A 54996-nucleotide genomic window follows, 5' to 3' on the forward strand; every position below is an offset into this window, starting at 1 on the left:
CTCCCGGCGGGTGTCGACATCCAGATCCAGCTCGTCTGATGGCAGCGCTGTTGGGCAGGAAGCTCGGGATGACGCAGGTCTTCGGCGAGGACGGCCAGGTCGAGCGGGTCACGGTCGTGGAGGCCGGTCCGTGCCGGGTCACCGGCATCCGGACCCACGACCGCGACGGGTACGAGGCCGTGCAGATCGGCTTCGGCGATGTCAATCCCAAGCGGTTGACGAAGCCCGTGCTCGGCCAGATGAAAGGTGCTGGTGTATCGGTGCGCTACATCCGCGAGATGTCCGCCGACAACATCGATGATCATAAAGTTGGCGATACCCTCGATGTCGATCTGTTCAACGCCGACGATCTGGTCGATGTGACGGGCTGGTCGAAGGGCCGTGGCTTTGCGGGCGTTGTGAAGCGCTACAACTTCCGTGGCGGCCCGCGCACGCACGGTCAGTCCGACCGCGAGCGCGCTCCCGGCTCGCTTGGCGCTGGCACCAGCCCGGGCAAGGTCTGGAAAGGCAAGCGCATGCCCGGTCGGATGGGCAACGACCGCAAGACAGTCCAGCGGCTGCGCGTGGTGCGCGTCGACGGCGATCGGCACCTATTGTTGATCAAAGGTTCGGTTCCGGGGGCGAAGAATGGCCTCGTCTATGTTCGCCGGACAGTGAAGCCCAAGAAGTAGGTGAGAAACATGCAAGCAACACTGTATAACCAGACCGGCGCACAGATCGGAACCATCGAGCTCGATGATTATATTTTCGGTATCGAACCGAATGTGCCGGTTATGCACCAGATGATGGTGTTCCAGCGGGCGAATGCTCGCCAGGGCACGCACAGCACGCGCACGCGCGGTGAGGTGCGCGGCTCAACCCGAAAGCTCTATCGGCAGAAGGGCACCGGACGGGCGCGTCAGGGCGCGATTCGCGCGCCGCATCACTCCGGTGGTGGCGTGGTGTTCGGCCCGAAGCCCCGCGATTACACCAAGCGCATGCCGCGCAAGATGCGGCGGCTGGCGGTGCGCTCAGCGCTCTCGGCCAAGCAGGCGGCGGGCGAGATCCGCATTATCGACGCGCTGGCGCTGGAGACGATCCGCACCAAGGCGGTGGTCGAGATGCTGAATGCGTTCGAGATGGGCAAGAGCAAGACGCTGATCGTGCTGCCTGAGAAGAACGAGGCGATCGCGCGATCGGCGAATAACCTGCCGAACGTCAAGACGCTCAACGCGATGTATCTGAACGTGATCGACCTGCTTAAGTACGACTATGTGCTCATGCCGCAGGGCGCGCTTGAGAAGATCAGCGCCTGGCTGGGCAACAGCCCTGTGGCGCAGGATGAGGAGGCCGAATAATGAACGCCCATAAGATTATTATTCGCCCCGTGATCACCGAGAAGAACACGCGCTTCAACGAGATTGGCAAGTATACCTTTGAGGTCGCGCGCGAGACGAACAAGATCGAAGTCAAGAAGGCGATCGAGGAAATCTTCGGCGTCACCGTCAAAGACGTAAACATTGTCAACGTACGGGGCAAGCTCAAGCGCCGCCGCACCCGCCACGGCATTACTCAAGGCTTTACGCGGGATTGGAAGAAGGCGATTGTGACGCTCGCGCCCGACAGCAAGCCAATTGAAATCTTCGAAGGGGTCTAAGCATGGGCATCAAGCGATATAAGCCAACTTCGGCTGGCCGACGTGGCATGAGCGTCTCGACCTTCGAGGAGATCACGAAGTTTGAGCCGGAAAAGTCGCTGCTGGAGCCGAAGAAGCGCACAGGTGGCCGCAACAACCAGGGCCGCATCACGGCGCGGCACCGTGGCGGCGGTGCGTATCACCACTATCGGATCATCGACTTCAAGCGCAACAAGCCTGGCGTTCCGGCCACGGTCGTCGGCATCGAGTACGATCCGAACCGCTCGGCACGCATCGCGCTGCTGGAGTACAGCGACGGCGAGAAGCGCTACATCCTCGCGCCGCTCGGCCTGAACGTCGGCGATACCGTTATGTCGGGGCCGACGGCGGAGGTGCGCGTGGGCAATGCGCTGCCGCTGCGCAATATTCCGGTCGGCTCGCAGATTCACAACATCGAGCTGCAAATCGGCAAGGGCGGCCAGATCGTCCGCTCGGCGGGCACCGTCGCGCAGTTGATGGCGAAGGAAGGCAACTATGCCACGCTGCGTCTGCCTTCGGGCGAGATGCGGATGGTCCATCTCAACTGCATGGCAACGCTCGGCCAGGTGGGCAACCTCGACCACCAGAATATCGTGATCGGCAAGGCGGGGCGCAACCGCTGGCGGGGCATTCGTCCGCACGTTCGCGGCTCGGCGATGAACCCGATCGATCACCCGCATGGAGGTGGCGAGGGTCGCGCGCCGCGTGGCATGCCGCCCAAGACCAAGTGGGGCAAGCCCGCGTACGGCGTGAAGACCCGCAACAACAAGCAGACCGATAAGTATATCGTTCGGCGACGGAACGAGAAGTAAAACAGGTACCGGGATAGAGGGGTGCAGCGCGTGCTGCCGGAGGAGCGGGGCTGATGCTCCACCTCTGCCTTCTCCCCAAACGAAGTTCAAAGTTCGGAGTTCAAAGTTCTACGTTGAATCTAATCTTGAGCTTTGGACCTTGAACGTTGAACTGGTCGAAAAGGAAGGGTTATCTATGTCTCGCTCATCCAAAAAGGGACCGTATGTTGATCTGCGCTTGCTGGGGCGCGTCGAGATGTTGAATCGCTCGAACGACAAGCGCGTGCTCAAGACCTGGTCCCGCGATTCGACCATCTTCCCGCAGATGGTTGGTCACACGATCGCTGTGCACGATGGTCGTCGCCACGTTCCGGTGTTCATCTCCGAGAACATGGTTGGGCATAAACTTGGTGAGTTCGCGCCCACCCGTTTTTTCCGCGGCCACGGCGGTAAGAAGGCCGACAAGCGCGGCAAGATGAAGTAGGAGCCAATGATGCAAGCTAAAGCTATGCTACGCGGCTTCCGTATGTCGCCGCAGAAGGTACGTCTTGTGGCCGATGTGGTGCGCGGAAAGCGTGTAGATCAAGCCCTCGCGATTTTGCGCAACATGCCCCACAAGGCCGCGCACGAGATTTATCGCACCGTCGCGTCGGCTGCGGCCAACGCCGAAAATAACTTCCACATGGACCGTGAGGATCTGGTGATCAAGACGATCATGATCGATGAAGGACCGGCGATCAAGCGGATGCATGTGCGTGCGCGAGGTCGTGCGAATATCATTCGCAAACGATCGAGCCATATTACCGTGGTCGTGGACGACGGTCAGGAGTATTAAATGGGTCGCAAAGTACATCCCATTGGTTTTCGTCTAGGCTACATCAAAGATTGGCAGTCGCGCTGGTACGCCGACCGCAACTATGCTGAGCTGCTGCAAGAGGATCGGCACATTCGCGATCTGGTGCATAAAGAGCTGGACGGCGCTGGTGTTTCGCGCGTTGAGATCGAGCGCGCCGCCAACAAGGTCGAGGTGACGATCCACACCGCAAAGCCGGGCGTGGTCATCGGCAAGCGCGGCCAGAACGTCGATGTGCTCAAGGGCAAGCTGGAGAAGCTGTCGGGCAAGAAGATCAAGCTGAACATCAGCGAGATCCACCAGCCTGAGCTGGACGCTCAGCTTGTCGCCGAGAGCATCGCCGAGCAGATCACCAAGCGTGTCTCGTTCAAGCGCGCGATGAAGCAGGCCACGCAGCGGGCGATGCGTTTGGGTGCCGAAGGCATCATGGTCAAGTGCTCCGGGCGCCTGGGCGGTGCCGAGATGGCGCGCTTCGTCTATGACATGCAGGGCCGGATTCCGCGCCACACGCTCCGCGCCGACATCGATTACGCCGTGGTGCATGCGCACACAACCTATGGTCGTATCGGCGTCAAGGTGTGGATCTACAAAGGCGAGGTCTTTCCGAGGGCCGACGGCACACTGGAGCGCGCTGAGCCGGCTCGCCGCCAGGCAGCGCCGCTGCCGGACGAGGGCCGTGATCGCGGTCGCGGTCGGGGCCGGGGTGCCGGTGGCAACGAGGGCGGCGGCGGTGGCCGTGGTCGGGGTCGTGGCCGTGGCGGTCAGGGCCAGCCTCAGGCTCAGCAGGCGACGACGAGCGACGAATAATCGAGAATAAGGAACAACAGAACAAAGAGAAACGCTAGAAATACCTTGTTCTCTGTTCTTGGTTCTTTGTTTTGAACGGCTAGAGGGTATTGATATGTTGATGCCAAAGCGGATGAAGTACCGCAAGATGCACCGAGGCGTGCAAAAGCGCACCAAGATTTCGGGGCGCGGCACGACGGTGGCTTTCGGCGACTTCGGGCTCATGGCGGTAGAGCAGGCGTGGATCGATAGCCGCCAGATCGAGGCGGCGCGTCGTGCGATCACGCATTACGTGAAGCGCGGTGGTAAGGTGTGGATTCGCATCTTCCCCGATAAGCCGATCACGCAGAAGCCTGCCGAGACGCGCATGGGTTCGGGTAAGGGCGCGGTGGAGTACTATGTCGCCGTCGTCAAGCCGGGCCGCGTGATGTTTGAGCTAGGCGGTGTCCGCGAGGATGTCGCTACGGCGGCCTTGCAGCGCGCGGCGCAGAAGCTGCCGATCAAGTGCAAGATCATCGCGAAGGAGACGGCAGGGGAGGTTCCGCACGATGAAGGTGAATGAGATTCGTCAGCTCGATAGCGGGCGGCTACAAGAGCGCTTGCGTGAGATCGATCAGGAATTGTTCAACCTTCGCTTCCAGAAGGAGACGGGCCGCCTGACGAATACCGCGCGCTTCGGGCAACTCAAGCAAGAATATGCCCGCATCAAGACCATCCTGCGCGAGCGCGAGCTGGCACAGGCTGAAGGCGGGAGGTAAGCATGGCTCAGGGACAGACAGGCGAGCGGGCCGTCAACCGCAAAGAGAAGGTTGGGCGGGTCGTCTCGAACAAGATGGATAAAACCGTAGTGGTCGCCGTAGACTACCTGCGCCCGCACCCGATCTATCGCAAGACGGTGCGCAAGACGCACAAGTTCTACGCCCACGACGAAGAGAATCGCTGCCAGATCGGCGACACGGTGCGGATCGAAGAAAGCCGCCCGCTGAGCAAGCTGAAGCGCTGGCGCGTGGTCGAGATCATCGGTAACAAAGATCAGCCAATCGCGATCAAGGACGCCGAGGCTGAGCTTGCGTCCGATGACAATCAGATCGCTGAGTAAGGAAGGTAGGTGCAGGCGTGATTCAGCCACAGACTCGTTTGAAGGTGGCCGACAACACCGGTGCCAAAGAGATTATGTGTATTCGCGTGCTGGGTGGATCGAAGGTGAAGTCCGGCTCAGTCGGGGATATCATCATCGCGTCGGTCAAGGATGCGGCACCCGGCGGCAACGCGAAAAAGGGCGAGGTTGTGCGGGCCGTGATCGTGCGCGTGTCGAAGGAATATGGTCGGCCCGACGGCTCACATATTCGCTTCGATGATAACGCGGCGGTCTTGATCCGGCAGGACGGCAACCCGCGCGGCACCCGCATCTTCGGGCCAGTTGCCCGCGAGCTACGCGACCGGCAGTTCATGAAGATCGTGTCGCTCGCGCCCGAAACGCTGTAACACCCGGCAGCAGGAGCAGCACGCCGCAGGTTTTGGTACAATATCCTATCCTGCTGGCTCTGGTTGCAGACCGTGCCGGATGAAGATAGCTGACTGCCAAGATAGAGGTTGATATGCACGTCAAGACTGGTGACGAAGTCTTGGTTATCTCTGGGAAGAATAAGGGCCGCCGTGGCAAAATCACGCGGTCGATCCCCAGCAAAGACCGGGTTGTCGTCGAAAATGTAAACATGGTCAAGAAGCACATGAAGCCGCGTGGTCCGCGCCAGCGGGGCGGCATCATCGAAGTCGAAGCGCCGCTGCATGTTTCCAATGTGATGCTGGTCTGCCCGAGCTGCGGCAAGGCAGCGCGCACCGGGTATCGCATCCTGGAGGGCGAGGGCAAAGTCAGCCGCCGCAAGGTGCGCTACTGCAAGGCGTGCGACGCAGCTATTGATCAGCCGAAGAATGCTTAGTTGATGATTTGTAATCTGTAATGCAGGATTGGGAAGACCAATAACCGGTTGCCGATTGCAAATGAGGGTGTTATGGCTGTACGAATGAGGGAAAAGTATCAGCGGGAAGCCGTACCTGCGCTGATGAAAGAGTTCAACTTCCAGAATATTATGGAAGTGCCGCGTATCGAGAAGGTCGTGCTGAACATCGGCATGGGCGAGGCGTTGCAGAACGCCAAGTCGATGGATGCCGCTGTCGGCGACCTGACCGCGATTGCCGGGCAGAAGCCGGTGATCACCCGCGCGCGCAAGTCGATTGCGAACTTCAAGCTGCGCCAGGGCCAGGCGATCGGCGCAATGGTGACGCTGCGCGGCGATCGGATGTACGAGTTCCTGGATCGGCTGATCTCGATCGCGCTGCCGCGTATCCGCGACTTCCGTGGCGTGAGCCGCCGGTCGTTCGATGGCCGTGGGAACTACAGCATCGGCCTGCGCGAGCAGATCGTGTTTCCCGAAATTGACTACGACAGGGTTGACAAGCTACGTGGCCTGGAAGTCGCGATCGTGACTTCTGCGAGAAACGATAACGAAGGCTATGCTCTGCTGAAGCAAATGGGTATGCCGTTCCGTGACTAAAATGCACCGGAGCTAGCAACCGCGAGGTTGAGCGGCTACCGTGTGAGGAGGAATCTACTTTGGCTCGCAAAGCGTTAATCGTCAAGTCCCAGCAGACTCCGAAGTACGCCGTGCGCCAGCGCAATCGGTGCAATCGGTGTGGTCGTTCGCGTGCAGTGTATCGAAAGTTCGCTCTCTGCCGTATTTGCCTTCGTGAGATGGCCCTGCGCGGCCTGATTCCGGGCATGACGAAGTCGAGCTGGTAATTGAGCAGCGCTGTACGAAATATTGACATTGAATCGTGCAGCACCGTTCGCTCCATGGGGAGGACTTGACCGTGAGTTTTAATGATCCAATTGCCGATATGCTGACACGCATCCGCAACGCATGCATGCAGCGCCATGCTACCGTGACGATGCCGAAGTCGAAGCTGAAGGTTGCTATCGCCGAAATCCTGAAGCAGGAAGGCTTTATCAGGGATTTTACGGTACAGCCAATGGACGGCAAAGCGTTTGAAAATATTGTGATCACGCTGAAGTACAGCGCCGATCGGGAGCCAGTGATTACCGGGCTGAAGCGCGTAAGCCGCCCAGGTCTGCGGATCTACTCGAAGCACGCTGATATTCCCCGCGTGCGTGGCGGAATGGGTCTTACCATTCTGTCGACGCCCAAGGGTGTGATGAGCGGCTACGAGGCATGGCGACAGAACGTTGGCGGTGAAGTTCTGGCGTACGTCTGGTAAATCCTGCGGGCGTTCGCTAGAGCGCCCGGCCTATCTGGGGAAAAAGCGGGCGCGCGGCTCTTCAACGGGCGCGCTCCGCTAATCACCTAAGGAGTAGAGAGCCATGTCGCGCATTGGCAAGAAGCCGATCTCTGTGCCGAAAGGCGTAACAGTAGATGTCGCGAACAATAATTTCGTGACGGTGAAAGGCCCGAAGGGCACGCTGAGCCAGCAGATGCCGCCTGAGATTAAGATCAATCAGGAGGACGGCACGATCAACGTGACGCGCCCAAGCGAGGAGAAGCGCCACAAAGCGCTGCACGGCCTGACCCGCTCGCTGCTGAACAATATGGTGGTGGGCGTCAGCACCGGCTTCCAGAAAGTGCTGGAGATCAACGGTGTTGGCTACCGCGCCACCAAGACCGGCAAGAATCTGACGATGTCGCTGGGCTTTTCGCATCCGGTGATTGTCGAAGCGCCCGATGGCATCGATCTGAACGTTGGCGAGCGTAACACCGTCATCGTCTCAGGTGCCGATAAGCAGCTTGTCGGCGAGGTTGCCGCCAACATTCGCGGTCTGCGTCCGCCGGAGCCCTACAAGGGCAAGGGCATCAAGTACTCGACCGAGACGATCCGCCGCAAAGCTGGCAAGGCTGGCAAGACCGGTAAGGGCGGCAAGAAGTAACAACGAGAACGGAGAACAGCGGAGCAAAGAACCACGATCCGTCATGGATCACTTTGTTCTATGTTCTTTGTTCTTCCCGATCCTTGATGGCAGTGGATATATTCTCTGCCCGATGCGAGAGGATGTCGCAATATGGCACAGATTAATCGGCGGGAACAGCGGGCCAAGCGCCAGCGCCGCATCCGTTCAAAGATCAACGGAACGGCACAGCGCCCACGCCTGAATGTATTCCGCAGCAATATGCATATCTACGCACAGGTCATCGACGATGTGCGTCAGCACACACTGGTTGCCGCTTCGACGGTGGACGCTTCGATGCGGTCACTGCTGAGCGACAACAACAAGGTCGAAGAGGCGAAGCTGGTTGGGCGGCTGATCGCAGAGCGCGCGCAGGCTGCCGGGATCAAGCAGGTGGTTTTCGACCGAGGCGGCTACCTGTATCACGGTCGCATCAAGGCGCTCGCCGATGCAGCCCGCGAGGCTGGACTGGAATTTTAGTTTCAAGTTCCGAGTTTCTAGTTCCTAGCTATAGCATGACAGCCCGAAGCCTGGAGCTAGGAACTCATAACATGGAACTGTTCTGGAGGAAACGTGGCGAACTCACGAATTAACGCCGAAGACCTGGAGCTTGAGGAGCGTGTCGTCCAGATCAACCGCGTTGCGAAAGTGGTTAAGGGTGGACGCCGCTTCAACCTGAGCACACTCGTGGTAGTTGGTGACGGTAGAGGCAACGTTGGGGTTGGCATGGGTAAGGCGGCTGAGGTGCCCGAAGCGATTCGCAAGGGCGTCGAGGCGGCCAAGAAAAACATGATCCGTGTGGAGCTGGAAGAGCACACCATTCCCCACGAAGTAAGAAGTGAATTTAAGACGGCGCAGGTTGTGCTGTTCCCTGCCGCGCCTGGCACCGGCGTTATCGCGGGCGGTGGCGTGCGCGCGGTGTTGGAGGCGGCAGGCGTCAAAGATGTGTTGACGAAATCGCTTGGTTCCAGCAACAAAGTAAATGTTGTGAAGGCGACGTTTGAGGCGCTCCGACAACTGCGCTCGCTTGAGCAAGAAGCGCGACGCCGCGACCTGACGACGGAAGAATTGCGGCGGCGAATGGGCCGGGCGCGCCGTAGCGAATAAACACTGTCGTCGCTTACGGTCAGCGCGGCCAGCACCGCGCTGATACCTGACGGCGGTTGATGTCTGGAGATAGCAATGGCACAGCTTAAAATTACCTACAAGAAAAGCACCATTGGCTATGCGGAGGACCAGAAGGCGACCGTTCGGTCGTTGGGGCTGCGCAAGCTGAATCAGAGTGTGATCCACGAAGACACGCCGGTGATTCGCGGTATGGTCTTCAAGGTGCGGCATCTGGTGACTGTAGAAGAAATCAACGATGCGTCGCGCGTCTACGACGTGCCAGCAACAGGAAGCGAGCGATAACTCATGAAACTGCATGATTTAAAGCCTGCGCCTGGCTCGAACGATAAAAGCAAGCGCGTCGGACGCGGGCACGGCTCGGGCAAGGGCAAGACCTCCGGGCGCGGTATGATGGGCCAGAACGCACGCGAGGGCGCCGGGCCGCACCGCGCGTTTGAAGGCGGTCAGAACGAGATCACCAAGCGCATGCCGTTCAAGCGCGGCGTTGGTTTCTTCAACCGCTACCGCATCGAGTACAACGTGTTCAACGTCGGCGATCTGGCCGAGTCGCAGCACGATGAGATTACGCCGGATCTGCTGCTGAAGGCGCGGCTGGTCAAGAACTTGAAGAAGCCGATCAAGATCCTGGGCGATGGCGAAGTCACCCGCCCGCTCAAGATCACGGCGCATAAGTTCTCTGCCAGCGCCCGCCAGAAGATCGAGGCGGCTGGGGGTACGGTGACTGAACTCGGAGCGCCGGTTGTCAAGCGCTTACCGCGCCGAGGACGGTTCTAAATCTGTAGCACAGAGGGGCGTGAGCGAATCACGCCCCTTTGGGTGCTCAGCCCTATGTTTTGTGTTACACTACCGTCAGTGAGAGGGAGGGACTTCGCCCTCCCTCTTGTATAATTCAAGGTAATTATTCGACCTCCAGGAGTTGCAACCACAATGCTACAGGCTGTTCGAAGATCATGGCAGATCGCCGATCTGCGAGCCAAAATCCTATTCACGCTGGGGATACTGGCGATCTACCGCGTGATCGCGCACGTTCCGGTTCCGTACACGAACTCGGAAGGCATCCAGCAGTTGCTCAACGACAATGCGCTGCTCGGCATTCTTAACCTTTTTTCGGGCGGCGCGCTACAAAACTTTTCGGTTGCCGCGATGGGTGTGTATCCCTACATTACGGCATCGATTATCGTACAGCTTTTGCAGCCGCTCATCCCCGCGTTGGAAGAATGGGCCAAGGAGGGCGAGGCAGGCCGCAACAGGATTCAGCGGTTGAGCTACTACCTGACGGTGCCGCTGGCGCTGCTCCAGGCGTACGGTCAGACATTGACGATCGCGCGCGGCAGCCAGGGCGGCGGCGGCTTGTTCGAGCAAGGCTTCGACTTCAGCATCACCCAAAACTTCCTGCCGACCTTCACGATCATCCTGACGATGACGGCGGGCACGATGCTGCTGATCTGGATGGGCGAGCTGATCGACGAGAAGGGGATCGGCAACGGTATCTCGATGCTGATCTTCGGCGGAATCGTTGCGAACCTGTATGGATATGTGTACCAGTTCATCCAGGGTGGCGCGGTTGGAAACAATATCTTCGGCTTTGTCGCGTTCCTGCTGATCACGTTGCTGACGATCTTCTTGATTGTGGTCGTGCAAGAGGGCGTGCGACGTATTCCGGTCGAGTATCAGCGGCGTGTGCGCGGCAATAAGGTGTACGGCGGTCAGCGCACGCATATTCCGATGAAGGTCAACATGGCCGGGATGATCCCGCTGATCTTCGCCCAGTCGCTGCTGCTGTTCCCCGGCACGGTCGCCTCGTATTTCTGTAACCTTAGTCTTAAGCCTGAGGAATACACGTTCGGCGATACGATTGCCTGTGGGATCATGAATACGCTCAGCCCGCAGGCAGCCACCAGCAGTATCGTTTACTCGATCTTGCTCTTCTTGATGGTGGTCGGATTTACCTACTTCTACACCGTCGTGCTGTTCGCGCAGCAGAACTTGCCCGAGTCGCTCAAGAATAACGGCGGCTTTATCCCCGGCATTCGTCCCGGCAAGGCCACCGAGGTCTATCTAGGGCGCGTGCTGAATCGGATTACCCTGGCGGGCGCGATCTTCCTGGGTGCCGTCGCGGTGCTGCCCTATCTTACGGCGGGGCTGACCGGCGTTGCCAATGTCGGTGTCAGCTCAACCGCGCTCCTGATTGTGGTCGGTGTGGCCGTCGATACGATGCGACAGCTGGAAGCGCAGTTGATGATGCGCAATTACGAAGGGTACCTGAGCAGCTAGCGCTCATGCCAGGATGGCAATGTTGCTATCGCGGTTCAGCGATGAGCAGATGGAGTAGTGCACCATGAACGTGATTCTCGTCGGCCCGCCCGGTGCAGGCAAAGGTACCCAAGCGGCGGTACTGGAAGAAAAAACACAGTTGAAACATATCGCCAGCGGTGAGCTGTTTCGCCAGCACATGCGCGATGAGACGGAGATGGGCCTGCTGGCGCGATCCTATGTCGATCGCGGCGAACTCGTGCCGGACGATGTGGTGATCGGCATGATCCTGGACCGCGTGTTTCAGGAGGATTGCCGCCAGGGCGTGATCTTTGACGGCTTTCCACGGACCAAAGAGCAGGCCGACGCGCTGGCGAAGGCGCTCGAAGAGCACGACCAGACGATCGACGCGGTGATCTTTCTGAACGCGCCGCGCGATGTGCTGTTGAAGCGGATCGTCGGGCGGCAGACCTGCCGCAGCTGCCAAACGCCGTACAATATCTACTACTCTCCGCCAAGGGAAGAGGGCGTCTGCGATCTCTGCGACGGCGATCTGTACACCCGCTCCGACGATAACATGGAAACCGCCCGCCACCGGCTGGATGTGTATTTTCAGCAGACAATGCCGCTGATCGATCACTATCGCTCGATGGGTCTGCTGCATGAAGTGGATGGCCTGGGCGATATTCACGATGTCACCATGCGGCTGGTGCATGAGCTGGGTATTAAGAACGGGCAGGAGCACTAGCGCCAATGCCGATCGTGCTGAAGTCGCGCAAAGAGCTGGAAAAGATGCGGCGAGCCGGGCGGCTCGTCGCCGAGTGTCATGCGCTGGTTCGCGAAGCGATCAAGCCCGGCGTGACGACGAAAGAGCTTGATACGCTGGTCTATAACCACCTGGAGCGAAACGGAGGCCGCTCGCCGTTCCTGGGCTACCGGATGGCGGGCGCGCCGCCCTTCCCCGGCTCGATCTGCGCCTCAGTCAATGAGGTCGTCGTGCATGGGATTCCAGGGCCGCGCGCGCTTGACGAAGGCGACATCATCAGCGTGGACATCGGCGCGGTGCTGGACGGCTACGTCGGCGACTCGGCGTGGAGCTATGCGGTAGGGACGGTCGCACCAAACGCGCAGGCGCTACTGGATGTTACGGAGCAATGTTTGTGGGCGGCGCTAGGGCAAGCGCGGGCCGGTCAGCGGCTCGGCGATCTGGGCTGGGCGATTCAGCAGCATGCGGAGAGCTACGGCTACGGCGTGATTCGGGCGCTGTGTAGCCACGGCGTCGGGCGGCGCTTACACGAAGATCCGAACATTCCCAACTTTGGCAAGCCGGGAACCGGGCTGATCCTGCGGCCCGGCATGACGATGGCGATCGAGCCGATGATTGCCGAAGGCTCGTACGAGATCGTCGAGCTGGATGATGGTTGGACAGTTGTGACAAAAGATGGTACACTATCTGCGCATTTTGAGCATACCATAGCGATAACGCCGGATGGTGAGCCAGACATTTTGACACAGCGGGTCGATTAACAGTTTAGGATTGTATGCCACAGTCGAACAAAGCAAAAAAGGATGTGCTTGAAGTCGAAGGTACGGTGATCGAGCCGCTGCCCAATGCCATGTTTCGGGTTCAGCTCGATAACATTGAGCAGCCGATTCTGGCAAGTATCTCCGGGCGGATGCGGATGAACTATATTCGTATCTCGAAAGGCGATCGGGTGGTGGTCGAGCTTTCGCTGTATGACCCAACTCGTGGACGCATAACGTATCGCTACAGGTAGAGTTCGGTAACAGGGTCCAAGGCTCGTCGCTCCTAACCTGTTCAGGAAGGGGCGGGGGGTCTGTGTGTGTTTGTTGGGGAGGTCGAAAATGCAAGTTCGTGCATCCGTGAAGCGGCGCTGCGAGTACTGCAAAGTCATCAAGCGGCGCGGGATTGTGCGCATCATCTGTGCAAAAAATCCCAAGCACAAGCAGCGGCAGGGTTAGAGGTTCCGTAGTTTCAGCGACTACGCGATGGAGGACACATGGCTCGTATCAGTGGGGTTGATATTCCCCGCAACAAAACGATTGAGATCGCGCTGACGTATATTTATGGCATTGGTCTGACGACCAGCCAGAAAATTCTCGGGCGACTCAACATTGCAGGCGGGACGCGCGTGCGCGATCTGACGGAAGAGCAGGTTAACCGCATTCGTGAGGTGATCGATCGGGAGCACAAGACCGAAGGCGACTTGCGCCGTGAGGTGCAGCTCAACATCAAGCGGCTGATGGACATCGGCTGCTACCGTGGCCTGCGCCACCGCCGTGGCCTGCCGACGCGCGGCCAGCGCACCAAGACGAACGCTCGCACGCGGCGCGGTAAGAAGGGCTCGCCGATCGGGATCAAGAAGAAAGCAACCAAGAAGTAGTGGTATATCGCAGTTCTCAGTTCCCAATCCACAAGTGGAGCGCCCAAACCGGAATGCAGAGCTGGGAACAAAGAACAATAGAAAAGATGGCTGTTCTATGTTCTTTGTTCTATGTTCTCGATCTCAGGGCTGCGACGAGATTTGTGAATTGTGAATTGCGAATTTGCCCGATTTGGGCATAGGGAGTACGCATGGCAAAGCAGCAGACGGGGGTGGCTCGCCGCCCGCAGCGTGGACGCCGCCGTGAACGCAAGAATGTTCCGAGGGGCAACGCCTATATTCAGGCGACGTTTAACAATATTATTGTGACGATCACCGATCCGCAGGGCAACGTGGTTTCGTGGTCCAGCGCGGGCATGCATGGCTTCCGTGGCTCGCGCAAGAGCACGCCCTACGCCGCGCAGGTGACGGCTGAGAATGCCGCGCGCAAGGCGATGGACAACGGCATGCGCCAGGTTGAGGTGTTCGTCAAAGGTCCGGGATCGGGCCGCGAGTCGGCGATTCGCTCGCTCCAGTCGGCAGGGCTGACGGTGCTGGCGATCACCGATGTCACGCCGATCCCGCACAATGGTTGTCGTCCACCAAAGCGACGCCGCGTTTAACGAAGATCGGCGGGCGTGGCGCGTGGAGCTGAGGCCGCGTCCGCGATCGGAAAGCGTGTGCAGGATGAAGCGCCGTCGGCGTGTAAACTGCCCTGTACTATCTACAGAGGAACAAAGGAATGGCACGATACAGAGGTCCTGTCTGCAAGCTGTGCCGACGGGAAGGCGTTAAGTTGATGTTGAAGGGCGAGCGCTGCCTGTCGCCCAAGTGCGCTATCGAGCGACGTAATACTCCTCCAGGCCAGCACGGCTCTTCCTTCCGCCGCCGCCAGGTTTCCGACTACGGCGTGCGTCAGCGCGAGAAGCAGAAAGTGCGCCGCATCTACGGCGTGCTGGAAAAGCAGTTCCGCCGCTACTACGGCATTGCCGCTCGCACGCGCGGCCAGACGGGCGCGACGCTGCTCCAGTTGATGGAGCGCCGCCTCGACAACGTGGTCTATCGCCTGGGCTTCGCCGACTCGCGCAAGCAGGCGCGTCAGCTGGTGCGGCACGGTCACTTCCAGGTCAATGGCCGCAAGACAAACATTCCGTCGTTTGTGGTCGGCGCGGGCGACGAGGTTGCCGTGCGCGAAAATCGCCGTGGGCGAACCTATTTCAAAGATCTCGATGCCAGCGGTATTCTGCGCAAGAAAGCGGTGCCGGAATGGCTCTCGCTCGATCCGGCAAGCCTGGGCGGTCGCGTGCTGCGTCTGCCTGAGCGCGCTGAGCTGGATCTGTCGATCAACGAGCAGTTGATCGTCGAGTTCTACAGCCGCTAAGTATGAGTTCGGTGTTGCAGGTTCAAGGTTCAACGCTCAGGGTGTTTTTGAGCTCGGAGCTTTGAACTTTGAACCGGGTTTGATGGAGGAAGGCAAATGCTAGATCTGGCGTTGCCAAAAATTGAAGCAGAGCGCGCGGCTGAAAATTATGCACGGTTTCGCATCGAGCCGCTCGAACCGGGGTACGGCCATACGGTAGGCAACGCGCTGCGTCGCGTCCTACTGTCGTCGATCCCAGGCTCGGCGATTACCAAAATCAAGATCGATGGCGTGTACCACGAGTTTAGTACTATTCCGGGCGTTCGAGAGGACGTGACCGAGCTGGTGCTGAATATCAAGGGCATTCGTCTGCGCTCGTATGCGGAGCGTCCCGTCAAGATCCATCTGTCGAAGTATGGACGCGGCGAGGTCCGTGCCCGCGACATTGACGCGCCGAGCAACGTCGAAGTCGTCAATCCCGATCACTACATCGCCACCCTGGACGACGACGACGCACGCCTGGACATGGAGATGACAGTCGAGCGCCATCGCGGCTATCTGCCGGTCGAAAACCGTGATCCGGTGCCGATTGGCGAGATTCCGGTCGACGCGATCTTCACGCCGATTCCGCGGGTCAACTATGTGGTTGAGAATACCCGTATCGGCGGCGTGACGGACTACGATCGCCTGATCCTTGAGATCTGGACCGACGGCACGATCAAGCCGGGCGATGCGCTAAGCCATGCCGCGCAGGTGTTGAGCGAGTACAGCCAGAAGATCGCCAGCTTCAGCCGACCCGAACAGTCGACTGAGGTGGCAGCGGCGGGCAACGGCATAGAAGGCATCACGCCTGAGGTGTACGACACGCCGATCGAAGAGCTTGAACTGACGACACGTACCTATAACTGTCTGAAGCGCGCCGATATTACGAAGATCGGGCAGCTTTTGCAGATGGACGAGAAAGATCTGTTATCTGTGCGTAACCTTGGCTCGAAGTCGATCGACGAGATCAAGGAAAAGCTGGTTGAGCATGGCTATCTGCCGAGCAGCAACGGCGATGCGTCGCAGGCAGCAGGCTAGCTACAACACGAAAGAGGAGGCTACCCGATGCGGCATCGCGTCGCTGGTAAAAAGCTAAATCGCACCTCGAAAGAGCGCAAGCATCTGTACCGCGCTCTGATGTCGGCGATTCTTGAGCACCGGAAGATTACAACGACCCACGCGAAAGCTCAGGCGATTCGGCCCGAAATCGAGAAGCTGATCACGATGGCGCGCCACGTGCCGACGACGCAGCAGATCGAGGCGGCTCCTGAGGCGGAGCGCGATATGCTGCGCCATCGTCGCTCCGAGGTCTTTCGACGTGGCCTGATGGAGCTGGGCAACAACAAGCAGGCCGTGCAGCGGCTGCTGGAAGTTGCGCCCGACTACGCCGATCGGCCCGGCGGCTACACGCGCATTATCAAGATTGGTCAGCGCAAAGGTGACGCCGCTGAGATGTCGGTGATCGAGCTGGTGTAACGACAATGCGGGCGGCTGGCGCTGCACGACTGTAGCCGCCTGGCGTCTGTAGCTCTCATGCGAAACATTGCTCTGCAACTGGAATACGATGGCACGCGGCTGGTCGGTTCCCAGTTTCAGGCCAATGGACGGACCGTGCAGGGCGAGCTCGAAGCGGCCTGGCACAGGCTGACGGGCGAGACGATCCGGTGGCATTTCGCGGGCCGAACCGATGCCGGTGTTCATGCGCTGGGACAGGTTGCCAACGCGCGAACGCCGACACGGCATGATGTGCCAACCGTGCAGCGGGCGCTGAACGCGCTGCTGCCGGACGACATCAGCGTACGGCAGGCGTGGGACGTACCCCACGATTTCCACGCGCGCTACAGCGCGGTACGGCGCGATTATCGCTATCTGCTGCTGCTGGAGCGCTGGCGATCACCGCTGCTGCGGCACCAGGCAGTGCATATCGACGATGCGCTCGATGTCGAAGCCATGGGACAGGCGGTGAAGGTGCTGGAAGGCGTGCATGATTTCGCCGCGTTCGGCAGCACGCCCGAAGGACCGACGGTACGCGAGTGTTTTGTCGCTCGATGCGGTGAGCAACGCCACAACGGCATGCGGATGATCGCGATCGATCTGGCAGCCAGTGGTTTTTTGCGGCATATGGTGCGGACGATCGTTGGAACACTGCTCCTGGTTGGACGAGGTAAGCTCGCCGCCGAGGAGGTGGCGCGGATTCTTGAAAGCCGCGATCGGGCACAGGCAGGACCAACTGCGCCACCACATGGATTATATCTGATGTCGGTAACGTACCCGGAACACATGGGTAAACGACCGGCAGGCACGACCGATGTCGGGCTATTTGGAGAGTAATAATGGCAACGAAAGCGCAAACCTATCGCACTTGGAGCCCTAAAGCTTCCGAGATCCAGCGTGAGTGGTACCTCATCGACGCAGAGGGTCTGATCCTGGGCCGTCTCGCGACGCAGATCGCCACGCTCCTGCGCGGTAAACATAAGCCAACATTCACGCCACACATGGATAACGGCGATTTTGTGGTGGTGGTGAATGCTGAGAAGATTGAAGTGACGGGCAAGAAGCCGGAACAAAAGATGTACTATAGCTACTCAGGCTATCCCGGCGGCTTGAAAGAGACGACCTATCGTGTTATGAGCCAGCGGCACCCAGACCGGATTATTCGGTTTGCGGTCAAGGGCATGCTGCCGAAAAATCGCCTGGGCCGCAAGCTGCTGAAGAAGCTGCATGTGTACGCAGGGCCGCGCCATCCGCATACAGCGCAGCAGCCCAAGCTCTACGTTATTCCGAACCCCAAGAATGCTAAGTAATGGAGCGGAACATGGCTGAACAGAAACGCTATTATCAGGGGACTGGCCGCCGCAAAACTGCGGTTGCTCGCGTGCGACTCTTCCCAGGGACGGGCGAGTTTGTGGTCAATGGCCGCTCTGCCCAGGAGTTCTTCGGCGCGCGCGAGTTTTTGCATCACACGATCCAGAGCCCGCTGGTGCTGACCAACAACCAGGGCTCCTTCAATGTGCTGGTGAAGGTGCGCGGCGGCGGCGATAGCGGCCAGGCCCAGGCGGTGCGTCACGGTATCGCGCGGGCGCTGCTGGATGCCGACGAGACGCTACGCCCGGTGCTGAAGAAGGCCGGATTCTTGACGCGCGATCCGCGCATGAAAGAGCGCAAGAAGCCGGGTCTGCGTCGCGCTCGTAAGGCTCCGACTTACACCAAGCGCTAAAGCGTACCATAGATCGAACGTCGTTGTAGCTAGCTCTCTCGCTTGTCGAGGGAGCTTGTTTTTTGGGTATACGCTGTAACTACGTGCGACGGCGATGAGTCGCAAGCGAGCTACAGGGAGGAGGAGGCATGATCGATCCTCAGCTTGCGCTGCAACTGAAAGAGGCCGGGCTGGATTGGCACCCGGCCAAGCGCGATAACTTTATGGTCCCAGGTGGAGAGCTTGCCGACGAGGTGTTTACGCTCAACGATCTCACGATCCTGGTGCAGCCGGTCAACGGCGAGTACACGGTGATGTTTCATGGCACCGCCGAGTGGGCGCTCGACAATGTGCTGCTGGCCGATGTGATCTGGCTGCCGTCTGAGGAGCAGCTTCGCGAGGCGATTCAGCTTCGGCTCGGCGGCGATAATCCAATGGTGATGCTGATGTGGAATCCGGTCGGCTATCGCTGTACGATCAGTCACCTCGATCAGGAGTACGCCTTCGACGGCGCGACCGCAGAGCATGCCTATGCCTATGCGCTGCTGTTTTTGCTGCGTCGCGAGCAGCTAAATCGCGGGCGCTGGGTGCATAGCGCGTGACACCGCCTACGCCCTGTCGGTCGGGTCCGGCTGCTGGTAGCGCTGTCGCAGTTGCTCGCGCAGCACGTCGATCGCGATGTACGCGCCGGTCTGGTCCTGATAGTACCAGTGGGTCCAGCCGTTGCAGGCTATAGCCTGAGCCAGGTGCGCGCCGAGCTTATGGATCGAGCCTCTGGTGCCGTCGGCTGCTCGCAGCGTGCCATCGGCGAGGATCGTCGCCATGAGATCGCTCCTGCGATCGAAGTAGAGCATCTGCCCAGGCTGCAAGAGGCCGCACGCGAGCAGCGCTGAAAATGGCAGGCGCGGCGCGCTGCGGCTGGTGGCATACTGACCATAGACCTCGGCATCGCTGGTCGCTGGCTGCACGGCGGCAATCCGCTCGCGCGCTACCGCGATATAGCGCGCCTCTCGCTCGATGCCGATGAAATGGCGGTTGAGCCTTTTGGCGACCGCTCCCGTGGTGCCGGTGCCGAAAAACGGATCGAGCACGACATCGCCTGGGTTGGAGCTGGCAAGGATCACACGGTAGAGCAGGGCCTCCGGCTTCTGTGTGGTATGCGCTTTGACGCCGTCGACTTTAATGCGCTCAGCGCCGGTACAGATCGGGATCTGCCAATCGCTGCGCATCTGCTTCTCGTCGTTGAACTGCTTCATCGCCTGGTAGTTGAAGGTGTAGCGCTTCTGATCCTGCGATTTTTTGCACCATAGCAGCGTCTCATGAGCGTTGGTAAAGCGCACGCCTCGGAAGTTGGGCATAGGATTAAATTTTAACCAAACCACATCGTTCAGAAACCAAAACCCCAGGTCTTGCAGAATGCTGCCCACGCGGTAGATGTTGTGATAGCTGCCGATCACCCAGATCGTGCCGGTGTCTTTGAGCACGCGGCGGCATGCGGTCAACCACTCGCGGGTAAACTCGTCGTAGGCGGCAAAGCTCGAAAACTGGTCCCAGGCATCATCGACGGCGTCGACTTTGGTCTGATTGGGCCGCCATAGCTCCTGCTGCAATTGCAGGTTGTAGGGCGGATCGGCAAAGATGAGATCGACGCTCTTGTCCGGAAGCGTCGCCAGTACGTCGCGACAGTCGCCGTGGTAGATGTGGTCTAGCTGCATGATGCCTCGCTACAAAGGAGTGGTGGGCGGCTGCATGTTAACAAGATGGCTGGCAACTGGCAAGTGCAGGCAGCGCTGACCTTCGATGCGCTTCCCTGTACGGATCTTCGGAGGGCTGTAACGCTGCCATTCGTCCGACACGAGATCAATTGAGTAGAGTCTTTCGGGCCGATCTGCTCTATAATCGCTATATCTACGCCCCCCTGTGTTGTCTTGTCCCAGGAGTATACATGCTATCCAAGGTCTTTAGCTGCGCCGTGATCGGCCTTGAAGGCGCGCTGGTTGAGGTGGAAGTTGATATTGCGCGTGGCCTACCGGCATTGAATCTCGTCGGGCTGCCCGACACCGCCGTGCAGGAGTCCAAGGAGCGGGTGCGATCGGCGATCCGCAATTCGGGGGCGACCTTTCCGATGGAGCGGATCACGGTGAATCTCGCGCCCGCCGATCTGCGTAAAGCGGGTCCGGCCTACGATCTGCCGATCGGCGTGGGCCTGCTGCTGGCGTCGGGGCAGATCGCGGCGGATGTGTCGCGCTCGATCTTTATCGGCGAGCTATCGCTTGACGGGACGATCCGGCACACCGAGGGCATCCTGCCGATGGTCAGCATCGCGCAGCGCGAGGGCCTGCTGACGGCGTATGTGCCGTTCGAGGACGCGCCTGAGGCGGCGCTGGTGGACGGCATGACGATCATTCCGGTTCGCTCGCTGGCGCAGGTGGCGGCGCATCTCAACGGTGATCGCTATATTCCGCCCTTTACGATGCATGCGTCGGCGCACACCGAGGAGTCGAGCTATCCGGTCGATTTTCGCGAGATTCGCGGGCAGGAGCATGTGCGGCGGGCGCTGGAGGTGGCGGCGAGCGGCGGCCACAATTTGCTGATGAACGGTAGTCCCGGCTCCGGCAAGACGCTGATGGCGCGGGCGCTGCCGTCGATTCTGCCGCCGATGAGCGCAGACGAGGCGCTGGAAGTGACCAAGGTCTACTCGGTCAGCGGGAAGCTGCCGCCGGGCACGCCCCTGATTCGCCAGCGGCCATTTCGCGCGCCGCATCACACCACATCGCACGCGGGTCTGGTCGGCGGTGGGCGGATGCCTCGTCCGGGCGAGATCTCGCTGGCGCATCGCGGCGTGCTCTTTCTGGACGAGCTACCGGAGTTTCCGACGGCGGTGCTTGAAGTCTTGCGCCAGCCGCTTGAGGATCGGGTGATCACGATCAGCCGCGCATCGGGCACGCTGACCTTCCCGGCGAATTTTACACTCGTCGCGGCTCAAAACCCCTGCCCCTGCGGCTACTACGGCGATACCGAGCGGCAGTGCGTCTGCCCGCCGTCGGCGGTGACGCGCTACAGCAAGCGCATCTCAGGGCCGCTGCTCGACCGCATCGACATACATGTCGACGTGCCACGGGTCAACTACGACAAGCTGACCTCGGATCGGCTGGGCGAGCCATCCGCGCCGATTCGGGAGCGGGTGGCGGCGGCGCGTGAGCGGCAGAGCCGCCGCTTCGCCCAAGGAGCATCCGGCACGAAGCTGCTAACGAACGCCGACATGGGCGCGGCGGAGATCCGGCAGTGGTGCGGGCTGGACAGCGCGGGGCAAAGCCTGATGCGTGCGGCGATGCGCCAGCTTCAGCTCTCGGCGCGGGCCTATCATCGCGTGCTGAAGCTGGCACGGACGATCGCGGATCTGGCGGATGCGGAGCAGATTAGCCCGGCGCATCTGGCCGAGGCGTTGCAGTATCGACCGAGAAGAGCGGAGTAAACGCTGCTCCTATTTCTGCGAGAACAGATAAACAAAGAACCGGGTACCCTCCGGGCAGAGTACCCGGTTTCGTTGTTCTTGGTTCGCGATGAGGCTGTCTCGGTGAGAGCGAGGGAAACGGTTAAGGTTCGACCGATTTCGGGGGCGACCGCCTGCTTCTCGTGAGCCTCCTCCATAATCGCATCAGCCCTAAGAGCAAAGCGGCAAGGCCGTTAGGTCCGTAAGGAGTATACGCTTGCAGGCGAACGACAAGACCGTCGCGAATGACAATAACGAATATTTGGGTCAACCGCACGGATCTGCCACCGGGCAGCATATGAGCCGTTGCTGTTTCGATCGCGATACTGTGTCCGTCTTCCGCCGCAAAAAAGTTGACAATCCTGAAGTTCAAGCGCTCCAGGGTTGCGAATGCCCACGCTAATCCTTCTGCAATCGCTGGCTTGCCAACCATATGCGGGTTAGGATAATGCGGATCGATCAGCACAGCATCATCGGCAAAGTAGCTCAATACAGCAGCGAGATCCTTCGACTCGATTGCAGCGAAGCAGCTTGCAACAAGATCGTATGCTGATGCGGCCATACATACCTCGTGTTTCGTCGTGAGCAGTATAGCCTCGATGCCTCATACGTACAGCATGCTCATCTGGTCTGGCGCGACCATCCTCAGTGTACATGACGGGGAAAGGTTACTATAAATGTGGCGCCGCTGCCGGGCTCGCTCTCTACGTAGATCGCGCCGTGGAGCGCCGTCACAAGCTGCTGTACCACATACAGGCCCAGCCCAAGGCCTCCATAATCATTATTTGGGACCGCCCGCTCAAATCGCTCAAAGATCCGCTGGTGATCTGCCACGGCGATCCCGATCCCGTAATCCCGCACGATCAAGCACACTGACGTGGCATCGCCCGTTACACGCAGCTCGATGGGCTGTCCACGCCCGTACTTAACCGCATTGGATAGGAGGTTGGTGATGATGCGATCGATGCCCGACTGGTCCGCCTCGATCATCTGTGAAGGAGCAACGTCCAGCGTCACACGACAGTTCGCCTGCATGAACTGCTCCTCAAAGCGCGCAACAATCGTCCTGGCGATCTGACCGAGGTCGAGTGCCTCCAAATGCAGGGGCATCTGCCCTTCCCGAATCTGTGTAACATCCAGCAGCTCGTCAACCAGGTGTGTCAATCGGCCTAGCTGCTGATTGGTTACGTCGAGCTTGCTCATAAGTCGCTCGATGAGCATATCAGTCGCGTTGTCACCTTTTTGGGCAACTCGTTGCAGGCTTTGGATGTGAAGCTGTAGGGTTGTGAGCGGTGTTTTCAGCTCGTGCGCGGCTATTGCCAAAAAGTCGTCACGAATGCGAATAGCCGCCTGAGCCTCGTGCAGGAGCCGTTCGCGCTCAATCGCCGCAAGTCGCCGCTCGGTAATATCATGGCACATCGTCAGCACGCACGGGTATCCCTCATAATCGATCAGCGCAAGCGAGGCGATAACAATACGACGCTCCTGCTGCCTGGTGCGAAACGTAAGCTCGATGTCGCGAATCACGGGCTGCTCAAGCAACATACGCCCGATGCGGTTGCGATCTTCGGGGTTATCCCATACGCCCAATTCAAGCGCTGTTCGGCCAATGACCTCCTCCCGCTCGTATCCGGTAATCCGCGCAAAATACTCATTGACGTCAACATATCGTCCATCCGCTAACGCGGAGATAACCACGGCAACTGGACTTGCGCGAAAGAGCGCAGCAAATGGTTCCTCCAAGTGCGGCAGCGTACCTGGGGCTTGCCCAACCTGGATGACTTGTGCCTCGAGCTGCGTCACGCGGTGGCGGAGGTGTAGAACCTCGTTGCGCAGTTGTTCCGTGGCCTGGCTGGTATCAGTCATACAGAACCCAGTGATTTCATCAAAAGTATTCCGGCGACCGTGGTCGCTGGTAGCGTGTTATCAAAGCTCTTAGATCCACCGTGAGGCGGCTGCAAAATGCGGCAGGCTCAGGATAGCGCCACGCTAGCCTCACACGAGCCAATTGAGGAAAGGTTGCGCGAATGAGTGGCGTGGTGTTTGGGAAACCGGCACGCCGTATTATTGCATGACCAGTTGCCGATGTCTATAGGAATAGTGGCTAGGATACGATTGAACTCTTATCTGATGCCCAGAAGACTTCCATAGAGTCGGCTACACGCTGGATCAATCATCGCGTTCAGTCTTCAATACGTAGCGCCTCGGCGATAAGATCCGCCAGCGGCATCGTACGTCCTTGCGAGCACAGGCTTTCAAAGATCACGCTGCCAAGCTGATCGCGTATCGTGGCCTTATTGCGCTCATATTCGATGCGATCGCTGATATACATGCTTTCACCACTGGCGTTCAGCATTTCCTCTGCCGCTCCGAACAACCGCGCTGCCCGCTCCGGCTGGCCGCGTGTCCCGGCCACGCCTGCCAGACCGGCAAGGCACATCGCAATTCCAACCCGGTTCTCCAGGGTCCGATAGACCGCCAGGCTCTCATGGAACAGCGTGGCTGCACGACGATGGTCGTCCTGGTGATGCGCGACATGTCCGAGATTGTGCAGCGAGATGGCGATGCGCCATTTGTCGGCCATCTCACGGTACAAGGCCAGGCCCTCTTCATAGTAGGCTGCGGCCTGCGCGTCGTTGCCAAGACTCCGCGCCAGCTCGCCCAGGTTGGTTAGTGCTACCGCAATGCCCTTTTTGTCGCCCAGCTCCTGGTACAGCGCCAGGCTCTCGGTGAGGCGGGCATGTCCTGCGACGTAGTCTCCTTCGTTCAAGGCCACACGTCCCAGGTTGTGCAGCGACGCAGCCATTCCCGATTTGTCGCCCAGCGCCTGCCATATGCCGAGGCTCTCCTGGTAGCACGCATACTCCAGCGCGTGGTCGCCGAGATAGTAGGCCGCGCTCCCAAGCCGGTACAGCAGCCGGGCAATGCCCCAGGTATCGTCCAGCGCGCGGCACAGGGCCAGGCTTTCTTCAAAAAGCGCGCGCGCGGTTACGTTGTCGCCTGTGTCGCGCGAGATCGCGCCCAGGCCGCTCAGCGCGCGGGTAACGCCCCAGGTATCGTCCAGCTCGCGGCACAGAGCCAGACTTTCTTCAAAGCACTGACGCGCGGCACGATAGTCTCCCTGCCCGTGCGCAAGCTCGCCCAGGCCGGTCAGCACTGCGGCGATACCCTGTCTGTTGCAGTGCTGGCGATAGAGCGCCAGACTCCGGGCGTAGTGTGTTTGGGCTGCGGCATAGTCTACCTGGCGGGAAGCAAGCACGCCCGCCCAATGAAGCGCCTTTGCTCGCACCAGCGTTTGCTCCGATGTCTCGGCAAGGAGTTTCTCCAGCCATCCGCGCCCCTCAGTCACGTAGCCGCGCACCGACCAGAACCTTCCGAGCGCTCCCGCCAGGCGCAGCCCTGCTTCCATGTGCCTGCTCTCCAGCAGCCAGACCAGCGCCGTCCGCATGTTGTCGTGATCCTGCTCCAATCGGTCAAGCAGCAGAACCTGATCTGAGCCGTGGAGCCTCAGCTCGACATGCTCTGCTAACGCCAGGAAGAAGCGGGCATGCTGTTGACGAAGGTCGTCCGTCTCGCCGTGCGCCGCCAGCCGATCAAGAGCATACTCACGGCTCGTCTCCAGCATGAAGAAGCGCGGCTCTCCGGCCACGCCCTCAGCCTGTCTCAGCAGGCTCCGATCCACCAGCGAGGTCAGCCTGTCCAAAACCTGGGATGAGAGGAGCGAGGAGGGCGGATCGAGCAGGTGTCCTCCTTGCGCTCTGTCGAGCCGCTGGCTTCCGCAGATTGCGCCTACCGCGTCAAGCGTGCAGCCGCCCACGAAGATACCGAGCTGCCGAAACAGCGCTTGCTCGGATTCATCCAGCAGGTCATAGCTCCAGTCGATCGTGCTCCGCAGCGTTTGCTGCCGGGCGGGCAGATCGTGCGCGCCGCCGGTCAGCAGCTTAAGCCGACTCGTCAGCCGTGTGAGGAGCGCCTGAGGCGCGAACAGCTTACTGCGCGCCGCCGCCAGCTCGATCGCCAGAGGCAGCCCATCCAGGCGCACGCAGATCTCCGCCACGGCGGGCGCGTTCGCCTCGGTGAGCGTGAAGTCGGGCCTGAGCGCCTGCGTGCGCTGGACGAAGAGGTCTACGGCAGCATACCGCGCGAGCGCTGCGACAGGTGGCAGGCGGCCAGGATCGGGCAGCGCCAGCGGGGGCACGATAAACTCATGCTCGCCGGAGAGATGCAGCACCGCGCGACTGGTAATCAGGAGCTTGAGACGCGGACAGCTCACCAGCAGCTCGACCAGCGGCGGCGCTGCCGAAAGCACCTGCTCGAAGTTATCCAGCACCAGCAGCATGTGCTTGTTGCGCAGCGCATCCCTGAGGACGTCCCAGGACGAACCTTTCCCATCCTCGCGGATGTTCAACGTCTGGGCGATCGTAGCGGCAACGAGCGCCGGATCGAAGATGGTAGCCAGTGCGACGAAGAAGACGCCATCGCCAAAGGCGCCGAGCAGCTCGGATGCCACCTGGATACCCAGACGGGTTTTGCCGATGCCGGGAGCGCCGGAGAGCGTGACGAGGCGCACACTGTCGCGCAGCAGGAGTATGCGCACCGCCGCGACCTCGCGCTCGCGACCAATCAGCGGCGTGAGCGGCATGGGCAGGTTGTTCCTGGCACAGTAGCCATGCTGCCAGGGAGCCTGGCGATTGCTCTCGGCAGGCTGCGCTCGGTGATCGGCGGGCGGTTCCCTGCGCGCCCACGCCAGAAAGGCCGGGCGCTCGTCCGGCGCGATCTCCAGCCGCTCGGCGAGCCGTTGGGCGATCTGTACCGAGGGCCGACGCTCGCCTGCCTCGATCTTCTGGATCGTTATGAGCGCGCAGCCGATGCGCCGTGCAAGCTCGCCCTGAGTCAACCCTGCTGTTTTACGCTGCTGTTTCAGCCAACTGCCGAATGATCCATGGTCGTTCATCCCTGCGCTCCTGAGCTCCTGCAACTACCAGGATGACGTAGCATCGCCGCTGTGTATGCCTTTTGTATGGGTTTTTGTATTGCTTCAAGGCTTCCATCGTCGGCAATGGTGCGCTTTAATAGCTGCGTACCAGTTTCTATGCCGTAGGAAACGGGCAAGGTACAACAACAATCACGCAGGCTCCCAACGCCATCGTGATTGGAGCTCGCCAAGACGCAGCGCTGTGCTCCTGGCTGCCTCGATCACGTCAGCACCACATCAACATCACGCTCGGTAGGAGGTGTACCGAAACAGATCCCCGAAAAGTGGCGGCAACGACGGATAGCACAAACGGTTTTCTGAATTGACGTGAGGACACTATGAGAATCTCCCGCATCCACTATCGATATTGCCTCGTGCTCGTGGCATTAGCGCTGCTGCTCATCCCAGCGCCATCGGCAACTCAGGCAGTTGGCTCACGAGCACCGCGCACGGAGGTGCAAACGACATCGGTCTGCCAGATGAGTCCGCCATATCCTTATTCTCGCGGCACGGCGCAAGACGTGGTGATCGATGGCGGCTTTGATAACAACTGTCCGAACTGGGTATTCGGAACCGGTGCGGCCCGTGTGTCGAATGGGGTGTGCACCAATACGACGACGGCACAGCTCAGCTCCACAGTGCTGCGACCATCCTTCTATCAAGATATTACCGTCCCGGCAGCAAGCTGGGCCAATCCCCAGCACGCAGATATAAGCGCGAGTATCTACATCGACGCGCCAGCGAATGCGAGCTGGTACGATATTTTCAGAATTGGAATCAGCTACCAGAGCAATCCGAGCGTTGAAGTCGAAAACGTGGCAGCGATCCAGCTTGCCGACCCCAGCAAGCAGCGCACGTGCGCACGGATGACGTTCCCGGTGCGTGGAGATTACCGTGGGCAGGCGATTCGGCTCAAATTCTATGCGACGCTCTATACGCCTGGCGAATCGATCCGGATCGATGATGTGAGCTATTGGTTGTATTCGTGGTAGAGCAGCCCGGTCCTGCGGGCAGATACGAGGCATGGCAGGCTTGACCGAGACGGGCGGGGCAGGAGTCTCATCCGGCTTATAAAAGCACGAGCTACACAGAGCACCTGCGCACCGTCAGGCGCTCTGTGTAGCTGGCGGATGCTCTGGGGAAAGCCTGAGGCGGGTCAAGCCCCAAGCCACGCTCCCCACAGGTAGGACAGATCGCGCTGCTAGCGGTTGGTCGAGCGCTCGCCGCACATGCCCGGACTTCCACACGGCGAGTGATCCGTAACCTGGATCTTGCGGTTGCCGTTGCTGTCGGTGTAGAGCCGGAACTTGACCCACGCGGTGTTATTGGTGTAATCCGACTCAAGGAAGATGCCAGCGTAGTTGGACGTGCTGACAAGGTAGTAGTCGTCGGCATTGGGCACGCCCGTCAGATAAAGCTGCTGCCCCTCCGTCGACTGATGGTACTGGTCAACCCAGCCCGACGCGATGCCCTGGAAGCTGGTATAACAGTCGAAGAAGGTGCGCTCGGCGGAGGGCGCGTTGTCGTCGAGCTTGTACCAATCGATCAGGCAGAAGGTCGTCTTGATCGAGTTGCCGCCGACGATCGGCCCGGTTGGGCTGCCTTTACGCACCTCGAAGAGCGCGACATCGCCGATATGCCAGTGGTTATGCTCCGGGTGAAACGCGAAGGTACCGGCCACACGTTCGGACACGACGTTGTAGCATTCCGTCACCTGCTTGGGCTGCTCACCGCACTTGTAGTAAGCGTTGGAGTCGCGAATCTCCTGAACTGCGCTGACCGTGCTGGTCGCGCCGCTGAGTGGCGGATCGGGCCGCAGCGCCCAGGGTCCAGGCCCGGTGTTGGCGATACCGTTCGAGAAGCGTAAGATCTCTTGCTGCTGCTGGTTGACAAGCTGGAGATGCGCGGGAACGACCGTGCGCATATCGGGATACAAGCCGCTGGATTGCGGTGCAGCAAAGACGGCTGTTGCCGCGATAATCGACAGACAGCACAGGGCAAGTAGTGTGACGACCAAGCGACGTTGCTTCATATGAGCCTCCTTAGTAGCGATCCTATAACCGAACAGCCCGACGATCCTAGCCGCGCACCTCCTTCCATAATGCCTCGCGCCGGGCATAGCCCTCGGCATCGAGCGGCAGCCCAGGCTCCAGCTTTTGTAATATCTCCGGCGATGGATAGATCGATCGATCGTGGCGCGTCTGCTCGTCGAGCAGCGCGAGTGCCGAGCGATTGCCCGTGGCGTAGCGCGTGTAGCGCGCCTCTTGCGCCGCAATGTCGGGACGCAGCACGAAATCAAGAAAGGTGTAGGCCGCCTCAGGATGCGCCGCCTCCGCCGCTATCGCCCAGTCATCCTCCCAGATCTGCGATCCTTCGACCGGCACGACGTACTGCACCGGCACGTCGTCGGCGAGCAGGGCAGCGGCGTCGCCATTCCAGCCAAGCGCCAGGTAGACCGCACCGGACGCCAGCAGCGGTCGGTAGTTTGTCTCGAAGGCGCGCAGATGCGGCTTGAGGTTGAGCAGATCGGCCCGGGCCTGAGCCAGCGCCGCCTCGTCGACAGCGTTATACGAGTGTCCGAGCAGCTTGAGCGCCGCCCCGATCACCTCGCCGGGCGAGTCGAGCACCGTCACGTGGCCGGAGTAGCGCTCGGCAAGCTGCCAGAAATCGGCCCACGAGCGCGGCTGCTCGCGAATCATATCGCGACGATACATAAAGCCGGTGGTGCCCCAGTCTTTGACGACGCTGACCTGTCCATACGGGTCGTGAGCGCGGCCATAGCGGAAGCGCGGATCGATATAGTGGAGATTGGGCAGACGCGCCGGATCGAGCGCCAGCAGCCGGTGCTCGGCGTGCAGCTCGCGCACGGCATAATCCGGCGGAACGAGCACATCGGGCGGCGGGCCGGGCGCGCGCATGCGCTCGATAAGCTCGACAGCGCTTGGCACGACCTCCACTGTCACGGCGATCTCGAACGCGCGCTGAAACTGCTCGATCGTCAGCGGATTGATATAGTCGGGCCACGAGAGGATCGTCAGCGTATCTTCCATGCGAAGCTCTTTTCACCCTTGAGCGCGTCTGCTACTCGACACGACGCAGACGCTCGGCCACGAAAACCAGCGTGAGCGTGCCGATCATCAGCAGCACGGCCAGCGCAATCATCACCGGCAGCCGGTTGGCAAAGCGCAGTTGACTGAACAGATAGACCGGAAAGGTCGGCTCGGTGCCAGCCAGGAACAAGGCCAGCGCGAACTCATCGAACGACACGGTAAACGCGACCAGCCAGGCCGAAACCATGCTGGGCGCGATGATCGGCAGCACAATCCGGCGCAGCGTGGTTGGATAATCCGCTCCCAGATCCATCGCCGCATCTTCGAGGCTGGCATCGAAGCCGAGCAGCCGCGAAACCACGATCAGCAGCGTGTACGGCAGCGCTACTACCGTATGGGCAATCCCCACGGTCCAGAGCGAGCGATCGATGTCCAGCGCGGCGAAAAAGAGTAGCAGCGCCACGGCCAGGACGATAAACGGGACAAAGAGCGGCAGCACCGTCAGCATCACCAGCAGCGTCTTCGTGCGGAACTGGTAGCGCGCGATCAGCAGGGCGACCATCGTGCCCAGCGCCGTCGCGACGAAGCTGCTGCCCACCGCCACGATCAGGCTGTTGCGCGCCGCGCGCAAGATCGGGGGCGAGTCGAAGAGCTGCTGGTACCAGCGGAGCGTGAGCCCCTGGAGCGGAAACGAGAGTGACGTGTTGTTGTTGATCGAGAACAAAAAGAGCACGACGATCGGCAGATACAGCAGCGCGATCAGCCCAAAGTAGTACCAGGTCAGCAGCGCAGGCGCGCGGCGGGCCGCGCCGCGCTCGCGGCGGAGATCGAGTCCCTGTGCCCGCAGACGTACTCGCGGCAGCAGCGTTGAACGTCGGGTCATTGGACCAGCCTCCGCACGTCTACCAGGCGTGAGGCCAGCGCGACCAGCAGCAGCGATCCGGCCAGCATGATCAGCGACAGCGCCGCGCCGAAGGGCCAGTTCGCGGCCTTGGTGAAGAAATCCTGAATGATGTTGCCGTACATGCTTCCTCGGCTGCCGCCGACGAGCAGCGGCGTGACGTATTCGCCGACGGTTGGGATAAAGACCATGAAAAATCCTGCGATCACGCCAGGCAAGCTGAGCGGAAACGTCACGCGCCAGAACTGCCGGAAGGGTGTGGCCCCAAGATCGGCGGCGGCGTCGAAGAGCGAGCGGTCGATGCGCTGGAGCGCCGCCAGGATCGGCAGGGCCACAAACGGAATCCAGACGTAGATCAAGGTGATCACGACGGCGTAGCGATTGTAGAGCAGGATCGTCAGCGGCTGATCGATCAGGCCAACGTACAACAAAAAGGAGTTGATCACGCCGTCCGATCCCAGCATGATCTTCCAGGCCATTACCCGCAGCAGATAGCTGGTCCAGAACGGCACCAGCAGCAGCACCAGATACAAGCCCGCATGGCGGCCTGCCCGGTACGCCAGGAAGTAGGCCAGCGGATAGGCGAGCGAAGTTGCGCAGAGCGCCACCACCAGCGCGATCGAGGTCGAGGTCAGCAGCAGCCGCCAGTAGCGCCCGCCGCCGAAGAGCAGCGCGTACTGCTTGAGTGTTGGCGTCCAGGGCTGAAGCAGCTCGCCCCTCATGTCGGCCCGGAAGCTGAACGCGCCCATCAGCAGCAGCGGCACGAGCAGAAAGGCGGCCAGCCAGAGCAGCGGCAGCAGATACAGCCCCCAGAACGTGGTGCGACGATCAATCATACGTCGGTTGTCGGCGAGCGGCGCAAAGCCCAGGCGCGATCGTGCTCATCAGGGCGCGGCCTTGATCTCAGCCCACATCGCCGTCCATGCGTCGCGCTGCTCGGCGGTCAGGTTGGGCGTGAAGTTGGTCTTCGACAGGATCGAGGGATCGTCGATCGAGAACGTTTTTTTGAGCGTCTCGTCGGCGATGCTCGCCATCACGTCCTGATTGGCATGTCCGTAGTAGAACTGGTTGACCACGTTGTTGCCGGTGGCCTGCGCGAGCTTGGCGTCGAGGAACTTCAAGGCGAGATCATAGTTGGGGCTGTCTTTGCGGATGCCGTACAGGCCGACCCAGGAGTTGCGTCCTTCTTTTGGATTGGCATACGCCACGGGCGTGCCCTTGCTGAGCAGCTGGGCGTACGCTCCTTGCCAGGCATAGGCGACCCACACATCGCCCCGCGCCATCGCATCGATCAGCTCAGGCTCGCCGGTCCAGTAGAAGAGATTCAGATCGCGCTGCTTGGTCCACTCTTCTTTGATCTGCGCCAGCTGCTCATCGGTAATCTTCGTCTCGTCCCAGCCGTGGATATACGAGGAGATGGTGACAGCGCCGGGGCCGTCGTCCCACATCGAGATGTGGCCTTTGTACTTGGGGTCCATCAGCGCGGCCCACGAGTCGATCCCCTCAGGAACCTTGTCGGTGCGATACAGGATCGAGGTGAAGCCCCAATCCCAGGGCACGAAATACTGCTTGCCGTTGACCTGCCCGATCGCCTTGAAGCTCTCCGGCAGCTTGTTCCAGTTGGTCAGCTTCGAGGTGTCAATCTCGGCGACCAGCCCTTCGTCGACGTAGAACTGGAGCCAGCCGGTGTAGATGTGAAACAGGTCGGCCTTGTTTCCGGCTTTCATCTTGGCGTACACATCCGCGTCCGAGGAGCCGATCTCGAAGTTGGCCGTCACCTTGGGGTATGCGTTCTTGAAGTCGATCCAGAAATCTGGTGCATCGTAGCCAGCCCAGTCGAGAACGGCCAGGCTGCCTGTCTGATCGCTCTGGCCTGCCATCGCCGTGGTCTGCTGGCTGGCAGGGCTAGGGGGTGCTGATTGAGTGCCGCCCGCAGCAGAAGCGCCGGGCGTAGCTTGCGTCTGTGTAGATCCGGTTTCTGTAGGTGCGCCACAGGCCGTGGCAAACAGAGCGAACAGGAGCATGGCTGCACATGTCTGGACGAGTCGGCGTCGCGATGGCTTCATATCCAGGTCCTCCTACAACACCTGCCAGCTTCATCGATAGAGGTATCGTCGACATCTGTGCGTTGAACGTGTTTCCGATAGTGCTCCTAGCGTTGTTTCGCGCCTCCTTACATGTGGTAGCTGAGCGGCAACTCGGTACAGCCTGTCCTGCTCAAGAAGCCGGACGATCATAGCCATGCGCCGCCGATGAGATAGAGCCTCAGTGAACTTTAGTATATAAGGTCTGTCAAGGTGCTGTGCTGCTGCACGGCGGACGAGCGCCGACATGGGCGCGGCGCAGATCCGGCGGTGGTGCGTCATCGGGTGATTGACGCTGAAATGCCAGGCGGAGCGCCGACGCCAGCGCTCCGCTCTCCGCCGCACGATCGGTCGCACGCTACTGCTTGACCGGAGCGGCCTTGTCTTTCAGCGCCGACAGCAGCCCCTCGACCTGATAGCCTGATTGCTCCGCCGCTGTCTGGAGCCGCTCGATCCGGCTGTAGGTTGCGCCGACAGCCTCCGCGACCTTTTTGGTCGAGGCTCTGGGAGCGGCGCTGGCGCTGACCGTTGTTTTTGCCAGCATCGCCCACAGCAGGCGCTCGAAGGCTTCCCGGTTGAACCACAGCACCTCGCGGTAGCGGTTGACCTGCAAGAGCTGCTGGAAGGCGCTGTCCTTGAACAGTTGCTCCAGCGTCGAGCCGTTGCCCTGCGCCGCTGCGCCCTCGGCGCTCGGTTGCAGATCGTGGCTGATCAGCAGCTTGATCAGCGCGACCGACCGCCACGCAGCCGTTTCGTCCTCGCCCAGGTCGCGGAAGACACCCGCGATAATCCGGTTGAGCATCCACTCGTCGATCAGGCTGCGGCTTTGCTGCGCGCCATCGTTGGGGCTGCTGAACTTGCCCAGGCCATAGGTGAAGAGCCAGCCGAAGAGCGCGCTCCATGGGATCGGATCGCCATCCAGGTTGCGCTGAAGATACTCGTTGGCGGCCTGGTACTCCTGATCGTCGGGAGCCGAGAAGCGGCGTTCCAGCGCGGGCAGGTGCAGGATTGCCTCTAGCGTCCGGCGCACCTCCTGCGCGAGCGCCGTCGGATCGCCACGGCTGCCGGTCAGCTCGCCGATGCCCTGGAACAGCGCGATCGTCTTGGACTCGACCTCGGATAGCAGCGTAGACGCAGAGGGCGCTGCAGCCTCGTCCTCGGCGCTGGCTGCGCTGGCTTTCTGCGCGGTCTTCGCGGCAGCAGGCTGTGCGACCGCCTTGGCCTTAGCTCCCTCGTCCTGTTTGGCGGATCGCTGTGTCGTCGTCGCATCCGCCTCAGATTCCAGCGTCGTCACCCGCGCGTCGATCAGGCGGCGGAACAGATCGACGTTGACCAGCTCCTTGAACGGCTGGTGGATCGGCTGCAAGAAGATCTCGCGCTGCGCCTCCTCGATGCTGGGCACGCCCCGCCCGCCCAACTGTGCGGCCAGGTGCGCGTACTGGCCCCACTCGGTATCGAAGACCTCGCGGAAGTCCATGAACACGTGGTGCTGGTACGCGCCAAGCTCGATGTACAGGCCGCGCTCGTACAGCTCTTTGCCGCTCCGAAGATACTCCAGCCCGGAGATCTGATCGCGGAAGATGTAGTAGCAGCGCTCGTCGGCGTTGAGCGCCAAGCCATCGCCCAGCGTGCGCTGTACCAGCCTGCGATCGCCGCCCTGGTCGTTTTTGACCGAGTACGCGACCGAGGTTTTGATCCAGCCGCGCGTCGTGGCGTATCGGTTGTGGTACAGCACCAGCGTGCGATCGTCGCCGAAGCGATTCGAGTAGGCGAAGACATCTTCGTTGACGCCGCCTTCGGGCATGTAACAGTCGTAGAGCAGGAAGTGCTCGGCGGCGGCGAAGAGGTAGCGACGATGCAGCAGCGGGAAGATCTCACGCTCATGGCGCTGGATCAGATAGCTGTCGGGCTGCTCGTCCCAGTAGGCGCGGCGATACTCCATGCCGTACTTCTCGGTAAAGCCCTCGACCTGGCCGTGGCCGAACATCGGCAATCCCGGCATCGTCACCATCACCGTGCAGATGCCGAAGTACTTATCGTCCTTGCCGAACTGCTCGACCGCCGTGCGCTCGTCGGGGTTGTTCATGAAGTTGACAAAGCGCTTCAAGATCTCAGGATCGAACTCCAGCGTGTTCTTCATCACCTGGCGATACTTGGCGTTCTCCTCGTCGCGCAGCAGGTTCATAAAGGCGCTGTTATAGACCCGGTGCATGCCCAGCGTGCGCACGAAGTAGCCTTCCATCAGCCAGAACGCCTCGGCCAGCAGCAGCGTGTCGGGCGCTTCCACCGCCGCGCGATCGACGACCTCGCGCCAGAACTCGTGCGGCATCAGCGCGTCGAACTGCGCCTTGGTGATGCCGAACTCGGAGCGTGAGGCAATCGCGCCGCCCGATCCCGGCTCAGGGAACCACAGCCGCTGGATATGGCGCTTGGCAAGCGTCATCGCCGCGTCGAAGCGAATCACCGGGAACTGCCGCGCAACATGCAGAATCGTCTGGATCACCGCCTCGCGCGCCTCAGGATGGAGGTAGTTGATCTGCGCGGTATCGTTCCAGGGCATGCTCGTGCCGTCGTTGCCGTGGTAGATATACTGCGCCTCGCCGGACCAGCGATCGACGCGCTTGAAGACCACGGCGGCATCGCTGCGATCGTAGTAGTGATCTTCCAGAAAGATACCGATCCGCTCGTCCCAGGAGAGATCGGGGCCGTTGAAGCTGTAGGACGGATACGGGCTGTAGTCGAGCTTGATGAACCATTCGGGATGCTCGATCACCCAGCGCCCATCGATGCCGGTGTGGTTGGGCACCATGTCGCTGGCGAGCCGAATGCCGCGCTGCCACGCGCGCGCTTTGAGATGTTCGACCGCCGCGTCACCGCCGAGATCCGCCGCGATCTGGTAGTCCAACAGTGAGTAGGCCGAGGCGACGGCGTCCTGGTTGCCCATCAGCTGCTTGATCGTCTTCGAGGCGGTGCTGCGCTCCCACAGGCCGATCAGCCAGAGGCCGGTGATGCCCCAGCGCGCCAGCGTATCCAGCTCCTGATCCGGGATCTGATCGAGCCGATGGATCGGACGCTGGTACTTCTTTGAGAGCTGGTCGAGCCAGACGAAGGCGTTTTTAGCGATCAGCACCAGGCGCGGCATCCAGTCGCGATCGGGCGTGAAGCGCTCTAGCTCGTGCTCCTGGCCGGTAAAGCTATAAACCTCGACGGGACCACCGCCGCCGGGGCCGCCCGCGCCGATGAAGACCATCTTCTCTTCTTCTTTGATCAGATCGAGGCTGCTGAGCAGGCGGTAGAGATAGCTGCCGAGTATTCCGCTCCAGCGGCCAAGCAGGAACTCAAGCTGGCCCGCAAGCGAGTTCGGCATAGCGAGCGCCGGGCTGCGCAGGATCGCCAGCAGACTCTCGTTGCGCGGGCCGAAGCCAGGCTGGCTATCGAAAAATTCGTGCAGCCCGTCGATCATGCCCTGGTAGGGGGTCTGCGCTTCGAGCGTCGCGTCGTCGAAGAGTTCAAGGAAGGGCTGGTACGCCGGGTTGGCGTTTGCCAGCCAGAGCATCAGCATCTCTTCGAGCACAATCTCGCGATGCGCAACGCCATCGGTTGTGTCGCTCATGTACTCGTCGAGCGTCACGTCGCCGCGATAGACCGCAACCGGCGGAAACTCGTCGGCGAAGGCGCGCAGCGTACGGTCGACCTCCGCGCTACCGAGCCGCTGGTCGAGCGCTTCCAGGGCTTGCTGGATCACCTGCGGATTTTTTTGCTGGCGATACTGGTCGATCACCATGTGCAGGATCTCGTCGATCAGGCCCATCGCGTTGATCTGGCCCGCGCTGACGGCGCGCTCAGGAAAATTGATCACATCTCGCTGGTCGTTGATGCGCTGCGCGAAGACACGAGCGGCATGAAAATTCGCGATGATCACGCTGCCGCGCGTAGAAAAGAGCGTCTCATCGAACTGGTAGCGCTCTCTGGCCGCGCGCGAGACGTGAAATTCCATCGTTCTCCCAACGTATCCAACCTGCTGTTCCATGCTAGCCTCACCTATGCATTGACCACGGCTCGTCTTGAAGATGGACAAGCCTTGCTCCGGTCGCTGTGTGTCACTCGGCACCTGGCATGGTCTATCCTGGCAAAAAGCGGGAGCGACACCTCGATCGTGTCTGGCGATGACTGTGCCCTCCTGCTATCTACCAATCGACGCAGCGGCGGTGCTGCGTCGTCGGGTGCGTCTCCGGTATACGGCGGCAAAGGTCGTGCCGCGAAGTGCCTTCAGCGCGGTGTGTTTGCAAGATCCGGATCGTCACGAGTTGAATGTTGCCAGAATCTCGGCGCACACTGCCCGCAGCCGCTGATCGTCGCCTTCGCGGCAATCAGCAGACGGCAGGAGCTTCATGTAGTCCGGCAGTTGAGCGCTATATAAGCAGATCGGGACCAGGCGCGGCTCGCCGACGGTGCGGTGCCGGTAAAAGGCCACGTTGAATTCCTCCTGGCAGGCTTTCGATCTTAAATATGCCGGAGAGTAGAGCGCGATCATCGTGTGGCTGCGGTCGATCGTGTCGTAGATCTGCTGCTGCCAGGCAGTGGCGGGGTTGAGCGCCTGCCGATCGAGGAAGATGTTCATGTCGGGCCGCTCCTGGCGTAGCTCGGCGGCGATCAGGTAGGCTTTATCGCTACTGTCTTGCTTGGAGTAGCTGATGAACACATTGTCCTGCTGGATGGAGCGGGGCGGGAGCGGCTCTGTCTGGTACTGGGCTTTCAACCGGGCGAATGCCTGCTTCAAAGCGGCTGCTTTGGGCGCCGATTGCTCGAAGAGCTTGAGCCGTCGCACCGGCAGCCCAAGGCGCATCCACTGCGTTGCCGCGTCGAGCAGCGCCGTCACCACCTGATTAACCGGCTCATCCCGATTGCTGGTCGTCATCAGCGGCATAGCAACCGAAACCGGATCGCCGATTGCGAGCACCGGCGCCAGGCTGCGAAAAATATCGCCGACGACCTCGGTAATGTTGCCGAAGATCGGCGGCTCGAAGCACAAGATGCGCTTGAACGCAATACCCTCTGGCGGCGCGATCAGCTCATGCGATAGCCAGGCCGAGCAGATCGAGCACAGATCGACGGCCTTGTTTTTTGCAAGTTCCTCGACGGAGACACCTCGGCGGTAGAGCGAGCCGATCAACGTGCCGGATATGGGTAGATAGCTGTTGGGAAAGGCGGAAACGACCAATATATCAACTGTTTCGTGTGTCGGCAGATTCGTCAGATCGCCACGATACAGCTCGATCGTTCGCGCCTCGGTACCATAAACGACGGTCAGCACGTCCAGTAATTCCATCCCTTAACCCCCTGCCGCTCATGGGCGGTCCCGTCACCTGCGCGACGAAATCCAAGTTTTGCGCTCTACGTTTCGAGTTCCAGGTTTCCCTGGTGTGCCGGGCGCCCTCCGGGCATGGCGCCCGTTCTTGATGTGTTTTTGTTCCCGTGTTCCTTTGTTCTTGCGCCCCGGCCTCACGGTTCTTGGTTCCTGGTTTGCAGTACCATAGATGTGATGATGCTAACCGATCAACAGTTGGCCTTTATTCTGGCACAGCGCGTCGGACGGCTTGCAACGGTCGATGCCGTTGGCGATCCGCATGTTATTCCAGTCTGTTACGCCTGCGACGGCCATTCGCTGTATATCGCCCTCGATGCCAAGCCGAAGCGAGTCGCGCCGCAGCAGCTTCGCCGTGTGCGTAATATTCTCGACCATCCGCAGGTTGCGCTGGTCGTCGACCGCTATAGCGACGACTGGAGCGTGCTGGCCTATGTGCTGATCCGTGGTGCGGCGTCGCTGCTCGCCGTCGATAGCCCGGAGCATCGTTCGGCTGTCGAGCTGCTCAGGGCGCGCTACCATCAATACCAGACGATGCCGATCGATCAGCAGCCGGTCATCGTCATTCGTCCATCGTCGGTTGTGGCCTGGGGGATGCTATACGTCTAAGCGACGCGACGATCAGACGGCGTCATTGCGTGCTGGCTGTGGCGTGCTGGGGGTGTTGGCACGACTTTTAGGCTGTCCTGGTATGCGACGAGACGACGATCAGCCGGGCTGGTTCGGATCTCCTGATTCGTCTCGATGCGATGCGCACGCATCTGCTCCTGTTTAAGGCATCACGCTCAACAGGATACCATGTTGTCCGAACTCTGTTGCAGCCTGAGCCGATCGCGCGAGCCGTACATGTTGAGCAGAGCGCTAGGGAAAGGCATAAATAGGTGTTTTCGTCAGTTTTTCGCATCACAGCGCGGCGCGTGCCCTCCGCTGGCCTGGAGCGGCAGCAGTTGCAGCATCGAGCGTTTCTCGGCTACAATCGGTGTCGATGCAATGAACTATTCGGGAGCAGACTATGCTGCGCAGTGTTGCGGCTGCCGCGCTGCTGATCGCGCTGGCGTACATTGTCCATCTGCGGCGTGAGCTGGGGCTGGCGCGCAGCCGGGGCGATATGTACCGAGACATCGCCGCGCAACTTGATCGTCAACGGGCAAACTCATCGCCGTCCGCATAAGCGGACCTCGGTTTTTCAGGAGCACCCATGCAGCATCGCAGCGCCGAAACAGGTCTTTCGGTTATGCCACAGCGCGTCGGCGTGATCGACCTTGGCTCGAATACGACACGGCTGATTGTGATGGAGTATCAGCCGCACTACGCCTACAAGCTGATCGACGAGCTGAAAGAGACGGTTCGGCTGATCGAAGGCGCGGGCAGCAGCAATACGCTCCAGGCCGCACCGATCGAGCGCGCGCTGAAGGCGGTGAAGATGTTCGCCTCGTTCACCAGGGCGACGGACGTGCCACGGGTGATCGGCATCGCCACCAGCGCCGTGCGCGATGCCGTCAATCAAGCCGATGTGCTGCATCGGATCGCCAGGGAGACTGGGATCGATTTTCGGGTGGTGAGCGGCGAGGAAGAGGCGTACTACGGCTACCTGGGCGTGCTGAATAGCCTGCCGGTGCGCGACGGCTTTATTATCGACATCGGCGGCGGCTCGGCGCAGGTTAGCCTGGTGCGTGGCCGGGGCTTTGTACGCGCCACGAGCGCGCCGATCGGTGCGGTACGCATGACCGAGCGCTTTTTGCGCTCCGATCCGTCTTCCAAAAGCGAGGTTCGTGCCCTGGAAGAGCATCTCGACTCGATCTTGCGGTCGCTCGACTGGTTCAAGCTCAGCCCGTCGATGCAGTTGGTCGGCATGGGCGGCACGATCCGCAATATCGCCAACATCGATCAAAAGACGCAGGATTATCCGCTGGATCGGCTGCATGCGTACCAGCTTACCCGCGAGCGTGTCGAGGAGATCTGCGATGAGCTGCGCAAGCGGACGATCAAAGAGCGCGAGGATCTGCCGGGTCTGAACGACGAGCGTGCCGATGTGATCCTGGCCGGAGCGCTGGTGCTGCGCCAGATGATGCGCTACTGCAAAGCCGATGTGCTGCATGTCGGCGGCGAGGGGCTGCGCGAGGGCGTGTTTTACGAGCAATTTCTGCCGGGTCTGCGGCCCGCGATCATTCCGAATCTGCGCGCGTTCGCCGTCGAAAACTTAGCGCGGGCCTACAACTACCAGCATATTCATGTCGCCAAGGTGTGCGAGCTGGCGCTGCAAATGTTCGATCAGTTGCAGACGCTTCACGGCTATGGTCCCTGGGAGCGTGAGCTGCTCGCAGCCGCCGCGACGCTCCACGACATCGGCGTTGAGGTGAACTACTACGAGCACCACAAGCATTCGGCGTATATCATTCTCAGCTCGGTCATGCCGGGCTACAACCATCGTGAGATTGCGATCATCGCGCTGCTGGCGCGCTACCACCGCAGGGGCGCGATCGATGTCGCGGCGCTGCGGCGCGTGCTGGCCGGGGACGACGAGACGCGGGTCGCGCGGCTGGCGGCGCTGCTGCGGATCGCCGAGTATCTCGATCGCTCGAAATCGCAGGTGGTCAGCGATGTGCGCTGTGTGGTCGACGGCAACGTCCAGATCATCGCCCAGACGGTCGGCGACGCGACGGTCGAGATCTGGGATGCTAATCGCCGCGCGGGGTTCTTCCGCAGGGCGTTCGGCGTCGATCTGGTGATCAAGTAGGCGGAGTTTCGCGCTCAGGCCCTCACCACGCCGGGCGCCATGCCCTACTCGCGCGGGTTCCCTTTCCCGCGCGGCTTTCAGGATAGGAGAGGGGAGAAGCTCATCCCGGTTCTTGGTTCTTTGTTTTCCCTTTGTTCCTTTGCTCCCGTGTTCTTTAAATTCCCGCCACCAGCTTGGCGAGCTTGCGCCGCGTCTCGCGGCTGCTTAGCTCCTGCCACATCGGCACAAGAGCCTCAACCAGCCTGGCTCGGTCGGCCAGACGCAGATCGGTGTAGCGAGCGCTGGACGCGGACGGCTGCTCGGTCGTCTCTGGGTCGGCGGTGTCGGCGGCTGATGCTACGAGCGATCCGTCCGACTCAGGCGGCGCCGACTTCGCCTCGGATGGCTGCATCGTGTCTGGCGTGGGCTGCTGCGCCGCTGGTATGGCGGTATGCGCGTCGGCGTGCCCGTCTGTTGCCTGGTGGATGAGATGATCATCGACCGCAAAGTAGGCCAGCGCCACATCGGCATCGTGGATCTCGCCCAGATGCTCCTGCATCGCCTCGACCAGCTTGATCAACTTCCTGGCGTCGGTGCCCAGCGCGGGCTCGAACAACTCAAGCGTGTAGCGCAGATGCTTGCAGGCAATGCGCAGCTCGTGCAGCCGCTCTGAGGACGCGCGCGGCATCACGGTTTCAAAGTGCTCGGCAGCCTCGTACTCGTGCCAGATCGCGCTTCCGGCATGATGGCGCACCAGCAGCGGCAATCCATCACCGCTGGCCTGAATATCCTCCAGCGGACAGAGCAGAAAATCGTTGAGGTCGCGCAGCAGGCGCGCGGTGCGCTTGCGCTGGAGCTCGGCGACCAGATCGGCGTGGGCGGCCTCGCGCTCGGCCTCAAGCCGCTCGATCGCCGCGTCGACCTCGCTCCGCGCGCGCTCCGTGAGCAGCGGCGCGTCCCTCCGTAGCCGGATCAGCATCACGTCGTGGTCGCGCACTTCGCCCAGGCTGCGCGCCAGCGAGCGCAGACGTTTGCGCAGATCGGCGACGATCTTCGGCTGATACGCCACTGCGGTCGATTGCATGCTGGCGCGCAGCCGACGAGTTGCGACGCGCATCTGGTGAACATCATGCGGATCGTCGCCGCTCAGCACGCCTGGCAGATGCTCGTACAGCTTGCAGGCGTGTTTCGCCAGCGTCATCCGCGATGCCAGCGCCAGCTCGGTCGTTCCCGCGAACGAGGCCACATCGGCCAGCGCCGCGATCTGATCCGGCAGCGTGGGAAGATCGATCTTGCGTGATTTAGCCTTGCTCATAGTCTTCCGCTCTCTTTGCGGGCGTTGTTCGATCAAGCCTACTGCTGTGCTTCGGGCGTCGAGCGCGATTGTTGTAGGAGGGCCACGCCACGGGCAAACTTCGAGCGATCTTCGGGCTGCGCCGGGAGCTGCGCCTGGATCAGCCTGCCCACAGCTTCCAGATCGTCGCGCGTGCCGCCCTTGAGTTCGACCTCCAGCTCGTGCATCGGCTCCTGCTCCGAGCCTGCAATGATCGCGCCCTCGTCGAGCGCCACCTCGCCGATCGGCTGATCGCCGCGCAGCAGCGCCCAGGTCCGCCGCCGGTTTTGCACTGCCAGCAACGGCGCGATCGGCTGCGCGCCGATCAGGTCGCTAAGCCGCTGCCGGATCGCGTCGGGCCACGCGGCGGGATCATGGCCCGTGGTCGGCTCTTCCCACTCTTCGCGGGCATGAACGCCCTGCTCGATCGTAGCCGGGCCTTTGAGCGTCACCACGGCGCTTGCGCCCCCGGCGCGCAGCCGCACCGCGTGGCGGGTCTGAATCAGCGCGCGGTCGGCGGTGTCGAAGAACGTATCGTGCTGATCGACGGTGTGGCGCTCCCCTAGATGATACTGCCCCCAGTCAAGCGCCTCCACGCGCTCGGCTGAAACCGGCTCCGTCAGCGTAAATTTCGCTTCGATTTCCATTGTGGGCCTCTGTTCCAAGTTCCAAGTTTCGAGTTCCAGATTCCAGGTTTTCTGCCCTTGTTCGCTTGTTCGTTCGCATTACGTGCCGGGCCGCGCCAGGGCCAGACCGTCGTAGGCTTGCGCGCCCCAGGCGGCCAGAAACGTCGACCAGGGCACATGGTACTCGGTTGGGCGCTGCCGGTTGCTGGAGGTTGGGCCGAGCACGTCGCGGATCGCCACGCCCTGCTCGTTGTAGCCGATCACCACGACTGCGTGGTCGTTGCCCAGCACGGTGTGCCGGGTGCGACCGTCGGGCATGACCCAGAGCGCCGGACGCCACTTTTTGAAATCGACGGTGGTTTTGATCCAGACCAGCTCGCCGCGATCGAGCGCCGACTCCACGGCCTCGCGTGAGCTGACGGGCGTGGCGCGCACGCCGTAGTGCGCAAACACCGGAATCATCGCTGTGCCGGTCGAGCGCGCTAAAAAGCTCTTGGTGTAGTCGCCCGAATACCCCTGCTCGATGTCGCCGCCGTGGATCATCCAGACGCCATCTTTTTCCTCGTACCACGGCTCGATCCGCCGGTCCATCGGCGTTTGCGCGATAATCTCTTCGACGCTGGCCGCGATGCCGTAGGTCGCCAGCACCACCCAGGCGGCGTCGAACTCGCACGAGTACTGATACCGCTGTCCGTTCTTGGATGCCGCCTCGATGTAGGCCGTGTAGCGCTGCCTGCCCTTCACGATCGGCGCTGCGGTGGGTGGGATCGGTGTTGCAGTGGGTGGGATGGGCGTCGCAGTGGGTGGAATGGGCGTCGCAGTGGGTGGGATGGGCGTCGCAGTGGGTGGGATGGGCGTCGCAGTGGGCAGAACCGTAGGCGTTGCGACCGTCGGCGTGGCGCTGGGCACAAACGCCGTGCTTTCGGGCGGAAGCTGCACGGGGATGCCCTGCTCGACGACAGCGACTGGCTCAGCGGCGGGCGGTGCGACGCCACACCCGGCCAGTCCAAGCGTGCCCAGCGCGATCAGCGCTCGCGTCGCGCTCCAACGTTTCCGTACTCGCCAATCCATCTGTGTGATCCTATTCTTCTGGCCGATAGACCGGACGCGGCAGCGTAAACGTATCGGTGACACGGGCGTAATCGTTTCCGGCTAGCCGTGCGATCGGCTTGAGCGCGTCGAGGACGATGTAGCCGTTCTGATACACGTCGTCGCGCAGATGGATCAGCATCACCCGCCCGATCACCACCTCGCCGCCGCGCGCGCTGCCGACATGCACGATCTGATCGACGCGACACTCGAAGGCGACCGCCGCCTCTGCCACTCGCGGCGGCGCGACAAGCTGGCCCGGCAGCGCGCGCAGCCCGACCATCGCGAACTCGTCCAGCTCGGACGGATAATCTGCCGATGTCTGGTTCATCGTCTCGGCCAGATCTTCGCTCACAATATGCAGCACGAACTCGCCGGTCGCCTGGATGTTGCGGAGCGTATCTTTGGGCGAGCCGTCGCCGCGTCGCTGGGGACAGAATAATACCATCGGCGGATCGGTACACGCAACGTTGAAGTAGGAAAACGGCGCGAGATTGGGCCTGCCCTCGGCGCTGAGCGATGCGACCCAGGCGATCGGACGGGGCACGACCGCGCCGATCATGATTTTATAGATCTCTCGTTCCGAGAGCGTAGCCGGATCGATCTGCATGACGACTCCTGGCGCAACATTAATCTACGGGCAAACGTATCATTGTCGTTGTCACCATTATGCATCATCTACGACGATCTTTCCGCTCAAAGGAACTGAGCTATGAATTGCCCGAAGTGTAATCGTACCAATCCTGAGGATGCGCGCTACTGTATCTACTGCTCCGCGCAGCTGGTACCGCCAGCGCCCGACGTTCAGGATGTTGCTCCGGCAACAGGGCCGACAACGCGCCTTGGTGGGGAGCAGATTCCGGTGTACACGGTGCCCGCGCCCGCGCCGCTACCTGCGCCAGCACCCCAGGCCGCCGCTGCCAGCTATCCCGGCAGGTGGGCGCATAACAAGGAGATCGGCGGCGCTGTCTTTCTGATCGGCCTGGGCATTCTGTTCTTGACGGGCCGGTTCTGGCCCGGCATTCTGGTGCTGATCGGGCTGACCGCGTTCATCAACGAGGGTATGCGGGGTCACTCACGTAATGCGCTGCAAGGGCTAGTCTTCTTCCTGGGCCTGGCCGTGCTCTTCTCGACGGGCTGGTTCTGGCCCGGCATCTTGATCTTGCTCGGCCTGATGGCGCTGTTCAACGGTCGCCGGGGCTTCTGCTGAGGCAGCCGCGCTACCGCTCGAAACGACGTGAGACGGCACCAGGCCGTCTCACGCTGTTTTAACCTGTTGTGATGCAGCGACTAATCGGTCTGCTCGGCTCGCCAGCGCTCGCGATTGCCGCCATGCGTCCAGCTATAAGGATAGCCCGGATCTTCCACCTTCAGCGCGTCCTGCGTGATGTAGAGCGGCTTGAAGGTATCGACCATTACCGCCAGCTCTTCGGTCCTCTCCTTGCCGATGCTGGCCTCGGCAGTGCCCGGATGCGGCCCGTGCGGCAGGCCCGCCGGATGCAGCGTGATCGACGCCTCCTCGATGCCCTTGCGCGACATGAAGTTGCCCTCGACGTAGTACAGCACTTCGTCGCTCTCGACGTTGGAGTGATTGTAGGGTGCCGGTATGCCCTGCGGGTGGTAGTCGAAGAGCCGGGGCACGAACGAGCACAGCACAAAGTTCGGTCCCTGGAAGGTCTGATGGACCGGCGGCGGCTGGTGGACGCGGCCCGTGATCGGCTCGAAGTCCTCGATGTTGAAGGCGTAGGGATACAGGTAGCCGTCCCAGCCGACGACATCCAGCGGGTGGTGAGCCAGAACATGCTTCGTCAGCCGCCCGCGCGCGCGCACACGGACCTCGAACTCGCCGCGCTCGTCGTGTGGCTCAAGCTGGAGCGGCACCCGGAAGTCGCGCTCGCAGAAGGGCGCGTGCTCCAACAACTGGCCGTGCTCGTTACGGTAGCGCCGGGGCGTGGTGATCTCGCCGGTCGTCTCGATCACCAGCAGGCGCGTCTCGCCGCCGCTGGGCAGCATCCGCCACGTGCAGCCGATCGGAAGGTAGAGGTAATCGCCGCGCCGGTAGGGCAGGTTGCCAAAGATCGTTTCGAGCATGCCCTCGCCCTCGTGGACGAAGAGCACCTCGTCGCCCTCGCCGTTGCGGTAGAAGTAGCGCTGCTCCTGGGTCGGCTTGCACACGGCGATACGTACATCGTGGTTGGCGAGCATGTAGTGGCGGCCCGTCAGCGGATCGCCGCCGGGCTGCACGGCAGCCGTTCGGAAGTGGCGGTGCCGCAGCGCGCCCTCTTCTTCAAACAGGATCGTCGCCGGGCCGAGATCCTCAACCTCAAGGATTGCCGTGGGGGCATGGTGGTGATACAGGATCGACTCGACGCCGCTAAACCCTTTGGTGCCCATGACCTGCTCTTTGAAGAGCGAGCCGTCGGGCCTGCGAAACTGGGTATGCCGCTTATGCGGAATCTCCCCTAGACGATGGTAGAAGGGCATCTTTGGCCTCCTTCGAGTGAAATATGCTGTTTGCTCGCGCTGTTACGCGCCATGATACGGCACCTGCGCGCTTGCATATCTATCGTACCACCATCAAACGCTATACCAGCAACCCGGTGCGCGCTGTGCAGGGTATTATGCCGTGTTGAAAAGGTGCTGGAGCACATGTAGTTGCCCAATCCGTTCCAGGCTAATCAGTGGACTTGTGTTAGAGATAACTATATCGGCCATCATAGCAAGTCGGCACGTTCCCGTTCAGTTGCCCACTCATCCTCGGTCATATCAAAGAAGGCAATGCCTAATCGCGACGCATGTTGAATAAATTCAAAGCGCGCCATACCAAGCATCTGGGCGGCTTTCCCGCTGGAGACGGTTCCGCGACGATACAATTCTAAAATCATCAATTCACGCGCTGCCTGCTGAATAGGTTGATTGGATGCATGCAACAGCGCTGCTAAATCTTCATCTACTTGAACAGTAATGGTGCTCATCGCTGTCCTCCTGCCTTGGTTGTCACGTAAACGAGCAAGTCATTCCTGGTCTATGTTTTAGACGATACCAGCAACTCAGTCGGTGGATGGCGATTATGCCGTTGCCTCGCCCTCGATCACAAATCCGGGGGGCAGCGCCGCCATCCGATCCGCCACGAACTCGATCTTAAAGGTATGCCGCATCAGCCAGTCCAGGCTTTTGGTCGCCGCGTCCTTGATCACGATGCCCTCGATGCCGTACACCTTGATCGTCAGCGGCTCGCGCATGAACGGCAGGCCGACGCGGTACGCTACCTGCACGAGCTGCGGTGTCGTGATGTGGCTGAGATCGACGGCGACCCAAATGTTGCGCCCGTGGCTTCTGGCCTGGGCGATGCCCTGAAGCACCCGCTGCTTGTACTGAGCTTGCGCCTCCACGCTAGAGGCCAGCGGAGGATAGATGACGACATGGTACACGTCGTGTAGCTCGGTGTGTCCGAGGTAGTCGATCTGGAAGACGGGCTGAAGCGTTGTATCTGACACCGTCGTATCCTTTTCTAGTCCCATCGGAGGGATCGGTGTACCGGGTACGGCGTTCAAACGGTGGGATAGCTGAGCCACGACAGCGCGACGCGATCAGCTCCGCTGGCTCCACAGCTCAAGGATCTCGCGCTCACGCTCAGGCCGCAGACCGGCGCGTCGCTCGTCATCCGTGGGTCGTGTCCTGCTCCAATCCAGGGTATCGCGGATCGTCGTTGTGAGCGGGCGAAAGCTCAGGCCAGCCGCCCGCGCTTTGGCGATGCTCATCGCCAGGAAGCCGCGCATCTCCGGCTGTTCGGGAATCCACAGCGGCACCTCGGTCCACGACTCCGCGCCCGCCGCCTGTAAACACTCCTCGTCAACCCAGACAAATCGCGCGTCGCTGCCGCTGACGCCTTTGCAAGCTGTAAGCATCTGCTCCATCGTCAGCAGCCTGTCGGGGCCGGTGGCGTGGTAGGTGCCGGTGCGCCGCTCCTCGACCATCTGCACGGTCCACTCGGCCAGATCGCGTACGTCGATGATCTGAACCGGCATCTCAGGCCGTCCCGGCGCGAGCACATCGCCGCCGCGCGCCACGCGCTCAACCCAGTAGGTGAAGCGATCAGTGGGATCGTGCGGCCCGACGATCAGCCCTGGGCGGATGATCAGCGACCGTCCGGGTAGTGTCTGCTCCACGGCCTGCTCGCAGAGCGCCTTCAGCGGGCCGTAGGTTTCTCCGGTGATCTCTTCGACGCTGGTATCTTCCAGCATGCCCACGGGCGCGGTTTCGTCCATGCCGACGGTGCTAAAATCGGCGTAGACCGAGATGCTGGAAATAAAGGTGTAGTGCTCGACGGCATCGGCCAGCAGCTCCGCCGAGTCCCGCACGACGCGCGGCAGGTAGCCCGACGGATCGATCACCACGTCCCAGGATCGGCCACGCAGCGCCTCAAGATTGCCGTCTCGATCGCCGCGCAGCTGCTCCAGCTCGGTAAACAGGTCGGGATTGCGCTGCCCGCGATTGAACAGCGTTAATTCATGGCCGCGCTCCAGCGCCGCATTGACGATCGCCCGTCCGAGGAAGGCCGTTCCACCGAGGATCAGTAATTTCACGTTGCTATCTCCTGCGATGCAGCTCGATCTAAAGCCGCATACGTGGTAGCGTCCTACGAGCAGGATGACCAGTCGCGCAATCTGGGGGGATTAGTTTGTAGTAGCAGCCTTAGCGCGCCTGAAGGCCAGGGCAGGTGCCCTCTAAGCCCGGAAGTTCCCCGGACATTTCCCTTGCTAACGCAGAATCGTAGACGCTGTTTCCCAAAGAGGTTCCTTGATGCTGCATTAGCGACTGTATACGATTCGATTTTTGAGGATGCCCAGCCCGGTCACTTCCAGTTCGACGACATCATCCGGCTCAAGCCAGCCGCCGACCGCCTCCGGCGTTAGCTCAAGGATGCAGCCGCCGCCGACCGTACCTGATCCTAACACATCGCCGGGATACAGGGTGGCATCGCGGCTGGCGTGCGATATGATCTGCCCCCAGGTGTAGTGCATATCGGCGAGATTGCCCCGGCTGTACTCGCGCCCGTTGACCCGCGCGATCATCTCCAGCCGCCAGCGCTCGCCGTTGTCGGTCGCGTAATCCTCTAGCTCGTCGAGCGTGACGAGATACGGGCCGAGCGAGGTAGCAAAATCCTTGCCTTTGGCCGGGCCAAGCCCAACGCTCATCTCTTCGGCCTGGATGTCGCGCGCGCTCCAGTCGTTCATGATCGTAAAGCCCGCGACGTACTCGTGCGCGTCCTCAGGATCGATGTTGCGCCCCTCATGTCCGATCACACACGCCACCTCTAGCTCATAGTCCAGCTTCTCGGTATGCGGCAGCGGCATGGGATCGTCGGGGCCGATGATCGCCTGATGGTTGGCAAAGTAGAAGACCGGCATGCGATACCAGGCGGGCGGCACCGGCTGGTTGCGCTGCCTGCGGGCGGTCGTGACATGCTGCTCAAAGGCGAAAAAATCACGAACTGAGCGCGGTCGGGGCAGCGGCGCGAGCAGCCGGACCTCCGAGCGCGGCAGCAGGAGGTCGCGTCCGCCGATCGAGATCGAGCCTGCCAGATCGACCGCGTTGGGATCGATTTCATCGCGCACCACGTCCACGGCACCGCCAAGCTGCTCCAGCACCGCGCTGACGATCTCCGCAGCGCCGTCGAGATTGATCCCGATGTCGTCGCCGGTCAGCACCCGCAGCATATCGATCCGCTCGTGCTCGGTATCCTCGAAGACCAGCGGCGCTGCGGCTTGCAGATCGACCACGCCGAAGGGCAGCAAAACGCCTGCGCGCGCCTCGTAGGGTAGATCGCCCGGTTGTTTGAAGGTCACTAGCTTCATGCTGCTGTGTGCATCTCCTGTTCCTCAGTCGACCAGTCCTGTCAGTTGATCGAGCGCCCGGTTGGCCTGCGCGACGATCCGCGTTTCATCGCCTGTTAGCAATTTTTGGTCGCGCACCACCTGACGCCCGCCGATAAAAACATGCCGCACGTCAGCCGCGCGGGCAGCGTACACGATTCGTGAGATCAGCGTATGCTCGTCGGCTGGCTGCGTGTGCGCGCCGTCCAGATCCAGCAGCACGACATCGGCCTGCTTGCCCATCTCGATCGAGCCGATCTGATCGGCGAGGCCAAGCGCCGCCGCGCCGCCGCGCGTTGCCAGCCGCAAGACCTCCGAGGCGGGCATTGCCTGCGGGCCGCAGCGTGGCTTGTGAATCAGCGCCGCCAGCCGCATCTCTTGAAAGGCGTCCAGGTTATTGTTACACGCCGCGCCATCCGCGCCTAACGATACTGCGACGCCCCGCGCGATCAACTCAGGGATCGGCGCGATCCCGCTGGCGAGCTTACAGTTGGATGAGGGACAGTGCAGCACATGGGTGCCCGTACGCGCCAGCAGCGTCATCTCGTGAGGATCGAGGTGGACGCAGTGCGCGATGCAGACGTGCGCGCCGCTGACGCCGATGCGGTCGAGATAGGCGATGTTGCGCAGCCCATGCTCGGCCTCGACGATCGCGACCTCTTCGAGATTTTCGGAGGCGTGGGTGTGGATACGTACGTTGTAGCGCCGCGCTAGGTGGGCAACTTCGCGCAGCAGTGTGTCGGTGCAACTGACGGCGAAGCGCGGCGCGAAGGCGTACCGCAGCCGACCATCCTCGCGGCCATGCCAGCGCTCCAGCAGTTGAACGCTCTCATCTAGCGCCGTGGCGGTCGGCTCGCGCAAGATCTCAGGCGAGCGCGCGTGATCCATCAACACCTTGCCGACCGTCGCGCGGATGCCAAGCTCGCGGCACGCCTCGAAGATCGCATCCGTGTGCCGCACGGTCGCCATATCGAGGATCGCGGTCGTGCCGCCTTTCAGCAGCTCGGCGATACCGAGCGCCGCTGAGGCGTAGAGTGTGTCGGGGGTGTGCGCGGCTTCCAGCGGCCAGATGTAGCGCTGAAGCCAGTCGAGCAGCGCGACATCGTCGGCCAGCGAGCGAAACAAGGTCTGGCACAGGTGCAGATGCGTCTGGATCAGGCCGGGGATTGCCACCAGCCCGCTGCCGTCAAGCTCTTGATCGACCGCGCCGGTATCGCTGCCGCCGACAGCTTCAAAACGACCATCGGCGATCACGAGATCGCCGTGGGTGATGGTGTTGGTATCATCGACGGTGATGATCGTGAGGTTGCGAATCCGCGTACGTCGCATACGTCCTTGCAACTCTCTCTGAGACGCGATGAGCGCTGCCGCAAGAGCCGCCGCAGCGCCCGCCGCGCCGAGGCGTTACAAATTCCCGCGCAACGCTTGCTCTCGCTCGATGGCCTCGAAGAGCGCCTTGAAGTTGCCAGCGCCAAAGCCACGAGCGCCCTTGCGCTGGATGATCTCGAAGAAGACCGTCGGGCGATCTTGGAGCGGTCGGGTGAAGATTTGCAGCAGGTAGCCCTCGTCATCACGATCGACCAGGATGTTAAGCTCGCGCAGGATGTTGATGTCCTCGTCGATCTTGCCGACACGATCGGACAGCATCTCGTAGTAGGTGTCGGGGGTGCGCAGGAAATCGACACCATTTGCCCGCAGCGCCCGAACCGTCTCAATAATATCGCCGGTGATCAGCGCGAGGTGCTGCGCGCCAGGCCCGCGATAGTATTGCAGGTACTCGTCGATCTGCGATTTCTTCTTGCCCTCGGCGGGCTCGTTGATCGGGAATTTGATCCGGCCCTCGCCATTTTCTACAACCTTCGACATCAGCGCGCTGTACTCGGTTGAGATGTCGTCGTCGGTGAACGCCTGGAGCTGGTGGAAGCCGAGTACCTGATTGTAAAACTCAACCCAATCGTTCATTTTTCCCAGCTCTACGTTGCCGACGATATGGTCGATCGCGGCCAGCCCGGTTGGCGTCGCGGGCGGTGGATTTTTGATGGCGTGGAACTTGGGAAAGAACGTGCCGTGATACTCGTCGCGCTGAATGAATGAGTGAACAGTATCGCCATAGGCGGCGATCGTCGACTTGATGATCCGGCCTTTCTGTCCTTCAAAGACCGTCGGCTCCATCACGGGCCGCGCGCCGCGCTTGACCGTTTCCTCAAACGCCGCTGCGGCATCGTCCACCGTAAAGGCAATATCCTTAACGCCGTCGCCGTGCTCTTTGACATGCTCGGCGATCGGGCTGTCGGGGCCAAGCGCGCCCGTCAAGACCAGCCGAATATTCCGCTGCTGCATCACATAGGATGTGCGATCCCTGACACCGGTTTCCAGCCCCGCGTAGGCGATCGGCTTGAAGCCAAAGGCTAGCCGGTAGAAATGCGCCGCCTGCCGCGCATTGCCTACATAGAACTCGACATAATCAATTCCTTTGAGGGGTAGAAAATCCTGTTCCGAACTGCGAGAGAGTTCGCGCTCAGTCATCACCATTGTGCACCTCCTTGTACACTGAGATGTACATGTCCTGAGGAGATTTCCGCAAGACCTGTACCGCGCTCATCCTAGACGACACGCTATTACTAACGGGGCGGGGGGCCTGGTATCGTCAAGCTGCCATATCTTCGATACGTGCTATATTGTAGCAGATACCTGCGACTCACTACTCAGCCACAAGGGTGTTCTTGGCACCAGCCATGCTGCTGGTATGCAACATGCCTCTGCTGGGCAGCGTACTAGCAAGCGAGCAGTATAAAGGATGTTATGGCTATGCGTTATCGTTGGTTACTGGTGTGGATGTTGCTGGTACTGCCTGCCACAGCGCTAGCCCAAACGGCTCCGCAGCTTCACTGGCAACAGTACGACAATATTGTCGAAATTCAGCAGGATGGGAACGTTCAGATCCGAGAGCAGCAGGTGCTGGTGGTCGATCGCGGCCCTGCCAGGGGTATGAACCGCACCTTTGAAACCGGCAACTTCGGTCGGGTGACAAACATTCGGGTGTCCGAGGACGGCCAGCTCTATCAGCGCCGTGATGGTCGCGACCCCGGCACGTACTCCGGCAGCGACGACGGCAGCCAGGCGAATATTCGGGTCAACTTCCGCGATCCCGACGCTCAACGCCACACCATCACCATTCAATATACGATTAGCCGCTCGCTGGTCGCCGACAACAACCAGGCGGTCTTCGACTGGAACTTCTTCTGGAGCGGATCGAGTGCGCCGGAGATCAGGAATGGCAGCGTTGTGCTGCGCTTTCCTGGCACTGTCGGCGCTAATCAGCTCAAGGTTGATACCAGCGGCGTGCCCGTTCGCCAGACCTCGACAAGCGATAGCGTGCGCTGGGAGCTGACACAGCCTATTCAGGGCCAGCAGCTCGGCGTTCAAGCCGCGTTTCCGCGCGCGCTGCTCACGTCGTCGGCCCAATTTCGCTCGGCGGAGAGCCCACGCCAGCCCCCCGCCAGTGTGCCGTCCAATGGCGTGCCGTCCAATGGTGTGCCAGCGCCGGGTGTTACAACAGGTCTAGGCATCGGCGGCGCTGTGTTCTGCCTGTTCATGCTGTTGTTCTTGTTCATCGCCTTCTCGATCATTCGCGCCTCAGTGCGTTCGCGCCGGGTGCATGGCTACCCAACCACGCAGCCGACCTACGATCAAGATCCGTTTGGCACGCCCTATACCCGCCGTGGCTGGCGGCGTGGCCGACGATATGGCGGCTGGGGCGGCGGCTTTGGCGTTCCGCCGATTATTATCATGCCGCCCAGCCAGCCCCACGATCACCACTCACCCTCGCCGTTTGACAACACGCCCTTCGACAGCGGCTCCGGGGGCGGCGGCTCGTCCTGGGGTGATAGCAGCGGCGGCGGCTCGTCCTGGGGTGATAGCAGTGGCGGCGGCTCGTCCTGGGGCAGCTCAAGCGGCGGTGGTAGCTCATGGGGCGATATGGGTGGCGGCGGCTCGTCCTGGGGTGGCGGCGGTGACTCCGGTGGTGGCGGTGGCGGTGACTCCAGTGGCGGCTCCGGCGGCGGCAGCTTCGACTGAGCAGCCTGCTAGTGTTCGCTGCTCCATGTGGTGGAATCAGCTAAGGACGGATTGCTAGGCGGCGTGCATTGACGCTGCCGCTTGCCGATGCTACACTTGGGCCGTATGTATACGATTCTATCGAGGCTGCGCCGCATGAAGCGCGAAGAGATCGACAAAGCGCGCACACCTCAAGAGCTGCACGCCGCCCTGGAGGCAAAAGCGAAGGAGCTTGAGCTGTTTCCGTCGTCACAGGATCAACGCAACGACTGGGGGCCGGTGTACAGCAACGATCGCTACGATCTTCGCATCGATAAGCATCCCGGTCGCGAAGAATATATCTTGATGCTGCTCCACAAGCTTCAGCCGGGTAGCTCGCTCCTCGATCATTTCCGCCGCCACTAGCCGCTGGCCGTCTCTACCCACGCTGGCCGACCATCATGGTCGGCTCTTCTGTTGGACTCTGCACCTTGCCCCGGCAAATCAAACGGCCTGCATCAGCGCAGGCCGGAGACGAGCGATCGGATGGGATGCGCCTGGACTACGAGGTTCGCGCAAAGCGGCGGCGCTGATGTCGGCGGTGCCGTCGTGCCACAAAATGCGGATCGGTCGCCTGCAATCTCCGCCGCCGATGCCAGGTGTGGCCCGTAACCATGCCGCCCAGCATCACCGTCAGGTCCGTGATCGAGGCCGCTTTGTCTGCCAGCGAGACAACCCAGGCTTCCCGCGTGCGCGGCTTTGGCCCAAACGGGTACATATGCGTCTCGATCGCGTGGCAAACGGCGTCGCACTCACCCTGCGATGCCGCCCACTCCGCCGCAATCCGACCGTGCGTGGTCAGCGTCCCAAGCCGTGAGTCAATATCGTGGATCATCGCCGCACGAACACAAATTCGCACATCCGCGCGCATAATCTGGGCTAGCTTGTACGAAATACGTGCTGTGCGCGCCAGGTGATCGTGCTTGGAGATCGAATGGTGCATGTGCTGTTGTGTTTCGACGACCTTGGGGTGATCAAGTAGGTCCGT

At 61.1% G+C, this 54996-nt stretch carries 64 protein-coding genes and 1 pseudogene; 42 read left to right on the forward strand and 23 right to left on the reverse strand.

The features are described 5' to 3' along the window. The first annotated feature begins 38 nt into the window (after positions 1-38). From rplC to VFZ66_02175, 34 genes and pseudogenes are all read left to right on the forward strand, one after another. Entirely contained in the window at positions 39-671 is a 633-nt protein-coding gene (gene rplC / locus VFZ66_02010) for a 50S ribosomal protein L3 (GenBank protein ID HEX6287930.1), read from the forward strand. A 9-nt stretch (positions 672-680) separates the two neighbouring features. Continuing rightward, a complete protein-coding gene (gene rplD, locus VFZ66_02015) occupies positions 681-1337 on the forward strand; it encodes a 50S ribosomal protein L4 (protein ID HEX6287931.1) in 657 nt (218 codons plus the stop codon). Then, a complete protein-coding gene (gene rplW / locus VFZ66_02020) occupies positions 1337-1636 on the forward strand; it encodes a 50S ribosomal protein L23 (protein ID HEX6287932.1) in 300 nt (99 codons plus the stop codon). The genes rplD and rplW overlap by 1 nt, the downstream gene beginning before the upstream one ends. A 2-nt stretch (positions 1637-1638) precedes the next feature. Beyond that, positions 1639-2466 carry a 50S ribosomal protein L2 gene (gene rplB / locus VFZ66_02025; protein HEX6287933.1) on the forward strand — a complete coding sequence of 276 codons (828 nt, stop codon included), beginning with the start codon at positions 1639-1641 and terminating at the stop codon, positions 2464-2466. 175 nt (positions 2467-2641) lie between these two features. Continuing rightward, positions 2642-2929 (forward strand): 30S ribosomal protein S19, encoded by a 288-nt coding sequence (gene rpsS, locus VFZ66_02030; GenBank protein ID HEX6287934.1) that lies wholly within the window; start codon positions 2642-2644, stop codon positions 2927-2929. A gap of 9 nt (positions 2930-2938) precedes the next feature. Further along, positions 2939-3280, forward strand: coding sequence for a 50S ribosomal protein L22 (gene rplV / locus VFZ66_02035; protein ID HEX6287935.1), 342 nt, complete (start codon positions 2939-2941; stop codon positions 3278-3280). Next, positions 3281-3904 (forward strand): annotated as a pseudogene (gene rpsC / locus VFZ66_02040) (30S ribosomal protein S3). Positions 3905-4199: 295 nt separating this feature from the next. Further along, positions 4200-4646 carry a 50S ribosomal protein L16 gene (gene rplP, locus VFZ66_02045; GenBank protein ID HEX6287936.1) on the forward strand — a complete coding sequence of 149 codons (447 nt, stop codon included), beginning with the start codon at positions 4200-4202 and terminating at the stop codon, positions 4644-4646. Continuing rightward, positions 4633-4842 (forward strand): 50S ribosomal protein L29, encoded by a 210-nt coding sequence (gene rpmC / locus VFZ66_02050; GenBank protein ID HEX6287937.1) that lies wholly within the window; start codon positions 4633-4635, stop codon positions 4840-4842. The genes rplP and rpmC overlap by 14 nt, the downstream gene beginning before the upstream one ends. Before the next feature lie 2 nt (positions 4843-4844). After that, complete coding sequence (gene rpsQ / locus VFZ66_02055; protein ID HEX6287938.1) at positions 4845-5183, forward strand: 30S ribosomal protein S17; 339 nt, start codon at positions 4845-4847, stop codon at positions 5181-5183. A gap of 17 nt (positions 5184-5200) precedes the next feature. Beyond that, entirely contained in the window at positions 5201-5569 is a 369-nt protein-coding gene (gene rplN / locus VFZ66_02060) for a 50S ribosomal protein L14 (GenBank protein ID HEX6287939.1), read from the forward strand. A 113-nt stretch (positions 5570-5682) separates the two neighbouring features. Then, complete coding sequence (rplX, locus tag VFZ66_02065) at positions 5683-6024, forward strand: 50S ribosomal protein L24 (GenBank protein HEX6287940.1); 342 nt, start codon at positions 5683-5685, stop codon at positions 6022-6024. Positions 6025-6096: 72 nt separating this feature from the next. After that, on the forward strand, positions 6097-6639 hold the full coding sequence (gene rplE / locus VFZ66_02070; protein ID HEX6287941.1) for a 50S ribosomal protein L5: 543 nt from the start codon (positions 6097-6099) through the stop codon (positions 6637-6639). 59 nt (positions 6640-6698) lie between these two features. Continuing rightward, positions 6699-6884, forward strand: coding sequence for a type Z 30S ribosomal protein S14 (locus tag VFZ66_02075; protein HEX6287942.1), 186 nt, complete (start codon positions 6699-6701; stop codon positions 6882-6884). Positions 6885-6955: 71 nt separating this feature from the next. After that, a complete protein-coding gene (gene rpsH / locus VFZ66_02080; GenBank protein ID HEX6287943.1) occupies positions 6956-7360 on the forward strand; it encodes a 30S ribosomal protein S8 in 405 nt (134 codons plus the stop codon). A gap of 103 nt (positions 7361-7463) precedes the next feature. Further along, a complete protein-coding gene (gene rplF / locus VFZ66_02085; protein HEX6287944.1) occupies positions 7464-8024 on the forward strand; it encodes a 50S ribosomal protein L6 in 561 nt (186 codons plus the stop codon). Positions 8025-8156: 132 nt separating this feature from the next. Next, positions 8157-8522: a 50S ribosomal protein L18 gene (gene rplR / locus VFZ66_02090; GenBank protein HEX6287945.1), complete on the forward strand. Its 366-nt coding sequence runs from the start codon at positions 8157-8159 to the stop codon at positions 8520-8522. 93 nt (positions 8523-8615) lie between these two features. After that, positions 8616-9149, forward strand: a complete 534-nt coding sequence (gene rpsE, locus VFZ66_02095) for a 30S ribosomal protein S5 (GenBank protein HEX6287946.1) — start codon at positions 8616-8618, stop codon at positions 9147-9149. Positions 9150-9224: 75 nt separating this feature from the next. Next, positions 9225-9452: a 50S ribosomal protein L30 gene (rpmD, locus tag VFZ66_02100; protein HEX6287947.1), complete on the forward strand. Its 228-nt coding sequence runs from the start codon at positions 9225-9227 to the stop codon at positions 9450-9452. 3 nt (positions 9453-9455) lie between these two features. After that, the gene (rplO, locus tag VFZ66_02105) at positions 9456-9944 is read left to right on the forward strand and encodes a 50S ribosomal protein L15 (GenBank protein ID HEX6287948.1); all 489 of its coding nucleotides are present in this window, start codon (positions 9456-9458) and stop codon (positions 9942-9944) included. A gap of 153 nt (positions 9945-10097) precedes the next feature. Next, on the forward strand, positions 10098-11444 hold the full coding sequence (gene secY / locus VFZ66_02110; protein HEX6287949.1) for a preprotein translocase subunit SecY: 1347 nt from the start codon (positions 10098-10100) through the stop codon (positions 11442-11444). 64 nt (positions 11445-11508) lie between these two features. Next, positions 11509-12171, forward strand: coding sequence for an adenylate kinase (locus tag VFZ66_02115; GenBank protein ID HEX6287950.1), 663 nt, complete (start codon positions 11509-11511; stop codon positions 12169-12171). Between the two features lie 5 nt (positions 12172-12176). Next, positions 12177-12950, forward strand: a complete 774-nt coding sequence (gene map, locus VFZ66_02120) for a type I methionyl aminopeptidase (protein ID HEX6287951.1) — start codon at positions 12177-12179, stop codon at positions 12948-12950. A 14-nt stretch (positions 12951-12964) separates the two neighbouring features. Next, a complete protein-coding gene (gene infA / locus VFZ66_02125; protein ID HEX6287952.1) occupies positions 12965-13201 on the forward strand; it encodes a translation initiation factor IF-1 in 237 nt (78 codons plus the stop codon). An 88-nt stretch (positions 13202-13289) separates the two neighbouring features. Then, a complete protein-coding gene (rpmJ, locus tag VFZ66_02130) occupies positions 13290-13406 on the forward strand; it encodes a 50S ribosomal protein L36 (protein ID HEX6287953.1) in 117 nt (38 codons plus the stop codon). A 38-nt stretch (positions 13407-13444) separates the two neighbouring features. After that, entirely contained in the window at positions 13445-13828 is a 384-nt protein-coding gene (gene rpsM, locus VFZ66_02135; GenBank protein HEX6287954.1) for a 30S ribosomal protein S13, read from the forward strand. Positions 13829-14040: 212 nt separating this feature from the next. After that, entirely contained in the window at positions 14041-14430 is a 390-nt protein-coding gene (gene rpsK, locus VFZ66_02140; GenBank protein ID HEX6287955.1) for a 30S ribosomal protein S11, read from the forward strand. Between the two features lie 119 nt (positions 14431-14549). Further along, entirely contained in the window at positions 14550-15188 is a 639-nt protein-coding gene (rpsD, locus tag VFZ66_02145; GenBank protein ID HEX6287956.1) for a 30S ribosomal protein S4, read from the forward strand. Positions 15189-15284: 96 nt separating this feature from the next. After that, entirely contained in the window at positions 15285-16247 is a 963-nt protein-coding gene (locus tag VFZ66_02150) for a DNA-directed RNA polymerase subunit alpha (protein HEX6287957.1), read from the forward strand. 27 nt (positions 16248-16274) lie between these two features. Then, complete coding sequence (gene rplQ, locus VFZ66_02155) at positions 16275-16685, forward strand: 50S ribosomal protein L17 (GenBank protein ID HEX6287958.1); 411 nt, start codon at positions 16275-16277, stop codon at positions 16683-16685. A 57-nt stretch (positions 16686-16742) separates the two neighbouring features. Beyond that, on the forward strand, positions 16743-17540 hold the full coding sequence (truA, locus tag VFZ66_02160) for a tRNA pseudouridine(38-40) synthase TruA (GenBank protein ID HEX6287959.1): 798 nt from the start codon (positions 16743-16745) through the stop codon (positions 17538-17540). A gap of 2 nt (positions 17541-17542) precedes the next feature. Then, on the forward strand, positions 17543-18013 hold the full coding sequence (gene rplM / locus VFZ66_02165; GenBank protein HEX6287960.1) for a 50S ribosomal protein L13: 471 nt from the start codon (positions 17543-17545) through the stop codon (positions 18011-18013). An 11-nt stretch (positions 18014-18024) separates the two neighbouring features. Beyond that, entirely contained in the window at positions 18025-18426 is a 402-nt protein-coding gene (gene rpsI / locus VFZ66_02170; GenBank protein HEX6287961.1) for a 30S ribosomal protein S9, read from the forward strand. Positions 18427-18554: 128 nt separating this feature from the next. Next, positions 18555-19007, forward strand: a complete 453-nt coding sequence (locus VFZ66_02175) for a hypothetical protein (GenBank protein ID HEX6287962.1) — start codon at positions 18555-18557, stop codon at positions 19005-19007. A 6-nt stretch (positions 19008-19013) separates the two neighbouring features. Here VFZ66_02175 and VFZ66_02180 read toward each other — a convergent pair whose 3' ends face one another. Continuing rightward, entirely contained in the window at positions 19014-20120 is a 1107-nt protein-coding gene (locus VFZ66_02180) for a DNA methyltransferase (GenBank protein HEX6287963.1), read from the reverse strand. A gap of 230 nt (positions 20121-20350) precedes the next feature. Here VFZ66_02180 and VFZ66_02185 point away from each other — a divergent pair, with 230 nt between their 5' ends. Continuing rightward, positions 20351-21880: a YifB family Mg chelatase-like AAA ATPase gene (locus VFZ66_02185; GenBank protein ID HEX6287964.1), complete on the forward strand. Its 1530-nt coding sequence runs from the start codon at positions 20351-20353 to the stop codon at positions 21878-21880. A gap of 121 nt (positions 21881-22001) precedes the next feature. On the opposite strand, the gene VFZ66_02190 is transcribed toward VFZ66_02185, so the two are convergent. From VFZ66_02190 to VFZ66_02200, 3 genes are all read right to left on the reverse strand, one after another. Beyond that, positions 22002-22460 (reverse strand): nuclear transport factor 2 family protein, encoded by a 459-nt coding sequence (locus tag VFZ66_02190; GenBank protein HEX6287965.1) that lies wholly within the window; start codon positions 22458-22460, stop codon positions 22002-22004. An 83-nt stretch (positions 22461-22543) separates the two neighbouring features. Further along, positions 22544-23764, reverse strand: coding sequence for a PAS domain-containing sensor histidine kinase (locus VFZ66_02195; GenBank protein HEX6287966.1), 1221 nt, complete (start codon positions 23762-23764; stop codon positions 22544-22546). Between the two features lie 316 nt (positions 23765-24080). Beyond that, the gene (locus tag VFZ66_02200; GenBank protein ID HEX6287967.1) at positions 24081-26852 is read right to left on the reverse strand and encodes a tetratricopeptide repeat protein; all 2772 of its coding nucleotides are present in this window, start codon (positions 26850-26852) and stop codon (positions 24081-24083) included. 359 nt (positions 26853-27211) lie between these two features. On the opposite strand from VFZ66_02200, the gene VFZ66_02205 reads away from it, so the two are divergent. After that, a complete protein-coding gene (locus VFZ66_02205; protein ID HEX6287968.1) occupies positions 27212-27865 on the forward strand; it encodes a hypothetical protein in 654 nt (217 codons plus the stop codon). 209 nt (positions 27866-28074) lie between these two features. Here the strand turns inward: VFZ66_02205 and VFZ66_02210 are convergent, their stop codons facing one another. The 7 genes from VFZ66_02210 to VFZ66_02240 form a co-directional block, all read right to left on the reverse strand. Next, entirely contained in the window at positions 28075-28905 is an 831-nt protein-coding gene (locus VFZ66_02210) for a lysyl oxidase family protein (GenBank protein HEX6287969.1), read from the reverse strand. A 46-nt stretch (positions 28906-28951) separates the two neighbouring features. Next, positions 28952-29923 carry a spermidine/putrescine ABC transporter substrate-binding protein gene (locus VFZ66_02215; protein HEX6287970.1) on the reverse strand — a complete coding sequence of 324 codons (972 nt, stop codon included), beginning with the start codon at positions 29921-29923 and terminating at the stop codon, positions 28952-28954. Between the two features lie 31 nt (positions 29924-29954). Beyond that, complete coding sequence (locus VFZ66_02220; protein HEX6287971.1) at positions 29955-30806, reverse strand: ABC transporter permease; 852 nt, start codon at positions 30804-30806, stop codon at positions 29955-29957. Further along, positions 30803-31660 carry an ABC transporter permease gene (locus tag VFZ66_02225; GenBank protein HEX6287972.1) on the reverse strand — a complete coding sequence of 286 codons (858 nt, stop codon included), beginning with the start codon at positions 31658-31660 and terminating at the stop codon, positions 30803-30805. Before VFZ66_02225 ends, VFZ66_02220 begins: the two co-directional genes overlap by 4 nt. Before the next feature lie 48 nt (positions 31661-31708). Next, positions 31709-32704, reverse strand: a complete 996-nt coding sequence (locus VFZ66_02230) for an extracellular solute-binding protein (protein ID HEX6287973.1) — start codon at positions 32702-32704, stop codon at positions 31709-31711. Positions 32705-33266: 562 nt separating this feature from the next. After that, positions 33267-36905, reverse strand: coding sequence for an alpha-amylase family glycosyl hydrolase (locus VFZ66_02235; protein HEX6287974.1), 3639 nt, complete (start codon positions 36903-36905; stop codon positions 33267-33269). Between the two features lie 303 nt (positions 36906-37208). Beyond that, complete coding sequence (locus VFZ66_02240; protein HEX6287975.1) at positions 37209-38237, reverse strand: toll/interleukin-1 receptor domain-containing protein; 1029 nt, start codon at positions 38235-38237, stop codon at positions 37209-37211. Positions 38238-38453: 216 nt separating this feature from the next. Between VFZ66_02240 and VFZ66_02245 the strand changes: the two genes are divergently transcribed. The 3 genes from VFZ66_02245 to VFZ66_02255 all read left to right on the forward strand — a co-directional run bounded on the left by VFZ66_02245 (position 38454) and on the right by VFZ66_02255 (position 41010). Next, on the forward strand, positions 38454-38882 hold the full coding sequence (locus VFZ66_02245; GenBank protein ID HEX6287976.1) for a TIGR03668 family PPOX class F420-dependent oxidoreductase: 429 nt from the start codon (positions 38454-38456) through the stop codon (positions 38880-38882). Between the two features lie 403 nt (positions 38883-39285). Next, positions 39286-39444 (forward strand): hypothetical protein, encoded by a 159-nt coding sequence (locus tag VFZ66_02250; GenBank protein HEX6287977.1) that lies wholly within the window; start codon positions 39286-39288, stop codon positions 39442-39444. 27 nt (positions 39445-39471) lie between these two features. Next, complete coding sequence (locus VFZ66_02255) at positions 39472-41010, forward strand: Ppx/GppA phosphatase family protein (protein HEX6287978.1); 1539 nt, start codon at positions 39472-39474, stop codon at positions 41008-41010. Positions 41011-41164: 154 nt separating this feature from the next. On the opposite strand, the gene VFZ66_02260 is transcribed toward VFZ66_02255, so the two are convergent. The 4 genes from VFZ66_02260 to VFZ66_02275 all read right to left on the reverse strand — a co-directional run bounded on the left by VFZ66_02260 (position 41165) and on the right by VFZ66_02275 (position 44647). Then, complete coding sequence (locus tag VFZ66_02260) at positions 41165-42304, reverse strand: CHAD domain-containing protein (GenBank protein ID HEX6287979.1); 1140 nt, start codon at positions 42302-42304, stop codon at positions 41165-41167. Between the two features lie 38 nt (positions 42305-42342). Beyond that, positions 42343-42969, reverse strand: a complete 627-nt coding sequence (locus tag VFZ66_02265; protein HEX6287980.1) for a CYTH domain-containing protein — start codon at positions 42967-42969, stop codon at positions 42343-42345. Positions 42970-43047: 78 nt separating this feature from the next. Further along, on the reverse strand, positions 43048-44019 hold the full coding sequence (locus VFZ66_02270) for a C39 family peptidase (GenBank protein ID HEX6287981.1): 972 nt from the start codon (positions 44017-44019) through the stop codon (positions 43048-43050). 10 nt (positions 44020-44029) lie between these two features. Next, entirely contained in the window at positions 44030-44647 is a 618-nt protein-coding gene (locus VFZ66_02275) for a flavin reductase family protein (GenBank protein ID HEX6287982.1), read from the reverse strand. 102 nt (positions 44648-44749) lie between these two features. On the opposite strand from VFZ66_02275, the gene VFZ66_02280 reads away from it, so the two are divergent. Beyond that, the gene (locus tag VFZ66_02280; protein ID HEX6287983.1) at positions 44750-45247 is read left to right on the forward strand and encodes a zinc ribbon domain-containing protein; all 498 of its coding nucleotides are present in this window, start codon (positions 44750-44752) and stop codon (positions 45245-45247) included. An 80-nt stretch (positions 45248-45327) separates the two neighbouring features. Here the strand turns inward: VFZ66_02280 and VFZ66_02285 are convergent, their stop codons facing one another. The 7 genes from VFZ66_02285 to hppD all read right to left on the reverse strand — a co-directional run bounded on the left by VFZ66_02285 (position 45328) and on the right by hppD (position 52439). After that, positions 45328-46521, reverse strand: a complete 1194-nt coding sequence (locus tag VFZ66_02285) for a homogentisate 1,2-dioxygenase (protein ID HEX6287984.1) — start codon at positions 46519-46521, stop codon at positions 45328-45330. A 230-nt stretch (positions 46522-46751) separates the two neighbouring features. Next, positions 46752-47012 (reverse strand): UPF0175 family protein, encoded by a 261-nt coding sequence (locus tag VFZ66_02290; GenBank protein ID HEX6287985.1) that lies wholly within the window; start codon positions 47010-47012, stop codon positions 46752-46754. Between the two features lie 93 nt (positions 47013-47105). After that, complete coding sequence (locus tag VFZ66_02295) at positions 47106-47534, reverse strand: hypothetical protein (GenBank protein HEX6287986.1); 429 nt, start codon at positions 47532-47534, stop codon at positions 47106-47108. A 93-nt stretch (positions 47535-47627) separates the two neighbouring features. Beyond that, positions 47628-48623 carry an SDR family oxidoreductase gene (locus VFZ66_02300; protein HEX6287987.1) on the reverse strand — a complete coding sequence of 332 codons (996 nt, stop codon included), beginning with the start codon at positions 48621-48623 and terminating at the stop codon, positions 47628-47630. Between the two features lie 225 nt (positions 48624-48848). Beyond that, positions 48849-49895 (reverse strand): fumarylacetoacetate hydrolase family protein, encoded by a 1047-nt coding sequence (locus VFZ66_02305; protein HEX6287988.1) that lies wholly within the window; start codon positions 49893-49895, stop codon positions 48849-48851. A 24-nt stretch (positions 49896-49919) separates the two neighbouring features. Continuing rightward, entirely contained in the window at positions 49920-51242 is a 1323-nt protein-coding gene (locus tag VFZ66_02310; protein HEX6287989.1) for a 5'-deoxyadenosine deaminase, read from the reverse strand. Positions 51243-51317: 75 nt separating this feature from the next. Beyond that, positions 51318-52439 (reverse strand): 4-hydroxyphenylpyruvate dioxygenase, encoded by a 1122-nt coding sequence (gene hppD / locus VFZ66_02315; GenBank protein ID HEX6287990.1) that lies wholly within the window; start codon positions 52437-52439, stop codon positions 51318-51320. Positions 52440-52721: 282 nt separating this feature from the next. Between hppD and VFZ66_02320 the strand changes: the two genes are divergently transcribed. Both VFZ66_02320 and VFZ66_02325 read left to right on the forward strand, forming a co-directional pair. Beyond that, positions 52722-53990: a DUF2207 domain-containing protein gene (locus tag VFZ66_02320; GenBank protein HEX6287991.1), complete on the forward strand. Its 1269-nt coding sequence runs from the start codon at positions 52722-52724 to the stop codon at positions 53988-53990. A 135-nt stretch (positions 53991-54125) separates the two neighbouring features. Next, positions 54126-54374, forward strand: coding sequence for a hypothetical protein (locus tag VFZ66_02325; GenBank protein ID HEX6287992.1), 249 nt, complete (start codon positions 54126-54128; stop codon positions 54372-54374). A gap of 136 nt (positions 54375-54510) precedes the next feature. On the opposite strand, the gene VFZ66_02330 is transcribed toward VFZ66_02325, so the two are convergent. Then, on the reverse strand, positions 54511-54951 hold the full coding sequence (locus VFZ66_02330; protein HEX6287993.1) for an HD domain-containing protein: 441 nt from the start codon (positions 54949-54951) through the stop codon (positions 54511-54513). Between the last annotated feature and the right edge of the window lie 45 nt (positions 54952-54996).

The organism is Herpetosiphonaceae bacterium (assembly GCA_036374795.1).
Classification (GTDB): Bacteria; Chloroflexota; Chloroflexia; order Chloroflexales; family Kallotenuaceae; genus LB3-1.

What these genes read in the sequence shown, in the direction of transcription:
- VFZ66_02225 (HEX6287972.1), bottom strand. Translation starts at nt 31,660, where the DNA reads ATGATTGATCGTCGCACCACGTTCTGGGGGCTGTATCTGCTGCCGCTG.
- VFZ66_02320 (HEX6287991.1), top strand. Translation starts at nt 52,722, where the DNA reads ATGCGTTATCGTTGGTTACTGGTGTGGATGTTGCTGGTACTGCCTGCC.
- hppD (HEX6287990.1), bottom strand. Translation starts at nt 52,439, where the DNA reads ATGACTGAGCGCGAACTCTCTCGCAGTTCGGAACAGGATTTTCTACCC.
- VFZ66_02250 (HEX6287977.1), top strand. Translation starts at nt 39,286, where the DNA reads ATGCTGCGCAGTGTTGCGGCTGCCGCGCTGCTGATCGCGCTGGCGTAC.
- rplP (HEX6287936.1), top strand. Translation starts at nt 4,200, where the DNA reads ATGTTGATGCCAAAGCGGATGAAGTACCGCAAGATGCACCGAGGCGTG.
- secY (HEX6287949.1), top strand. Translation starts at nt 10,098, where the DNA reads ATGCTACAGGCTGTTCGAAGATCATGGCAGATCGCCGATCTGCGAGCC.
- rpmJ (HEX6287953.1), top strand. Translation starts at nt 13,290, where the DNA reads ATGCAAGTTCGTGCATCCGTGAAGCGGCGCTGCGAGTACTGCAAAGTC.
- rplB (HEX6287933.1), top strand. Translation starts at nt 1,639, where the DNA reads ATGGGCATCAAGCGATATAAGCCAACTTCGGCTGGCCGACGTGGCATG.
- rplE (HEX6287941.1), top strand. Translation starts at nt 6,097, where the DNA reads ATGGCTGTACGAATGAGGGAAAAGTATCAGCGGGAAGCCGTACCTGCG.
- VFZ66_02185 (HEX6287964.1), top strand. Translation starts at nt 20,351, where the DNA reads ATGCTATCCAAGGTCTTTAGCTGCGCCGTGATCGGCCTTGAAGGCGCG.
- truA (HEX6287959.1), top strand. Translation starts at nt 16,743, where the DNA reads ATGCGAAACATTGCTCTGCAACTGGAATACGATGGCACGCGGCTGGTC.
- map (HEX6287951.1), top strand. Translation starts at nt 12,177, where the DNA reads ATGCCGATCGTGCTGAAGTCGCGCAAAGAGCTGGAAAAGATGCGGCGA.
- rpsI (HEX6287961.1), top strand. Translation starts at nt 18,025, where the DNA reads ATGGCTGAACAGAAACGCTATTATCAGGGGACTGGCCGCCGCAAAACT.
- VFZ66_02205 (HEX6287968.1), top strand. Translation starts at nt 27,212, where the DNA reads ATGAGAATCTCCCGCATCCACTATCGATATTGCCTCGTGCTCGTGGCA.
- VFZ66_02245 (HEX6287976.1), top strand. Translation starts at nt 38,454, where the DNA reads ATGCTAACCGATCAACAGTTGGCCTTTATTCTGGCACAGCGCGTCGGA.
- VFZ66_02270 (HEX6287981.1), bottom strand. Translation starts at nt 44,019, where the DNA reads ATGGATTGGCGAGTACGGAAACGTTGGAGCGCGACGCGAGCGCTGATC.
- rplD (HEX6287931.1), top strand. Translation starts at nt 681, where the DNA reads ATGCAAGCAACACTGTATAACCAGACCGGCGCACAGATCGGAACCATC.
- rplC (HEX6287930.1), top strand. Translation starts at nt 39, where the DNA reads ATGGCAGCGCTGTTGGGCAGGAAGCTCGGGATGACGCAGGTCTTCGGC.
- rplF (HEX6287944.1), top strand. Translation starts at nt 7,464, where the DNA reads ATGTCGCGCATTGGCAAGAAGCCGATCTCTGTGCCGAAAGGCGTAACA.
- VFZ66_02265 (HEX6287980.1), bottom strand. Translation starts at nt 42,969, where the DNA reads ATGGAAATCGAAGCGAAATTTACGCTGACGGAGCCGGTTTCAGCCGAG.
- VFZ66_02150 (HEX6287957.1), top strand. Translation starts at nt 15,285, where the DNA reads ATGCTAGATCTGGCGTTGCCAAAAATTGAAGCAGAGCGCGCGGCTGAA.
- VFZ66_02240 (HEX6287975.1), bottom strand. Translation starts at nt 38,237, where the DNA reads ATGGAATTACTGGACGTGCTGACCGTCGTTTATGGTACCGAGGCGCGA.
- VFZ66_02275 (HEX6287982.1), bottom strand. Translation starts at nt 44,647, where the DNA reads ATGCAGATCGATCCGGCTACGCTCTCGGAACGAGAGATCTATAAAATC.
- VFZ66_02310 (HEX6287989.1), bottom strand. Translation starts at nt 51,242, where the DNA reads ATGCGACGTACGCGGATTCGCAACCTCACGATCATCACCGTCGATGAT.
- rplQ (HEX6287958.1), top strand. Translation starts at nt 16,275, where the DNA reads ATGCGGCATCGCGTCGCTGGTAAAAAGCTAAATCGCACCTCGAAAGAG.
- VFZ66_02190 (HEX6287965.1), bottom strand. Translation starts at nt 22,460, where the DNA reads ATGGCCGCATCAGCATACGATCTTGTTGCAAGCTGCTTCGCTGCAATC.
- rpmD (HEX6287947.1), top strand. Translation starts at nt 9,225, where the DNA reads ATGGCACAGCTTAAAATTACCTACAAGAAAAGCACCATTGGCTATGCG.
- rplO (HEX6287948.1), top strand. Translation starts at nt 9,456, where the DNA reads ATGAAACTGCATGATTTAAAGCCTGCGCCTGGCTCGAACGATAAAAGC.
- rplM (HEX6287960.1), top strand. Translation starts at nt 17,543, where the DNA reads ATGGCAACGAAAGCGCAAACCTATCGCACTTGGAGCCCTAAAGCTTCC.
- VFZ66_02260 (HEX6287979.1), bottom strand. Translation starts at nt 42,304, where the DNA reads ATGAGCAAGGCTAAATCACGCAAGATCGATCTTCCCACGCTGCCGGAT.
- rplR (HEX6287945.1), top strand. Translation starts at nt 8,157, where the DNA reads ATGGCACAGATTAATCGGCGGGAACAGCGGGCCAAGCGCCAGCGCCGC.
- VFZ66_02280 (HEX6287983.1), top strand. Translation starts at nt 44,750, where the DNA reads ATGAATTGCCCGAAGTGTAATCGTACCAATCCTGAGGATGCGCGCTAC.
- VFZ66_02180 (HEX6287963.1), bottom strand. Translation starts at nt 20,120, where the DNA reads ATGCAGCTAGACCACATCTACCACGGCGACTGTCGCGACGTACTGGCG.
- rpsS (HEX6287934.1), top strand. Translation starts at nt 2,642, where the DNA reads ATGTCTCGCTCATCCAAAAAGGGACCGTATGTTGATCTGCGCTTGCTG.
- VFZ66_02325 (HEX6287992.1), top strand. Translation starts at nt 54,126, where the DNA reads ATGAAGCGCGAAGAGATCGACAAAGCGCGCACACCTCAAGAGCTGCAC.
- rpsM (HEX6287954.1), top strand. Translation starts at nt 13,445, where the DNA reads ATGGCTCGTATCAGTGGGGTTGATATTCCCCGCAACAAAACGATTGAG.
- infA (HEX6287952.1), top strand. Translation starts at nt 12,965, where the DNA reads ATGCCACAGTCGAACAAAGCAAAAAAGGATGTGCTTGAAGTCGAAGGT.
- VFZ66_02215 (HEX6287970.1), bottom strand. Translation starts at nt 29,923, where the DNA reads ATGGAAGATACGCTGACGATCCTCTCGTGGCCCGACTATATCAATCCG.
- VFZ66_02115 (HEX6287950.1), top strand. Translation starts at nt 11,509, where the DNA reads ATGAACGTGATTCTCGTCGGCCCGCCCGGTGCAGGCAAAGGTACCCAA.
- VFZ66_02235 (HEX6287974.1), bottom strand. Translation starts at nt 36,905, where the DNA reads ATGGAATTTCACGTCTCGCGCGCGGCCAGAGAGCGCTACCAGTTCGAT.
- rpsD (HEX6287956.1), top strand. Translation starts at nt 14,550, where the DNA reads ATGGCACGATACAGAGGTCCTGTCTGCAAGCTGTGCCGACGGGAAGGC.
- VFZ66_02255 (HEX6287978.1), top strand. Translation starts at nt 39,472, where the DNA reads ATGCAGCATCGCAGCGCCGAAACAGGTCTTTCGGTTATGCCACAGCGC.
- VFZ66_02200 (HEX6287967.1), bottom strand. Translation starts at nt 26,852, where the DNA reads ATGAACGACCATGGATCATTCGGCAGTTGGCTGAAACAGCAGCGTAAA.
- VFZ66_02220 (HEX6287971.1), bottom strand. Translation starts at nt 30,806, where the DNA reads ATGACCCGACGTTCAACGCTGCTGCCGCGAGTACGTCTGCGGGCACAG.
- VFZ66_02210 (HEX6287969.1), bottom strand. Translation starts at nt 28,905, where the DNA reads ATGAAGCAACGTCGCTTGGTCGTCACACTACTTGCCCTGTGCTGTCTG.
- VFZ66_02305 (HEX6287988.1), bottom strand. Translation starts at nt 49,895, where the DNA reads ATGAAGCTAGTGACCTTCAAACAACCGGGCGATCTACCCTACGAGGCG.
- VFZ66_02195 (HEX6287966.1), bottom strand. Translation starts at nt 23,764, where the DNA reads ATGACTGATACCAGCCAGGCCACGGAACAACTGCGCAACGAGGTTCTA.
- VFZ66_02330 (HEX6287993.1), bottom strand. Translation starts at nt 54,951, where the DNA reads ATGCACCATTCGATCTCCAAGCACGATCACCTGGCGCGCACAGCACGT.
- VFZ66_02290 (HEX6287985.1), bottom strand. Translation starts at nt 47,012, where the DNA reads ATGAGCACCATTACTGTTCAAGTAGATGAAGATTTAGCAGCGCTGTTG.
- rpmC (HEX6287937.1), top strand. Translation starts at nt 4,633, where the DNA reads ATGAAGGTGAATGAGATTCGTCAGCTCGATAGCGGGCGGCTACAAGAG.
- rplX (HEX6287940.1), top strand. Translation starts at nt 5,683, where the DNA reads ATGCACGTCAAGACTGGTGACGAAGTCTTGGTTATCTCTGGGAAGAAT.
- rplV (HEX6287935.1), top strand. Translation starts at nt 2,939, where the DNA reads ATGCAAGCTAAAGCTATGCTACGCGGCTTCCGTATGTCGCCGCAGAAG.
- VFZ66_02230 (HEX6287973.1), bottom strand. Translation starts at nt 32,704, where the DNA reads ATGGCAGGCCAGAGCGATCAGACAGGCAGCCTGGCCGTTCTCGACTGG.
- rpsQ (HEX6287938.1), top strand. Translation starts at nt 4,845, where the DNA reads ATGGCTCAGGGACAGACAGGCGAGCGGGCCGTCAACCGCAAAGAGAAG.
- rplW (HEX6287932.1), top strand. Translation starts at nt 1,337, where the DNA reads ATGAACGCCCATAAGATTATTATTCGCCCCGTGATCACCGAGAAGAAC.
- VFZ66_02285 (HEX6287984.1), bottom strand. Translation starts at nt 46,521, where the DNA reads ATGCCCTTCTACCATCGTCTAGGGGAGATTCCGCATAAGCGGCATACC.
- VFZ66_02175 (HEX6287962.1), top strand. Translation starts at nt 18,555, where the DNA reads ATGATCGATCCTCAGCTTGCGCTGCAACTGAAAGAGGCCGGGCTGGAT.